58 protein-coding genes and 1 pseudogene are annotated in these 57,671 nt (G+C 35.4%); 23 read left to right on the plus strand and 36 right to left on the minus strand.

Going from position 1 to position 57,671, the window contains the following annotated elements; translation table 11 throughout:
• Positions 1-80, plus strand: a pseudogene (locus tag J3U63_RS06760) (elongation factor Tu); the annotation flags it as partial.
• 171 nt (positions 81-251) lie between these two features.
• Here the strand turns inward: J3U63_RS06760 and J3U63_RS06765 are convergent.
• The 3 genes from J3U63_RS06765 to J3U63_RS06775 form a co-directional block, all read right to left on the minus strand.
• Positions 252-1,013 (minus strand): ABC transporter ATP-binding protein, encoded by a 762-nt coding sequence (locus J3U63_RS06765; RefSeq protein WP_267344700.1) that lies wholly within the window; start codon positions 1,011-1,013, stop codon positions 252-254.
• Positions 1,013-1,840: an ABC transporter permease gene (locus J3U63_RS06770; RefSeq protein WP_267344702.1), complete on the minus strand. Its 828-nt coding sequence runs from the start codon at positions 1,838-1,840 to the stop codon at positions 1,013-1,015. The genes J3U63_RS06765 and J3U63_RS06770 overlap by 1 nt, the downstream gene beginning before the upstream one ends.
• 61 nt (positions 1,841-1,901) lie before the next feature.
• A complete protein-coding gene (locus J3U63_RS06775) occupies positions 1,902-2,903 on the minus strand; it encodes an ABC transporter substrate-binding protein (RefSeq protein ID WP_267371056.1) in 1,002 nt (333 codons plus the stop codon).
• A 403-nt stretch (positions 2,904-3,306) separates the two neighbouring features.
• Here J3U63_RS06775 and J3U63_RS06780 point away from each other — a divergent pair, with 403 nt between their 5' ends.
• Positions 3,307-3,642 carry a zinc ribbon domain-containing protein YjdM gene (locus J3U63_RS06780; RefSeq protein WP_267344705.1) on the plus strand — a complete coding sequence of 112 codons (336 nt, stop codon included), beginning with the start codon at positions 3,307-3,309 and terminating at the stop codon, positions 3,640-3,642.
• 504 nt (positions 3,643-4,146) lie between these two features.
• On the opposite strand, the gene J3U63_RS06785 is transcribed toward J3U63_RS06780, so the two are convergent.
• The 14 genes from J3U63_RS06785 to fliF form a co-directional block, all read right to left on the minus strand.
• The gene (locus tag J3U63_RS06785; RefSeq protein WP_267371058.1) at positions 4,147-5,700 is read right to left on the minus strand and encodes a hypothetical protein; all 1,554 of its coding nucleotides are present in this window, start codon (positions 5,698-5,700) and stop codon (positions 4,147-4,149) included.
• A gap of 404 nt (positions 5,701-6,104) precedes the next feature.
• A complete protein-coding gene (gene fliR / locus J3U63_RS06790) occupies positions 6,105-6,905 on the minus strand; it encodes a flagellar biosynthetic protein FliR (RefSeq protein ID WP_267371060.1) in 801 nt (266 codons plus the stop codon).
• 5 nt (positions 6,906-6,910) lie between these two features.
• Positions 6,911-7,180 (minus strand): flagellar biosynthesis protein FliQ, encoded by a 270-nt coding sequence (fliQ, locus tag J3U63_RS06795; protein WP_267334095.1) that lies wholly within the window; start codon positions 7,178-7,180, stop codon positions 6,911-6,913.
• 8 nt (positions 7,181-7,188) lie between these two features.
• Complete coding sequence (gene fliP / locus J3U63_RS06800) at positions 7,189-7,929, minus strand: flagellar type III secretion system pore protein FliP (RefSeq protein WP_323849471.1); 741 nt, start codon at positions 7,927-7,929, stop codon at positions 7,189-7,191.
• Positions 7,926-8,363 (minus strand): FliO/MopB family protein, encoded by a 438-nt coding sequence (locus J3U63_RS06805; RefSeq protein ID WP_267344708.1) that lies wholly within the window; start codon positions 8,361-8,363, stop codon positions 7,926-7,928. Before J3U63_RS06805 ends, fliP begins: the two co-directional genes overlap by 4 nt.
• The gene (fliN, locus tag J3U63_RS06810; RefSeq protein WP_416379605.1) at positions 8,363-8,695 is read right to left on the minus strand and encodes a flagellar motor switch protein FliN; all 333 of its coding nucleotides are present in this window, start codon (positions 8,693-8,695) and stop codon (positions 8,363-8,365) included. The genes J3U63_RS06805 and fliN overlap by 1 nt, the downstream gene beginning before the upstream one ends.
• A 37-nt stretch (positions 8,696-8,732) precedes the next feature.
• Entirely contained in the window at positions 8,733-9,770 is a 1,038-nt protein-coding gene (fliM, locus tag J3U63_RS06815; RefSeq protein WP_267334093.1) for a flagellar motor switch protein FliM, read from the minus strand.
• A 5-nt stretch (positions 9,771-9,775) separates the two neighbouring features.
• A complete protein-coding gene (locus tag J3U63_RS06820) occupies positions 9,776-10,243 on the minus strand; it encodes a flagellar basal body-associated FliL family protein (protein WP_065799326.1) in 468 nt (155 codons plus the stop codon).
• A 176-nt stretch (positions 10,244-10,419) separates the two neighbouring features.
• Positions 10,420-11,616 carry a flagellar hook-length control protein FliK gene (locus J3U63_RS06825; RefSeq protein WP_267371062.1) on the minus strand — a complete coding sequence of 399 codons (1,197 nt, stop codon included), beginning with the start codon at positions 11,614-11,616 and terminating at the stop codon, positions 10,420-10,422.
• A complete protein-coding gene (gene fliJ, locus J3U63_RS06830; RefSeq protein WP_267344711.1) occupies positions 11,606-12,067 on the minus strand; it encodes a flagellar export protein FliJ in 462 nt (153 codons plus the stop codon). Before fliJ ends, J3U63_RS06825 begins: the two co-directional genes overlap by 11 nt.
• A gap of 12 nt (positions 12,068-12,079) precedes the next feature.
• Positions 12,080-13,453, minus strand: a complete 1,374-nt coding sequence (fliI, locus tag J3U63_RS06835; RefSeq protein WP_267371063.1) for a flagellar protein export ATPase FliI — start codon at positions 13,451-13,453, stop codon at positions 12,080-12,082.
• A gap of 1 nt (position 13,454) precedes the next feature.
• Positions 13,455-14,207 (minus strand): flagellar assembly protein FliH, encoded by a 753-nt coding sequence (locus tag J3U63_RS06840; protein WP_267334089.1) that lies wholly within the window; start codon positions 14,205-14,207, stop codon positions 13,455-13,457.
• Positions 14,200-15,204 carry a flagellar motor switch protein FliG gene (fliG, locus tag J3U63_RS06845; protein ID WP_267334088.1) on the minus strand — a complete coding sequence of 335 codons (1,005 nt, stop codon included), beginning with the start codon at positions 15,202-15,204 and terminating at the stop codon, positions 14,200-14,202. Before fliG ends, J3U63_RS06840 begins: the two co-directional genes overlap by 8 nt.
• Positions 15,201-16,910, minus strand: coding sequence for a flagellar basal-body MS-ring/collar protein FliF (gene fliF, locus J3U63_RS06850; RefSeq protein WP_267371064.1), 1,710 nt, complete (start codon positions 16,908-16,910; stop codon positions 15,201-15,203). The genes fliG and fliF overlap by 4 nt, the downstream gene beginning before the upstream one ends.
• Positions 16,911-17,073: 163 nt before the next feature.
• On the opposite strand from fliF, the gene fliE reads away from it, so the two are divergent.
• Entirely contained in the window at positions 17,074-17,400 is a 327-nt protein-coding gene (gene fliE, locus J3U63_RS06855; protein WP_267334086.1) for a flagellar hook-basal body complex protein FliE, read from the plus strand.
• 230 nt (positions 17,401-17,630) lie between these two features.
• On the opposite strand, the gene J3U63_RS06860 is transcribed toward fliE, so the two are convergent.
• From J3U63_RS06860 to fliD, 3 genes are read right to left on the minus strand one after another with little or no spacing between them, the layout of a single operon-like run.
• Positions 17,631-17,975 carry a hypothetical protein gene (locus J3U63_RS06860; RefSeq protein ID WP_267334085.1) on the minus strand — a complete coding sequence of 115 codons (345 nt, stop codon included), beginning with the start codon at positions 17,973-17,975 and terminating at the stop codon, positions 17,631-17,633.
• 13 nt (positions 17,976-17,988) lie between these two features.
• Positions 17,989-18,369 carry a flagellar export chaperone FliS gene (gene fliS / locus J3U63_RS06865; protein WP_267334084.1) on the minus strand — a complete coding sequence of 127 codons (381 nt, stop codon included), beginning with the start codon at positions 18,367-18,369 and terminating at the stop codon, positions 17,989-17,991.
• A 9-nt stretch (positions 18,370-18,378) separates the two neighbouring features.
• Positions 18,379-19,812 (minus strand): flagellar filament capping protein FliD, encoded by a 1,434-nt coding sequence (gene fliD / locus J3U63_RS06870; RefSeq protein WP_267371066.1) that lies wholly within the window; start codon positions 19,810-19,812, stop codon positions 18,379-18,381.
• A gap of 315 nt (positions 19,813-20,127) precedes the next feature.
• Between fliD and J3U63_RS06875 the strand changes: the two genes are divergently transcribed.
• The 8 genes from J3U63_RS06875 (at position 20,128) to flgL (ending at position 27,541) form a co-directional block, all read left to right on the plus strand.
• The gene (locus J3U63_RS06875; protein WP_267334082.1) at positions 20,128-20,940 is read left to right on the plus strand and encodes a flagellin; all 813 of its coding nucleotides are present in this window, start codon (positions 20,128-20,130) and stop codon (positions 20,938-20,940) included.
• A gap of 172 nt (positions 20,941-21,112) precedes the next feature.
• On the plus strand, positions 21,113-21,829 hold the full coding sequence (locus J3U63_RS06880) for an RNA polymerase sigma factor FliA (protein WP_267334081.1): 717 nt from the start codon (positions 21,113-21,115) through the stop codon (positions 21,827-21,829).
• A 178-nt stretch (positions 21,830-22,007) separates the two neighbouring features.
• Positions 22,008-22,328 (plus strand): flagellar transcriptional regulator FlhD, encoded by a 321-nt coding sequence (flhD, locus tag J3U63_RS06885; protein WP_141671490.1) that lies wholly within the window; start codon positions 22,008-22,010, stop codon positions 22,326-22,328.
• Positions 22,329-22,340: 12 nt separating this feature from the next.
• Entirely contained in the window at positions 22,341-22,943 is a 603-nt protein-coding gene (flhC, locus tag J3U63_RS06890; RefSeq protein WP_267334080.1) for a flagellar transcriptional regulator FlhC, read from the plus strand.
• Between the two features lie 64 nt (positions 22,944-23,007).
• Entirely contained in the window at positions 23,008-23,898 is an 891-nt protein-coding gene (gene motA, locus J3U63_RS06895) for a flagellar motor stator protein MotA (protein WP_267334079.1), read from the plus strand.
• Positions 23,895-24,791, plus strand: coding sequence for a flagellar motor protein MotB (gene motB / locus J3U63_RS06900; RefSeq protein WP_267334078.1), 897 nt, complete (start codon positions 23,895-23,897; stop codon positions 24,789-24,791). The genes motA and motB overlap by 4 nt, the downstream gene beginning before the upstream one ends.
• A 143-nt stretch (positions 24,792-24,934) precedes the next feature.
• Positions 24,935-26,578 (plus strand): flagellar hook-associated protein FlgK, encoded by a 1,644-nt coding sequence (gene flgK, locus J3U63_RS06905; RefSeq protein WP_267334077.1) that lies wholly within the window; start codon positions 24,935-24,937, stop codon positions 26,576-26,578.
• A gap of 15 nt (positions 26,579-26,593) precedes the next feature.
• Entirely contained in the window at positions 26,594-27,541 is a 948-nt protein-coding gene (gene flgL, locus J3U63_RS06910) for a flagellar hook-associated protein FlgL (protein ID WP_267334076.1), read from the plus strand.
• A 122-nt stretch (positions 27,542-27,663) separates the two neighbouring features.
• Here the strand turns inward: flgL and flgJ are convergent, their stop codons facing one another.
• From flgJ to flgB, 9 genes are read right to left on the minus strand one after another with little or no spacing between them, the layout of a single operon-like run.
• A complete protein-coding gene (gene flgJ, locus J3U63_RS06915; RefSeq protein ID WP_267334075.1) occupies positions 27,664-28,689 on the minus strand; it encodes a flagellar assembly peptidoglycan hydrolase FlgJ in 1,026 nt (341 codons plus the stop codon).
• Positions 28,690-28,704: 15 nt separating this feature from the next.
• A complete protein-coding gene (locus J3U63_RS06920) occupies positions 28,705-29,814 on the minus strand; it encodes a flagellar basal body P-ring protein FlgI (RefSeq protein ID WP_323849470.1) in 1,110 nt (369 codons plus the stop codon).
• Between the two features lie 11 nt (positions 29,815-29,825).
• Entirely contained in the window at positions 29,826-30,512 is a 687-nt protein-coding gene (locus J3U63_RS06925) for a flagellar basal body L-ring protein FlgH (RefSeq protein WP_065799319.1), read from the minus strand.
• Positions 30,513-30,526: 14 nt separating this feature from the next.
• On the minus strand, positions 30,527-31,309 hold the full coding sequence (gene flgG / locus J3U63_RS06930) for a flagellar basal-body rod protein FlgG (protein ID WP_065633064.1): 783 nt from the start codon (positions 31,307-31,309) through the stop codon (positions 30,527-30,529).
• Between the two features lie 20 nt (positions 31,310-31,329).
• Positions 31,330-32,085 (minus strand): flagellar basal body rod protein FlgF, encoded by a 756-nt coding sequence (locus tag J3U63_RS06935; protein WP_267371068.1) that lies wholly within the window; start codon positions 32,083-32,085, stop codon positions 31,330-31,332.
• Positions 32,086-32,099: 14 nt separating this feature from the next.
• Positions 32,100-33,311, minus strand: coding sequence for a flagellar hook protein FlgE (flgE, locus tag J3U63_RS06940; RefSeq protein WP_267334073.1), 1,212 nt, complete (start codon positions 33,309-33,311; stop codon positions 32,100-32,102).
• A 15-nt stretch (positions 33,312-33,326) separates the two neighbouring features.
• Positions 33,327-34,046 (minus strand): flagellar hook assembly protein FlgD, encoded by a 720-nt coding sequence (gene flgD, locus J3U63_RS06945; RefSeq protein WP_081297424.1) that lies wholly within the window; start codon positions 34,044-34,046, stop codon positions 33,327-33,329.
• A gap of 13 nt (positions 34,047-34,059) precedes the next feature.
• Complete coding sequence (flgC, locus tag J3U63_RS06950) at positions 34,060-34,464, minus strand: flagellar basal body rod protein FlgC (protein ID WP_065633067.1); 405 nt, start codon at positions 34,462-34,464, stop codon at positions 34,060-34,062.
• Between the two features lie 8 nt (positions 34,465-34,472).
• A complete protein-coding gene (flgB, locus tag J3U63_RS06955; protein WP_065633081.1) occupies positions 34,473-34,883 on the minus strand; it encodes a flagellar basal body rod protein FlgB in 411 nt (136 codons plus the stop codon).
• Between the two features lie 155 nt (positions 34,884-35,038).
• On the opposite strand from flgB, the gene flgA reads away from it, so the two are divergent.
• The 5 genes from flgA to flhA all read left to right on the plus strand — a co-directional run bounded on the left by flgA (position 35,039) and on the right by flhA (position 39,906).
• Positions 35,039-35,698, plus strand: a complete 660-nt coding sequence (flgA, locus tag J3U63_RS06960) for a flagellar basal body P-ring formation chaperone FlgA (protein ID WP_267334072.1) — start codon at positions 35,039-35,041, stop codon at positions 35,696-35,698.
• 82 nt (positions 35,699-35,780) lie between these two features.
• A complete protein-coding gene (flgM, locus tag J3U63_RS06965) occupies positions 35,781-36,080 on the plus strand; it encodes a flagellar biosynthesis anti-sigma factor FlgM (protein WP_267334071.1) in 300 nt (99 codons plus the stop codon).
• 23 nt (positions 36,081-36,103) lie between these two features.
• On the plus strand, positions 36,104-36,538 hold the full coding sequence (locus tag J3U63_RS06970) for a flagella synthesis protein FlgN (RefSeq protein WP_267344723.1): 435 nt from the start codon (positions 36,104-36,106) through the stop codon (positions 36,536-36,538).
• Between the two features lie 132 nt (positions 36,539-36,670).
• Entirely contained in the window at positions 36,671-37,801 is a 1,131-nt protein-coding gene (gene flhB / locus J3U63_RS06975; RefSeq protein ID WP_267371070.1) for a flagellar biosynthesis protein FlhB, read from the plus strand.
• A gap of 17 nt (positions 37,802-37,818) precedes the next feature.
• Positions 37,819-39,906, plus strand: a complete 2,088-nt coding sequence (gene flhA, locus J3U63_RS06980; RefSeq protein WP_267371072.1) for a flagellar biosynthesis protein FlhA — start codon at positions 37,819-37,821, stop codon at positions 39,904-39,906.
• 107 nt (positions 39,907-40,013) lie between these two features.
• Here the strand turns inward: flhA and J3U63_RS06985 are convergent, their stop codons facing one another.
• From J3U63_RS06985 to J3U63_RS06995, 3 genes are all read right to left on the minus strand, one after another.
• Positions 40,014-41,402 carry an NCS1 family transporter gene (locus J3U63_RS06985; RefSeq protein WP_267334067.1) on the minus strand — a complete coding sequence of 463 codons (1,389 nt, stop codon included), beginning with the start codon at positions 41,400-41,402 and terminating at the stop codon, positions 40,014-40,016.
• Between the two features lie 46 nt (positions 41,403-41,448).
• The gene (gene allB, locus J3U63_RS06990) at positions 41,449-42,816 is read right to left on the minus strand and encodes an allantoinase AllB (RefSeq protein ID WP_267371074.1); all 1,368 of its coding nucleotides are present in this window, start codon (positions 42,814-42,816) and stop codon (positions 41,449-41,451) included.
• A gap of 462 nt (positions 42,817-43,278) precedes the next feature.
• A complete protein-coding gene (locus tag J3U63_RS06995) occupies positions 43,279-43,914 on the minus strand; it encodes an NAD(P)-dependent oxidoreductase (RefSeq protein ID WP_267344732.1) in 636 nt (211 codons plus the stop codon).
• A gap of 186 nt (positions 43,915-44,100) precedes the next feature.
• On the opposite strand from J3U63_RS06995, the gene J3U63_RS07000 reads away from it, so the two are divergent.
• On the plus strand, positions 44,101-44,433 hold the full coding sequence (locus J3U63_RS07000; protein WP_267334063.1) for a winged helix-turn-helix transcriptional regulator: 333 nt from the start codon (positions 44,101-44,103) through the stop codon (positions 44,431-44,433).
• 93 nt (positions 44,434-44,526) lie between these two features.
• Here J3U63_RS07000 and J3U63_RS07005 read toward each other — a convergent pair whose 3' ends face one another.
• Complete coding sequence (locus J3U63_RS07005) at positions 44,527-45,060, minus strand: hypothetical protein (protein ID WP_267371076.1); 534 nt, start codon at positions 45,058-45,060, stop codon at positions 44,527-44,529.
• Between the two features lie 169 nt (positions 45,061-45,229).
• Here J3U63_RS07005 and J3U63_RS07010 point away from each other — a divergent pair, with 169 nt between their 5' ends.
• The 5 genes from J3U63_RS07010 (at position 45,230) to treC (ending at position 53,207) form a co-directional block, all read left to right on the plus strand.
• A complete protein-coding gene (locus J3U63_RS07010) occupies positions 45,230-47,650 on the plus strand; it encodes an McrB family protein (protein WP_267371077.1) in 2,421 nt (806 codons plus the stop codon).
• On the plus strand, positions 47,643-48,734 hold the full coding sequence (locus tag J3U63_RS07015; protein ID WP_267371079.1) for a 5-methylcytosine restriction system specificity protein McrC: 1,092 nt from the start codon (positions 47,643-47,645) through the stop codon (positions 48,732-48,734). Before J3U63_RS07010 ends, J3U63_RS07015 begins: the two co-directional genes overlap by 8 nt.
• Positions 48,735-48,897: 163 nt before the next feature.
• Entirely contained in the window at positions 48,898-49,863 is a 966-nt protein-coding gene (gene treR, locus J3U63_RS07020) for a trehalose operon repressor TreR (protein ID WP_267371080.1), read from the plus strand.
• A gap of 166 nt (positions 49,864-50,029) precedes the next feature.
• Entirely contained in the window at positions 50,030-51,457 is a 1,428-nt protein-coding gene (gene treB, locus J3U63_RS07025) for a PTS trehalose transporter subunit IIBC (protein WP_267371082.1), read from the plus strand.
• 76 nt (positions 51,458-51,533) lie between these two features.
• Positions 51,534-53,207, plus strand: coding sequence for an alpha,alpha-phosphotrehalase (treC, locus tag J3U63_RS07030; protein ID WP_267371084.1), 1,674 nt, complete (start codon positions 51,534-51,536; stop codon positions 53,205-53,207).
• 58 nt (positions 53,208-53,265) lie between these two features.
• On the opposite strand, the gene J3U63_RS07035 is transcribed toward treC, so the two are convergent.
• The 3 genes from J3U63_RS07035 to J3U63_RS07045 all read right to left on the minus strand — a co-directional run bounded on the left by J3U63_RS07035 (position 53,266) and on the right by J3U63_RS07045 (position 56,875).
• Entirely contained in the window at positions 53,266-54,075 is an 810-nt protein-coding gene (locus J3U63_RS07035; RefSeq protein WP_267371087.1) for an AraC family transcriptional regulator, read from the minus strand.
• A 101-nt stretch (positions 54,076-54,176) separates the two neighbouring features.
• Positions 54,177-55,703, minus strand: coding sequence for a DHA2 family efflux MFS transporter permease subunit (locus J3U63_RS07040; protein ID WP_267371177.1), 1,527 nt, complete (start codon positions 55,701-55,703; stop codon positions 54,177-54,179).
• Positions 55,703-56,875, minus strand: coding sequence for an HlyD family efflux transporter periplasmic adaptor subunit (locus J3U63_RS07045; protein WP_267371089.1), 1,173 nt, complete (start codon positions 56,873-56,875; stop codon positions 55,703-55,705). Before J3U63_RS07045 ends, J3U63_RS07040 begins: the two co-directional genes overlap by 1 nt.
• Before the next feature lie 148 nt (positions 56,876-57,023).
• On the opposite strand from J3U63_RS07045, the gene J3U63_RS07050 reads away from it, so the two are divergent.
• The gene (locus J3U63_RS07050; protein WP_267371091.1) at positions 57,024-57,449 is read left to right on the plus strand and encodes a hypothetical protein; all 426 of its coding nucleotides are present in this window, start codon (positions 57,024-57,026) and stop codon (positions 57,447-57,449) included.
• The last annotated feature ends 222 nt before the right edge of the window (positions 57,450-57,671 follow it).

Here is a 57,671-nt window from a genome sequence, read left to right on the forward strand (position 1 = left end):
TGGCAGAAGGTTTACGTTTTGCGATTCGTGAAGGTGGTCGTACTGTTGGTGCGGGTGTTGTTGCTAAAGTTATTAAATAATTTTAGATAATAACAAGAGCACGATGAGTGCTCTTAATTAGCTCAGAAGCAGGTGCACAATGTGCACCTGTTTTTTTATCCAATGAAAAAGAAAGCAAATTGACATCTACAATACAATATCGGTTAACAATCCTTTTTTGATTGTCTTATTGTGACTGTAATAATGATGTTTTATTCAATATCTTGATTGATGGCATCAAGGATTTGTTGATTCAGATTTAAAAAATCGTCCGTATTTAAGGTAGATTTATTTCTTGGCCGCATTTGATTAACAGGAAAAATTGCTTTAATCCCTTTTTGTTTCACTGACAATAATACAATTCTATCAGAAAGATAAATTGCCTCTTCAACATCATGAGTAATAAAGATTACAGTGAGTCGATGTTGTTCCCATATTTTAGTCAATAATGTTTGCATTTGATGACGAGTAATTGCATCTAGTGCACCAAATGGTTCATCCATTAATAAAATCTTAGGACGATATGAAATCGCTCTCGCCAACGCAACACGTTGTTTCATACCACCTGATAATTGATTAGGATAAACCTTAGCAAACTTAGATAAATTGACTAACTCAAGGTGTTCTTTGGCAATATCACGGCTTTCGTGGCCAGAGTAACCGGCAGCTGAAAGCGCAAATTCAACATTCTGTTGGACAGTAAGCCAAGGTAATAAAGTGTAAGATTGAAAAACCACACCACGATCAAGCCCAGGGGTATAAATGGGTTTATCATCCACAAAAACTTCACCACTATCATAAGATTCTAAACCTGCGATAATCGATAATAGCGTGCTTTTACCACAACCTGAAGCGCCAACAATTGAAACAAATTCATTATCATTAACCGATAAATTTATATCACTTAACACATTGCGCTGATGCTTACCTAAACAAAAACTTTTATTCAGATGTTTGATAGTTAAGCTCGCCATTATTTTGACCTCACATTATAGCGGAATAGTATTTTTTCAAATAGGCGCATTAACTGATCTGTTATTAATCCCAATAAACCTAAAATTAAAATATAACCAATGATAGTATCCGTTTGAAAATAACGCTGTGAAAGTAGAATTCGATAGCCCAAACCCGATGTTGCCGCCACTAATTCAGCAACAACTAACCAAGTCCATGCCCATCCAAGACTAATACGTAAGGTATCCCAAATAGCTGGCAAAGCCGATGGAATAACAATCTTGAAAAGAATTTTACTTTCACTCATACCTAACGTTCGCCCTAAACCAATAAAATCGGCAGGCACACGTTTAGTCGCATCAATCACCATTAAAACTTGTTGAAAAAAAGTACCAATCCAAATAATGATAAATTTTTGCTGATCGCCAGTACCGAACCATAAAATGGTTAATGGTACAAACGCTACAACAGGCATATATCGAATAAAATCAACTAATGGCTCAATAATGGCTTTACCAACAGCAAAACAGCCAGCTAACACACCAATGATAATTGACATAATTGACGAAATAATAAAAGCGGTAAGAATTCGATAAACACTGACTTGAATATCAGAAATTAATGTACCATTATCCCATAAAACAACCAGCCGCTGCCAAACCGATGGTGGGGAAGGAATAAATATAGGTTGGACTAAACCGTAAGTTGTCACCCCCCACCATAACACCAAAAGTAAGCCAAATGTCACTATTGAAATTGTTAACATACTACGGCGCGAGAGCTGCCTACCTATTGTAAATATACGCTGTGACGTGTGTTTGCCTTGTAAGGACTTTTTAGATACCATTATTGCAACTCAACTACTCATACTTAATAAATACTAACAATTTAAATACTCACTTTGATACCTAGTGAGATAAATTATCAACAAATCGACTATCAATAACATTTTCATAGCTTATTGGTTGCATAATCATACCTGCTGAGGTAGCCGCTTTTAATATTTGTGCAAATGTATTTTGTTTAAATGCACCATTGAATTGCTGATTATTATCAGCAATAGATAGATATTCGACGCCATCAAAAGCAGTGGTGATTTCTTCCGGTGACTCACCAATACCTTTTGCAATAATTGCTCGTCCATCTTGTGTATGTTGATGATAATAACGTACAGCATCATTCCAACTCTTAACGAGTGCATAAACTTTGCCTGGATTTTTTTCAATTACTTCGTTACGAACAACAAAGGCATCACTAATCAAACCCGGAACTTGCGCGCCATCATATAATACTTGAATAGAAGCATCATTTGCTTTACTTACAGTAATATATGGCTCATAAGTTACAGCGACATTGACGCGTTTAGTGATTAATGCAGAGCCTGCTGAAGCTGCTGGCATGGGTACGGGGCTAATTTGATCCCATGCTATGTTGGCTTTGTCTAACGCATTACGTAATAAGATATCGCTGGTGGTACCTTCTTCATAAGCTATAGACTTACCTTTTAAATCTGCTAATGTTTTGATGCTTGGCTCAACTAAAATAGCATCTGAAGTTTTACTGGTATCAAGTAATAAAATAATTTTAACTGGAATGCCTGCAGCTACCATACTCATAGCGGTATGGGTTGCCACATTCGCACCATCAATTTGTCCGCTGGCTAAAGCCGCATTAATATCTTTATCTTCAATAAAATTGATCATCGATACATTGGTTAAACCATTTTCGTTAAAAAAACCTTTTTCTTTAGCAATATACCATTGTCCATAACCAAGCCAAGGTTGAATACCAATAGTGACATTTGGTGATTCTGGTTGTGGGATTTGATCGGCAGTTGCTAAAGGATGAAAGAATATAGCGATGAACGTTAAGATTAAGGACGATAATTTTATTACGATTTTTTTAAGCATAACTATAACCAATTAAAAAATATTCAATATGGTTTTAATATAACCGATTTTTTAGCATAACAGCAAGATAGATCTAAGATATTGCCATATAACAAATTACAAAAGCTGATTTAAGTGATAATGCACTTAGAAGTTTAATGATACAAATAAGACCCTTTACCGAAGAATCGTTGAGTCACTATTTGCAAGTAATGATATTAAATATCACAAAGCATAAACTTATCACTATTTTGGATTGAATAATAAATAATCTCTACCCTTATCGTTGAATTGACGACAATCATGAATTTTTGCATGAATTGACCTCATATTAGATGACGTTCAAAACATCATTATCATGACTTAATAACGTTTTTTTGCTATAGTAGACCCTATTTTATTCAATTTGGATTAATCATATATTATGGAATCTATACCTAACTGCCCTAAATGCCATTCAGAACATACCTATCATGATGGTACTTTTTATGTTTGTCCTGAATGTGCTTATGAGTGGGACCCAAACCAAGCGACTGAAGCATCTGACGCCCTTCAGGTAAAAGATAGTAATGGAAATTTACTGGCTGATGGCGATGATATTATTTTAATTAAAGATCTTAAATTAAAAGGATCATCAACTGTGCTGAAAAAAGGGGCTAAAGCAAAAGGCATTCGTTTAGTTGAAGGCGATCATGAAATCGATTGTAAAATTGATGGTATGAAAATTATGCTAAAAGCCTGCTTTGTCAAAAAAGCTTAGTCAATAAATGTTTGTAATACTGATCTTATCAGTATTACAAACACTTCAATAGGTAAAATACTTACCCCTATTTTGTTATTAAAACTTTTTATAAAATTAAAATACCTTTCGCATGTTCGCGTTAACAACAATCACCTTTGCGATCATCTATATGCTTATCATGCTGAAAAATTACCATTATTAACTATTAGGTTAATACCCCAGCTTGTAAATTGATGATAAATTTAATTGATTGCAACACATTAACGAAAATAAAGACGCTGAAAAAAGTGATAATAGCATTGTTGTTAAGCTTTACATCAGCCCCATAGAAAAAACCATTAATGAATATCATGCTTGATTATCTAGGTTGGCATGAAAATTAATAGTCTAGCTAAACAAAATTTAAATTAAAAATAAATATTATATTAAGGGACGATAATCACTTCATCCCTTAATTATTTATCCTTGATAACTCTTTTTATCTAAAAAATTATAGCTGGAGTGATTTATATGTAAATATAGCTATTGCTTACAAGCAATATAATTAATTTTCCCTATTTTGTTTTCATAGCCATCATAACCGACTCCACCATTAACACTATGTACAACAAAGTGCCTGTCTGGTGAATAGTAATCTCTGGTCCAATAATGCTCATTGCGCCAATTAGAATCTGGATAACTTGTTTGATTCATTTGTCCCCACTCAGCACTAAGTCCACCGCCTATCTTACGAGTATAGTTATTATCGAAATAAGTCCAAAATTGAGGAGCTTGATTTTGTGGTGAATTAGTCAGTTCTTGCCGACTTAATACATTTGATTCACTACCACACTTATCTTGAACAGCAACGGCCCAAATAGCAGAATAATCCCCTGTAGGCACCGCCCAAACCGATGTTGGATTAAAAGTATAATCAAACGTGATCGCTGGCTCTCTTTTCAGCGTGGCACGTATAGTTACATTACCCACAGGTTTCTTGTTTAAAGTAACAAACCCATCTGCACTAACCGTAACCACATCGCTTGTTGGTGTTATTAAAGAAAAACGATAATCATATTGCGAACCCGCCATTACTAACTGAAATTTAGCCCCAGGAAAACCTGTGGTTGGAAATTTTTTTCCATTTGATTGTGTCGGTGATGCTTTAAAACCAAAATTCAGGACATAATCAGTGGTGCGCCCACCACCATATATCGAACTAATTTGCGCATTATTGAGATTCCAAGGTTGTGAATTACCATTGTCATCAAAACTATGCCACTGGGCATTTTCAACAGTAATGGTTGCGTTAGGTTTTGCAAAACATATGGCAGGTTTAGTGGCAATTTTATACTCTTTTTTTAATGTTATATATTCGCTCTCATCGGGTATCCCATATTGTGATTTAACCTTAACTTGTGTAGCAATAACCAGTTTTAGAGGCATATAATAACCACTACCACAGCCAATACTATGCTGATATTCACTTGAATCTATTTGCTTACCGCTATTATCAAACCACTTATATTCAGTTTCAGTAATAATAAAAGGGGTATTTAAATGGGCACCATCACCATCACTATCTTTATAATTGTTTAACACTACCAGATTGCTAGTGTCATAATTTTGAACTTGAAAATTATCAAAGGTAAATTCTCCATCAAACACTTTTATTTCTGTTGATTTGATATTATTGTCAAATTCACGATACAAGATATCATTCACTTTGAACCCAAGCTTATTGGTAGCATTTTGAACATCAACAAATCTAGGTGCATTACCAATAATTTTTTGAGATGTTACCGCAGATAGCGCATTAGCAGAATTAATTGGCAATAAAAAAGTAGCGAGCAAAATTAAAATAACAAGGATATCGATTACTTTTATACGACATACAGTTCGATAATTTTTAGTGGCAATTGCATAAAGTAGAAAATAGTTGAAATAAGAAGAGATATAAAAAAGAAAACCGTTATAGAACAGAAAATGATCAATTAGTGTGATGCTTGATGCTTGATGCTTGATGCTTGATGCTTGATGCTTGATGCTTGATGCTTGATGCTTGATGCTTGATGCTTGATGCTTGATTAAGACCATATTTTAACATACTTTACCTCTTTTGACAATTATTCCTTATTTTTCATAAATATAAATATAAATTTTTCTAAAATTGGAAGAATAAATCTGTTTAATAACTATGCAATACAACGTAATTTGCATTAAATATACTTGTATGCTAAATGAAAACGATCTTGTTGTATACCCTTATTATTATAAAAAAATGTCAAATTTATGACGGAATTATTAACACTTATTTAATCAGTTAGACCATTAATCGTTTACACATTTGTACTATAACTTGGCTTTTTGATTACTTTTCTTTTCATCAAAATAGTCATAAATTTGCAATTAAAAAGAGTTCAAAATTGAGTTATAAACATGACCTTGGCTTATCACTGTACTATTTATTAAGTTAGCATATAACCCTATCAATTTTAGATTTAATTACTATCACTTAAACCCAAAAGCATGGTTGAAATATGTTCAAACATTTGTTCAAAAATAGATTCGGCAAAAACAGGCAATGTTGAAATCAGGTAAGTTAACATGGTCAGTCCCAATAATAAGGTCACCGGATAGCCGACCACAAAAATGGATAATTGTGGTGTCATTCTGTTTAATAAACCAAGCGCGACGTTAATTATCAACAACAATGTCATTAACGGAAGGGCTAACATAAGACCATTAACAAATAATGATGCGCTAACTTCAATTAAAACTAAATAGCCATTTTGTTTTAAAGGGGTAAAGCTAATTGGAATGATATCAAAGCTATTAGCCAAGCCATATAACAACCACAAATGACCATTTAAACTTAGAAACATTAACAGTGCAATTATATTAATTAAGCGCGATAATACCGAGGTTGCAGGGCCACCAATTGGATCAAAAAAAGTCGCCATACCAAGTCCCATTTGCATACCAATTAATTCACCCGAAAACCTGACTGCCATAAATGCTAACTGCATAGTAAAACCTATCATGGCACCGATGACAATTTGTTGCAAAATAATAGCAACCCCGATAAAAGAGTAGATCCCTAAAGTATTATCAGCCTCAGGCAAGGGTAAAAGTATAGTAATAAATAAAGCTAAACCAATCTTGAGTCGCTTAGGGACCTCTTTTTCACCGGTAATGGGCGCAACCATAATCAATGCTAAAATGCGTACAAATGGAAAAAAACACTGTTTTATCCAAGTAAACAAATCAATATTAAGTAATTGCTGAATATTAAAATCCATTAAGCCTAACGCGTTAAGTTTGGAATATCGGTAATAACGATTCGAATATAATCAATCATTGTTGATAACATTGATGGACCTAAAATAATGAGTACTAAAACTACTGCCAAAATCTTTGGGATAAAAGACAATGTCATTTCATTAATTTGAGTTGCCGCTTGTAACAAACTAATAATCAACCCAGTAATGAGTGCAGCAAGGAGTAAAGGACCAGCAAGCAAGCCTGCCACTTTTATCGCTTGCATCGCTAATGTACTGATATATTCAGATGACATAACACTCCTCAACTAAAAAAACTTTGCGCCAACGATCCTAATAATAAGTGCCACCCATCGGCTAACACAAACAGCATGATTTTAAAGGGTAAAGATACCGTTGCTGGTGGAACCATCATCATACCGAGCGCCATGAGTGTGCTTGCTACCACTAAATCAATCACTAAAAAGGGAATAAAAAGCGTAAAACCGATTTGAAAAGCAGTTTTAAGTTCACTCACCACAAACGCGGGCACCAATATTTTTAAAGGAATTTCATCACGCGTTGCAATATCACCTGAATGAGACATGTTTACAAATAACGCTAAATCATCTTCACGGGTTTGAGTTAACATAAACTCTCGTAATGGTTGACTGGCTGTAGATAAGCCCTGATGCAGGGTAATTTGGTTTTGAGAGTAAGGTAAATAAGCATCTTGATAAATTTTATCAAATACCGGTGACATAATAAAAAATGTCATAAACAAGGCAATACCTAATATAACTTGATTAGGTGGCGCTGACTGGGTGCCAAGTGCATTACGTAACAAACCTAATACAATAATAATCCGCGTAAAACTGGTCATTAACAGCAAAATAGCGGGAATGAAGGTCAATAGTGTAATAAATACTAGTGTTTCAACCGGCAATGACCAACTTTGCCCACCTTGCGCTGTGGGTTCGGCAATTAAAGAAAACGGCGAAACGTCAGCCTGACATAATTGACTGAATAATAATAAGCTAAGTAAAAAAACGATTTTTAACTTCACTCGTTATTACTCCTTTTCGAACTTAATGTAGACAGTAATAGTTGATGAAATAAATTATTTTTACTTGATTCTTTGCTTGCGGTAGATTGGGATAATAACATTTCAGTACGTTGTTCATCTATCGTATGTAATAACGTCATTTGTTGTGCGCTCACCCCGACAACCAATAATTGGTGATCAACATGTACTAAAATAATGCGTTCTTTTGGACTTAAGTTATAGGTAGATTTAACCTCAATTAACTGCTTTGTCTTTTTTTTCCAACTCAGCCGCTTGACCATCCAACCTAATAACAAAATAACGCTAATAACTAAAACAAAGGATAGACCCATCGATGTTGCAATTTGTGTATACAGGTTCATTTCTGATGAAGAAGGCACGATATGCTCACTTGTGGATATTGCTTGAGATGTATGTTGATTGTTGCTAGACATTAACGACTCAATCTACGTACACGTTCAGAAGGTGTAATAATATCAGTAATTCGCACACCATAATTATCACCCACCACCACAATTTCACCTTGTGCAATTAAATAACCATTAATTAATATATCTAAAGGTTCACCGGCTAAACCATCTAATGCAATAACTGAGCCTTGCGTTAAATTTAAAAGATCTTTAATCGCCATTTTGGTTCGGCCCAATTCAACACTTAAATTCACAGGAATATCTAAAATCAAATTGATATCTTGCTTTTTGATTTCGGTTTGTTGTGGTGAAAGTGTTTCAAAAATAGTTTGTTTACTCACTGATTCATCAGCCATAGCGGACGTTTGATCCTCATCATGAGTTGATTTGCTATCAGTCATTAAGTGCTCCTTCATTCAGTTGTTCTAAAACAGGATTAATTACCTGTTCGACTTGAATTGCATATTGTTTATTCACTTTACCATAGTGACCTTTTAGCACTGGCACCCCGCCAACAGTGACATCAAGATGTGTAGGCTTTTCAATTACTAAAATATCATTCACTTTTAAGGCTAAAAGTTTATTGACTGTGGTATGGATATGAGTAAAGTTAGCCACTAATTCAACGGTTGATTGTTTAATCCCACTGGTTAACGAACTCATCCAAACATTATCATCCTGATACGTTTGTTGTTCCACTGGCGGTTTTATTAGTAATTCTTTGATGGGTTCAACCATTGCATAAGGAATACAGATACAAAATGTAGCTTTACAATTACCGATTTCGACTTTGAATGTGGTTGTTAATACAACATCATCCGGCGAGCTGGTAATATTGGTAAATTTACTTTGGATTTCAGAACGAATATATTCAGTTTCGATTGAATATATATCTGCCCAAGCATTTTGATAGATAGTTAAAGCGAGCTCTAATACTCGTTTTATAATTTGTTGTTCAGTATGAGTAAATTCTCGCCCTTCTGTTTCAACTTTAGAGAGGTGACCATCACCGCCAAATAAAGTATCGACAACAATAAACACCAGTTCTGGGGAAAATGAAAATAAACTCGTCCCCCTTAGTGGATTAAGATGGACTAAATTTAGATGATTTGTTGCTGAAATTGCCGAAAACTCTTTAAATGTTTTGGGCTCAATCGGGCAAGCAATAACATCGGTGTTACGGCGAAGTAAATTAAATAAGCCAATGCGAAACTGGCGCGAAAAACGTTCATTAATAATTTCTAAAGCGGTTAATCGCTCAGGAATAAAACTATGTTTTACCGATAAATCATAGGGTTTGACTTCAACCTTTTTACCAACAGATTGCTGAGAATCAATCAAAATATCGGATTGAGCCTCTGCTGGGTTATGAGTAAACTCAGCATCTGGAGTTAGATTAATGTCAACTGTTGATTCTTGCTTATCAGACATAATACTTACCGAAGTATAAAATCAGTAAATAGCACTTCATCAATTTTTACAGAATGTTTTGCGTCATATTGACGAGTTAACGTCGACTTAATCTTTTCTTGTAAATCAGTTTTACCGTTCTCTTTTTTAAGATTATTAACATACTGCTTTGATGCCAAAAGTAAAACATCACTTCTCACTTCTGGTAAATATTCTAACAAAACTGTTTTTTGTTGCTCATCAGCAACGCGTAACACCATACCAACATACAAAATTTTAGTCGCATCACTATTATCTTCGGCAACCGGTAACGAAAGGGTAAAAGGTTTTAAAGTTAAAAATACCGGAGATACAATTGGCGTTTCTTGCTCAACTTGAGGCTTGTTACTTGAATGATTTTGTAACCATAAATAAACTGCAGTGCCTGATGCTAATAACGTAATGATAATAAGTATTATGTTTAAAATACTTACTTTTTTCTTGGTAGTTTGCATATTAATTATTATCTCAGTAAAAATTTAAAATTATTTTTTGACCAACTAAATGGTAAAAATTACAAAAATAATAAATCATACGCCAAAAATTGATTTGAAGAATAGACAATAAAAATATCACCTATTCGACGTTTTTAACATTGAAACAACGGCTAAACCGAAGCTAACGCCTTCACTTAAGCAAATATACTTAATCCTAAGTGTGATAATGGCTTGTCAGCCTCCACTTGCTCAACAGATTCATCAATGGTATCTGAATTAGCAGCAGTGAATTGATGATTTTTACTTGATTTATATCCAGAGGATTGCTCTGAATGATGCATCGTTGAAAAATCACTAATATTGGTTTGTGCTAAACTCATGCCTTGCTCTTCAAGGGAAGCTCTAAGATAAGGCAATGTAGATTCCAAAACACCTTTAACTGCCGAATGGGCAACTATCATATGCATATTGATTTTATCATCGAGCAGATCAAGCTTAATGTGTAACGATCCTAATTGTTCCGGGTGTAACTTGATTTCCGCACTTTGAAGACCTTGACGTGTTATTAAGCTAATTTGCTCAGTCAACGCTGCCTGCCACTGTGTTACATCAACCGGCATAGGCAAATTCATCACAAACGTCGAGGTTGAAACAGGCGCAGCTTGTTGTGAAAAAGGTTGAGTGAACGTATTAATACTGGTCACAAAATGATTATCGGCTTGGGCATGAATAACAGTATCATTATCTACAGAATTAGTTGCAAACTGATCAAATAAAGCAATGGGTTTATTTATACTACCAGAATCGAGCATCTGACTTGATGTATCTGTTTGCAAATAATGGGCGGTAATTGTTTTATCCGCCAAATCTTCTGCCATTAAACGGTTACTAGCGCCATTACGTTGATTAAAGAACTCATCTGGCTGACAGATGTTGTTGATCAATTGTTCACTATCATTGATCGATATCAACAACTCGGTAACTTGATTATTGGCAATTGTCTGAAAATCAGCATCTTGCAGCGTATTCAACGGCAAGCTATCAACCTTAGCCGATTGATTAGCATTTAAGACCCAATCTGATTTCTCAATTAAATGATGGGCAATCATATCATTTAATGTTACATCTGATCGGGAATTAACGATTTCTAGCGGAGATGGCGTTATCCATACCATAGCTAAACTATTATCATCTTGTTGAAGATCCGCGTCACTATCATCACTTATTTTTGGCATTAAGTTAAGGCTGTGTTGCAAACCTAACCCATGATTTTGATTAGCGTGTAATAATTGCTGAAATAACTCGCTATTTGCCAACGATAAATCTTCATCCGTTGAGGGTAACTGCTTTGAAGATGCTAATGCTACATCAGTGATTAGGTTAATATTCATTTAACGCTCTCCTGGCTAATTGTTGCTGAGCAAATTCATCTGTGAGTTTTTGTTGTAACCGGTTTTGTTGCTCTACATATTTTTGCTGCTGCTTATCTAACAATGTTTTATAAGTATTAAGCTTTTTTTGAGATTGATTAAGTTCATGCGTTATCTGTTTTTTTTTGATATCTAACGTCAATAATAACTTTCTTTGTTTCGCAATACCTTGCTCAAGTGTTGCAATAAAAGCCTGAAAATTTGATAATTCATGTCCTTTAATGCCATTAAATAAGGCTTTATTCAATCGTCCCTGATACTCAAGATAATACTCATTTAATAAATTGAGCTGAGACTGAGCATGACGCTGATTATCATCAGCTTTTTTTAACTTAATTAACGTATCATCTAGCGATTTTTTCGCTAACTTTTTTAATGTTAAAAACGCCAAATACCCTGAACTTTTATTCATCATTCCCCCCTTTTAATTAGTTAAAATGGGTTGCAACATATTGGCTAATTGTTGATAAGCATCTTGATAACTACAATGTTCATCAATGCCTTGTTGTAAAAAATCTTTCATTGCTGGGTACAATGTTATAGCGCTGTCTAATAAAGGATCGGTGCCCGAAACATAAGCCCCGACATTAATCAAATCACGATTTCGTTGAAAACTCGAAAATAGCTGTTTAAATAACCGAGATTTTTTTTCATCGGCAACAGGCGTTAAATCAGTCATGACACGGCTGATTGACGCTTCAATATCAATCGCCGGGTAATGCCCAGATTCTGCAAGTGAACGCGATAATACAATATGCCCATCTAAAATAGCACGTGCTGAGTCTGCAATCGGATCTTGCTGATCATCGCCTTCAGTTAATACGGTGTAAAATGCAGTAATCGATCCTTGACCTTTATCATCATTACCTGCCCTTTCAACTAATGCCGGTAATTTAGCAAATACCGAAGGTGGATAACCTTTGGTAGCGGGCGGTTCGCCAATCGCTAAAGCGATTTCTCGTTGCGCCATGGCATAACGGGTCAACGAGTCCATAATGAGTAGCACGTTAAATCCTTGATCGCGAAAGTTTTCTGCAATTTTTGTTGCATATGCCGCGCCTTGTAAACGCAGTAGCGGTGAAACATCAGCAGGTGCAGCCACCACAACCGATCGCGCTAATCCTTCTTTTCCTAAAATATTTTCGATAAAATCTTTCACTTCCCGACCACGTTCACCAATTAAGCCAACGACGATAATATCGGCTTTGGTATAACGCGCCATCATCCCTAATAAAACACTTTTACCAACACCTGAACCGGCAAATAACCCCATTCTTTGCCCTCGACCAACGGTTAACAGCGCATTAATAGCTCGAATACCTACATCTAAGATCTCATCAATAGGTGTACGTTGTAGTGGATTGAGCGATGGATTAGCTAATCCTTGATATTCAATATTTTCAGGTAATGGCATACCATCTAATGGTCTTCCAGCTGCATCAACAACCCGACCCAACAATGCCATACCAATAGGCAACACTTTATGATTAAAGTGGGCTAAATCATATTGTGCGGTATAAACTCTAGCACCTAACAAAATACCTTCAGTGGTATCAAAAGGCATTAAATATAGAGTTTTATCGTTAAAGCCAATGACTTCACACTCCACCGCATCAATTTTTCCATGTGATTGCCGCTCAACAAAACAATTTGATCCTAACGGTAATTTTAATCCGATAGCTTCAAGTACCAAGCCCGAAGCTTTAACTAATCGTCCATAATGACGAATTAACGATAACGATTGCAGCTGCTGCGTCGCATACTCAATTTTAGCAGCCCATTGCTTTGCCAAGCTCACGCTACAGATTCTCTCCTTGTATACAATCGGCCATCATTTGCCAATGACAAGCATTGCTAGCATCGACTTGATTAGTATCGGTCCATATTTTACAGTCACCTAATTCAACATTCGTATCTGCAACTAATTGCCAATGATATTGTTTAATTTCATCTTGTAATAATGGTTCAATCCATAACAGATCATCGGGATGCAGATGCAAAGAAGCTGACTTAATTATCATCGAACCTTCGTCAATTAAGGTCTTAATGGTATGCATTAACTGTTTTTGTTTAACTTTAGATATTGTCCCGACCGTTTTTTGTGCCGCAACTAAGGCTAGATCCAACAATTGAGGAACAATTAAATCATCTATTTGATTGATAGCGGCGTGAAAATGGCTAACTAAATTAGTTATTGTCTCTACTGCTTTTAATTTTTCTGCATTAAGCTGCTGTTCAATTGCCGCTTTGCCTTCTTGCTGACCAATGGCATACCCCTGCTCATAACCTGCTTGTTGACCTATATTAAACCCTTCTTCTTTACCTAAATTAAATCCCTCTTGATAAGCTTGCTCTTTTGCTTGTTGCTTGATAATGGCTAATTGTTGTTCAATAACACTGTTGTCGACTTCAATAACTTTAGGCTCTGGCTTGGGCTCAACCTTATCAGCATGTTTAGTTATTTTCTTTTTGGTTAACTTTTGCGACTTAACTAACGTTAAATCCTGAAAACTTAATGGTTCCCAACTCAGGGTATTGGTTCGATTATACATATTCGTCATCACCGCTACTTAAAATCATTTCACCACTTTCAGCCAATTTGCGCGCAATAACCAAAATTTTCTTCTGTTCTGTTTCGACTTGAGATAAGCGCACTGGTGGTCTATTTTCTAAATCCTCACGCAAAATCGAAGCTGCACGCTGTGACATATTACTTAATAGCTTGTCACGTAATGCCACTGATGCGCCTTTTAAGGCAATAATCAATGTTTCATTATCCACCTCTTTAAGTAGGCGTTGGATACTTCTATCATCGACTTCAACCAGATTTTCGAACAAGAACATTTCATCAATAATTTTCTGTGCAAGTTCACTGTCATAATCACGTAAGGAATTGATCACCAATTCTTCTTGTTGTGATTTCATCAAGTTAATAATCTCAGCCGCAGTACGAATACCACCCAGGTTATTAAGTTTAATATTTTGACCATGTAGTAACGTCGATAATGAGGCAGATAAAACCTGAAGTGCCGACGGCTCAACTCCGCCAAATGTTGCGATTCGAAGCATGACATCATTACGTAATTCATCATCAAATAAATTTAAAATTTCGGCAGCTAAGTCTCGATTTAAATGAACTAAAATTGTAGCAATAATTTGTGGATGTTCTTTTTTAACTAAATCAACCGCTCTGGCCGCATCGACAAAATTAAGCATCTCAAGTCCGTCTTTCGCCTCTTCTAAATCGACCTCTAACAACTCATCAAGTAACCGATCGGCTTTTTCAGTACCAATTGATTTTTCGAGAATTGAACGTAAATAACCATTGGTATCAGTATTAAGTACAGCACACTCTTCAAGTGTTTTTTGACATTCATTTAAGATGTCTTTCAACTGTTCTTGAGAAAGTTGTGGTAACGACATCATGGCACTACTAATTTGCTGTACCTCTTTAGGATTAAGGTATTGCATAACATTAGCGGCAAGCTCTTCACCTAACACCATTAACACAGTTGCTGCTTTTTGAGATTCACTTAAACTTAAATTCATGGATTTGTGTCCGCCTTACTTATCCAACCACGTATAATTAACGCCATGACCCGAGGATCTTTCTCGACAATTTTGCGAATATATTGTTGCTGCTGCATATTATCTTCAAATATCTTCTGCTGCTGTTTACTATGCGCCTTATAATCTAACTTATCCTCACCCGATAATTTAGTATCAGTTGAAGCATGATTCACATTAAAGAGCTGGCGTTGTAATTTAATCCATAAAGCACGTAACATTTTGCGCCAAACAAACCATAACACTAAAACATAAACAAGATATTTAATTACTGTTTTTAGCACATCATAAAACTCATGTGTTCGCCAAAATGGCAAGCTATCATCCGTTTCGAACGCTTGATCGGTAAATTTTAAATTTGCAACCGTCAACGTATCACCGCGTGAATCAGAAAATCCCATTGCTTGACGCGCTAATGCTTCAATATTATCCAGTTCATCTTTATCTAATTTCACCCACTGTGGTGCTGGTTCCTTGGCATTGTCTGATTGCGCTTGTAATTGAGATTGATCCAATTGTTGAGCCATAAACTTATAATTAACCAGCACAGCGACTGACAATCGTTTAATACGCCCTTCTGGGATTTTACTGTGCACGATTTGTCTATTTACTTCAAAATTTAACGTATTATTTGATTGTAAATTATAAATTTTTTTCTTATCGTCTTTTGATTTTGAGTCTGGATTCTCATCTATGGGCGCACTCGGTGTTGGCATAGGTTGGTTTGACAAAGCGCCCGGCACACCACCGGTGTTATCGTTTGCTGCTAACTGACGATTCTCCACTTGATGCTTACTACGTAGGGTTTGCTGAGCAGCATCACTATTGGGATCGAAGGTTTCAGATGTTGCTTCTTGCCGGCTATAATCAATATCAGCATTAACTTGCACCATAATATTTTGTTTACCTAACACCGGTGTAATGATTTTTTCGACCCGCTCTCGAATGGTATCTTCTACTTTTTGACTGTATTCTAACTGCGCGACATTGACGTTACCGTCGCGAAATTTTTCACCCGTTAATAAATGACCTTGCTGGTCAATAATTGTGACTTTTTCTGCTTGTAATTCCGGTACACTGCTTGAAATTAAATGAACAATAGCATCAATTTGCCCTTGTGATAATGAGCGTCCAGGTAATAATGTTAATGCTACAGACGCGGAAGGAAATTTTCTTTCACGTACAAATAAAGAGGGCTTAGGCATCGCTAAATGCACTCTTGCATCATCCACACTACTAATAATTGAAATGGTTCTTGACAGTTCACCTTCTAATGCGCGTTGATAATTAATCTGTTCATTAAATTGACTCATACCAAAGCTGTCTTTGTCGAGCAATTCAAAACCAACAGCACCACCTTTAGGTAAGCCTTGCTGGGCAATACGTAAGCGCGTGTCATAAACTTTATCAGCAGGAATTAAGATAGTCGATCCTGAAGATGAAAACTGATAAGGAATATTCATCTTATCGAGTTGGCTAATAATTTCGCCGCCATCTTTATCGCTCAACTGGCTAAACAAAACCCCATAATTATCGTCTTTTAGCCATAAATAGGCGATACTACTAATAGCAAGCACAACCACGCCAGCAACAAGCAGCAGCATTTTACGATTTTGTTTAAATTGATTGATAAATGGTAACTTGCTCAATATTGATTCGCCTTTGTTACCGACAGTTTGGCTATCCATAAAAACCCTAATGCTAAACTAATTAGATTTGTTCTAGAGTTTATTATCAATCCATTTAAAAAAATCAATAGCTAAAAAAGCAAATGCTTTACCCCTTACTTGTGGCATTTAGATTTAAGGTTGTATGTTAAATTCAATCACATATTGAGCAAGTTAAGAAGAGATGACTTTTAACGCCATGAACACGCTAAATACAATTAATAACACCTTTCTAGTTGATTTTAATCAAACCAACGCCACAATAAACAACCAAGCAAAGAGCGCACAATCTGATTTTACTGCGGCATTAAAAATGGCACTCGATCACATTAGCCAAACACAAATTCAGGCCCATAATCAAGCACAAGCTTTTGAACAAGGAAAGCCCAACATCACGTTAAATGAAGTGATGGTTAATATGCAAAAATCTTCGGTTTCACTTCAATTTGGTATTCAAGTACGTAATAAACTCGTTGCTGCCTATCAAGAAATCATGAACATGAATGTTTAAATACTGTTATTGTCTATGCTATCTTCAATTTGCAGGTTTAGCATTACTCACAGCTTGTCATATTGCTATAAACGGTTGTAAGCAGTGCTAAACAAGATTCAAACATCTGATAAGTGATTGCGATACCACTTATCATAACCAAAAATCACTAGCCAACAATATAACTATTTTGCTCAACATAGTTATATTTAACCGTATTTTATTAATAAAACTAAAGCTAATAAGACAAATTAGATTAAACTTGCAATTTTTTGATAGCTATCAAGCTTTGTTTGATAATCGACTTGTTCGCCAATTAACTCTTTTAATTGAGCATGACGATAAATAATTAATTGGCTAATTTGCTGTTGATAGCTATGAATATTTTTAATATACATACTAAATATATCTTGCTGTTTTAAAGGTATTTTATCAACAGCAGTGAGATCATCGACTTGCATAATCGCTTTCGTTAATTGGTGATATTTAGCTTGCCAAGTTAACAATAAATCCCAATTTTCATCACGCGCATTGATAAGCATTTGTTCAGTGACATAATTAAGTTGTTCATATTGTTCTAATAAAGATGTTTTCACATTCCATTCCTTTTTATCTCGCAATTTCGCGCCAAGATTCAGCAATATTATTAAGCAAATCAAAGCAAGTTTGTAATTTTTGCCTATCATTATGTAAATTTGCTAGCACCAATTGTTGAGTCATATAGTGATATAAACGATCTAAATTTTCAGCAATTTCGCCACCTTGTTCTAGGTCTAAACAACTTTTCAACCCATTATCAATTATATTAATGGCTTTTGAAATTGCTGCGCCTTTACCCGCAATATTGCCTCGTTCAATGTGTAAACTGGCCAAGCGAATAGCATTAAGTGCACCATCAAACAGTAATACAATCAATTGATGTGGGGACGCCTGGCTAACTTTTGTTTCTAAACTAACTTGCTGATAAGCATCAGAACCAACTTTATACATCGGGTATTCCTATTTTTTCAAATTGGCCATCATGTCAAATTGAGTAGATAAATAGTTACTCATGCTATCTAACGAGCTGATTAAAACATCCAACTTAGTAAATTGCACTCGATAGCGTTCAACAGTTTGTTCAATTGAGTTATTCACTTGTTCATAACGCTTATCTAATGATTTTAATGTCGAATTTAAACCATTCGTTGCTGAATCAATCATACCGTCATTATCAATAAATCCACTAATCTTAGCGAAAACCTCATTAGCGATACCGCTATTTTGACCATCACCAATAAACAACTCAGCAACAGCTTCACTATTCTCACTCAGCACTTTTTGTAATTGATTTTGGTTAATCGTTAATGAACCATTATTATCCATATTCACACCAATTTGTGCTAAAACCGAAAACTCCCCAGCCTGCCCTTTTGCAAAAATTGAACGAATACTTTGATCGATATTACGTAAAGTAGAATCACCAATAAGCGGTCCATTATTACTATCTAACTCTTCGGAATTGGCCTCTTTTGCGGTAAATTTAGTCAAGCTCGATATGGTTGATTGTAATTGGTTAAATGCTTCAACCCACTGTTTAATAGCTTCTTCAGCTTTTTCGTTATCAGCCGTTATGGTTAAATTTTCGCTAGTTGTAGTCGTTGCCTTTAACGTAATATCAATACCCGCAACCACATCTTTAACGGTATTTGAAGCACTGGTAATGGCAATACCATTAAAAGTAAACTTAGCATCTTGCGCTTGGCAAACTTCAGTCATATTAGCATTATCTTTTTGATCATAGTCAAAGCCAATTATGTTATTTAACTGCTCATCATCTGACGAAATGGACGTAATAGTCTGTTGTTCACCGGTCTCTTTAGCGGTGATAACTAACTGATAACTTCCTGTACCTGAACGAACAACGGCTGCATTCATCGTCGATTCACTCGTACTACCATCAGCATTCGTTACTTTGGCGTGATTAATTGCATTAGCAATTGACTCAAGCGAGGTTTCATCTTTAGATAACACAATATTGAGTTCACTACCATTAGCTTGCTTAATGGTCATTGTGCGGCTTTCACTATCACTTCCTAGACTCATATTTTTATCATTAATTGACGTTGTTGCAACGCTATGCGAAGTCGCTAATTGCTCAACGCTCACAGCATAATTACCTGATTGTGCCTGACTATTTACTTTAGCTGTAAAATAACTATCATTGCCAGTTGCGAGTTTGCTTTGAAATAAATCTTTTTTCTGCAATTTTTCGGTGGCTGAATTAAATGCCGTTAACGCACTTTTTAACTTACCAAATCCACTAATTTTGGCATTAACCGCTTTTTGTTGTGATTTAATTGGAGTTAAACGTGTTTTTTCAACAGACTCTAATTGATTTAAAACTTCATTAAGATCGATTCCTGAACCGATACCTAACACACTCATTGCCATTATCTGATCAACCTATAACAATTATTCGATAAGTTTTATATCGGCTAACTTACTAAAAAGTTTAATCAGGTTTGAAATTTTATCGCGACATAATAAAAACGGTGCGTTTTTATAAAACATAAAAAATAATTTAATTAAATGATTTATATCAATTTACCTAACAAAAATCGCCATTAAAACTGAGTAAAATCAACCATAATGTAGAAAAAAATTAAAGTTTCTTTTTTTACTACCGATACATTATCTGTCAGCAAGAATATTGAATTAATAATCAGTATCACGTTGATTTTACTAATAATATTAAAGGAGATAAAAATGGCACAAGTAATTAATACTAATACGATGTCTTTAATGGCAAAAAATAACCTTAACAATTCACAAAGTGTGCTTGGCACAGCTATTGAACGTCTTTCATCTGGTATGCGTATTAACAGCGCTAAAGATGACGCAGCAGGTCAAGCTATCGCTAACCGTTTTTCTTCAAACATTAAAGGTTTAACTCAAGCAGCACGTAATGCAAATGATGGTATCTCACTTGCGCAAACAACTGAAGGTGCATTAAACGAAATTAATAACAACGTACAACGTATTCGTGAATTAACCGTTCAAGCAGCAAACGGCACTAACTCTCAAAGCGATTTAGAGTCAATCCAAAACGAAATCGATCAACGTTTAGAAGAGATCGACCGTGTATCTAAACAAACTGATTTCAATGGTTCTAAAGTATTGTCAGCAGATAAATCACTAAAAATCCAAGTTGGCGCAAATGACGGCGAAACCATTGAAATCAATTTGAAAAAAATTGATAGTACAGAATTAGGTCTAGCCGCTTTCAATGTATCAAACACACCAACAGCAGATCCATTAAAAACACTTGATGCAGCATTATCAAAAATTGATGCATTACGTGGTGAGCTTGGTGCGGTACAAAACCGTTTTGAATCAACTGTGAATAACATCAATAACACAGTAAATAACTTAAGTTCTGCACGTAGCCGAATTGAAGATGCTGATTATGCAACCGAAGTATCTAATATGACGCGCGGTCAAATTTTACAACAAGCAGGTACATCTGTATTAGCACAAGCTAACCAAGTACCACAATCAGTACTATCTTTATTACAATAAGTTTTTAGTCTAAATTTTTCTGGTTACTCTAATTTTGAACTTAGCAATAACGGTTTAATTTCCGTTATTGCTAATAATGCCAAATACCTATTATTTATTACGCTATTCTCGCCATTAAATTAACCGATTATCACCATAATACCATCAGGCATTTTTTACATTGGTTCATAAAATGAATGATAAGCTTTATAACTCACAAGGTGTAATGAATGAAGCTGATTGGCAAAAATATACTCATTTGGTTCGTAATGAAGCACTAAAATTAGCAGTACGTTTACCTACAACAGTAGAGCTTGATGATTTATTACAAGTTGGTTATATCGGTTTATTAGACACAATAAAACGTTATGATGCATCACAAGGTAATACGTTTACAACCTTCGCCATCCCGCGAATCAAAGGCGCCATGTTAGATGAGTTACGTAGTCGAGATTGGCTACCTAGACAAACACGCAAAAAAATTAAAGATGTCACTCAGGCAATTCATCAACTTGAACAGCAGTTAGGTGTTGCACCAACTGATCAACAAATTGCCAATTACTTACAATTATCTCTAAGCGAATATCGAAAAATATTATTAGATTCCAATTATAGCCAACTATATTCTTACGACGAAATACAAAAAAAACTTGGTGACAGTTTGGATGCGATGATTGATTATCAAGATGATAACACGCCTTTTTCCAACATCATTAACGATGAAATGCGTAATATCATTATTGAACAAATAGAAAAACTGCCAGAAAAAGAAAAAATGGTGTTGGCGCTTTACTATCAGGAAGAGCTCAATTTAAAAGAGATTGGTAAAATTATGGATATTAGTGAGTCACGAGTCAGCCAATTACACAGCCAAGCAATAAAAAGAATACAAAGTAAAATTAGCTTATAAAAAAAAGCTAAATAAAATTTAATTAATCGAAAATAAATTGAAATTATTTTTTTATTGATTTTTTTCGTTTAAAAATGTAATTTTAAGCATAAAAAAATATTTCTAATAAAAATTTATTTATTTCGCACTTTTTAATGCGAATTTTACTGAATAGGGATTGGTGATTAAATTGGGTAATATATTAGATGACGATATTCTTAAATGCATACATCATTTGAATCTTTCAACATTACTACTAAGTCAACGCATGCTTGAAAAAGATAAAGTAATGGCGATGTATCGACTAGGTATTGATGAAGAAACAGCAGACATGCTTAGTAATCTCAGTGCTTCTCAAATGTTAGTGTTGTCTGAAACCAACCAATTAACATTTAAATTACGTTTTGAAAATTCAGAAATGATGAAAAAACTAACCGAAGAATCTCGTGTGAGTGACATTAAGCAGATGCATACGGGAATTCTTTTATCTAGTTTACTATTAGATTCAATCAATAAGTAATAGGAAATTAGGATGAGATGCACAAGTATTATTCAAAAATATAAGGAAGTTCAACTGGCCATTCGACTAATTTCGTTAGGTGCTAGAATTCAAATGCTGGAAAGCGAAACCAACTTAAGTCGTGGTAAATTAATCAAATTATATAAAGAGATCCAAGGTTGTCCACCTCCTAAAGGATTATTACCCTTTTCGACCACCTGGTTTATGACATGGGAACCCAATATTCACTCTAGTATTTTTTATAATGCTTATCACTTTTTGGTGAAACATGGTACCAAACCCGGCATTCAATCAATTCTAAAAGCCTACCAACTGTATTTAGAGCAATGTCCGTCTTATAATGAAGAGCCAGTTTTAGGACTTACCAGAGCGTGGATCTTAGTCAAATTTGTTGAAAGCAATGTAATGCAACAATCATGCTGCAAAGCATGTAAAGGGCGATTTATTACCCATGCTTATCAACCGCATAATAGTTTTATTTGTAGTTTATGCCAACCACCGTCAAGGGCAGAAAAAAATAACAAAACACAGAAAGAAAACCATGCAAAATGCTTACAAGTATTATCAATACCCAATGGTTTTAATTCGATTATTGCAAAACAAATGACAGCTTAAATCAACATTATAAAAAAATAAGCATAGTTAATCACGATCAGTTTATGGAGAAAAAGGAAAGCCAATGCTCATCATTGTAGGATATATCGTTGTTATCGCTTCTGCCCTAGTTGGGTATGTACTTAGTGGAGGGTATTTAGCCGTACTTTTTCAACCGTTAGAATTTCTAATTATCGGCGGAACCGCTATCGGTGCATTTATTGTCAGTAACGAAAAAAAAATCATTATCGCTACACTTAAATCGTTAGGTCAATTATTTAAGACATCAAAATATAATAAAACATTGTACTTAACTCTGATTAATTTAATGTACACCATTTTAACTAAAGTTCGCCAAAATGGCGGATTATCTATTGAGGCTGATATTGATAACCCGAAAGAAAGTGAACTATTTAAAGCTTATCCACTTATTTTAGCAAATCCTCAAATCTGTGATTTTATAACAGATTATTTGCGATTAATGATTAGTGGCAACATGGAAGTATACGAAATTGAAGCATTAATGAATGAAGAAATTGAAACCAAGTTACATGAATTAGAAAAACCAGTCGATGCCATTTCAAGTGTAGGCGATGGCTTACCCGCATTTGGTATCGTTGCAGCCGTTATGGGGGTTATTAATACGTTAGCACAAGCTGACAGACCGGCAAGCGAATTAGGAGAATTAATTGCTCACGCGATGGTAGGAACGTTTTTAGGTATATTACTCGCCTACGGTTTTGTTTCACCTTTAGCTGCACTTTTAAGACAAAAAAACGCCGACAGTGTAAAAATCTTGGAATGTGTCAAAGTGATATTAATTGCAAGTATGCATGACTATGCCCCTCAAATTTGTATTGAATTTGGACGTAAAACCATATTTTCTCATGAAAGACCTTCTTTCTTTGAATTAGAAAAATACCTACAAGAAATCAAAGAAAAAAATACTCAGCAAACAGAAAACAGTGAACAATGAAAAACAACTCAGTAAAAATAATTATCTCTAAAAAAAAATCTGGGCATAGTGGTGGGCATCATGGTGGTTCTTGGAAAATCGCCTATGCCGACTTTATGACCGCTATGATGGCACTATTTTTAGTCATGTGGTTAATTGCTAAAGCTAGCCCTCAAGAATTACAAGGCATTGCTGAATATTTTAGAACCCCTTTAATACTGGGGCAAAATGGCGGAAAAAACCTCAGTGATAGTGAAAGTCCAATACCTGGCGGTGGCGATGATTTTCACAAAAAAATAGGGGAAGAAAACAATACCACCTTGCATCAAGACCTGACTGATTCTGAGAAAAAACAGGTTGAAAAATTACAGTTAATCGAAACCGCACGCAAAATTAATGAAGTATTTGAACTCGATCCACGACTTAAAAAATTAGCGGCAAATTTAATTATAGAATTGACTGAAATGGGGTTACGAATCCAAATTTTGGCTAGCGATGATAAGCCCATGTTTGATGTCGGCAGTGCTGTGATTCACCCTAATATGCAAGAAATTTTAAATGCATTAGCACCAATCATTAATTCACTACCTAACAAAATTACGCTATCGGGTCATACCGATGAACGCCAGTATATCACAGGTGATCGGGGTTATAGTAATTGGGAGTTATCAGCTGACAGAGCAAACTCATCAAGAAGAGAACTGATTGCTGGTGGCTTAGATTCAAACAAAATTATTCGTATTATTGGATTGGCTGATACCGTAAGCTTAAATAAACCCAATTACAGTAATGATGCCAATCGTCGTATCAGTATTTTAATCCTAAATAAATCAGCACAACAATATATTGAAGATGAAAATAATATGACTGGCATTGATTTTTTAAAACAATCACAAAAAATTCAATCCGAGTAATGCAGCATAAAAAGTTTTACCAAAAATCAGCGTTGTTTAATTTTGCAAAAAATAATTAAAGTTTTTAGCAATTAATCCGATATAGACAATATTCGTTTAGTTAATTATTGCGTGACTAACTAACACTATATTTGGGAGTTTTTATGTCAAATTCATTGATGAATACTGGTATTAGTGGATTAAATGCAGCACAAAATATGCTTAATGTTATAAGCAATAATATCAGTAATGCACATACTACGGGTTATAATCGACAACAACAAATTTTAAGCCAAGCAAATAGTACTAAATATGGTTTTGGTTTTGTTGGTAATGGTGTGTGCGTCAGTGCTGTTAATCGAGCCTTTAATGGATTTGTTGTTGGACAATTACGCCAAGCACAGTCACAAAATGGTTCAATAAAAGCGTATTACAATGAATTATCTAAAGTGGATAATTTATTAGCTGAAAATGAAAATAGTATTGCATCACAACTCAATAATTTATTTTCTAGCTTAAATAAACTTTCATCAAATGCCGCTGACGCTGCAACTAAGCAAACGGTGATTAGCGATCTCACTTCACTAGTAAATCAATTTAATAAAACCGAATTAAATTTAAAAAATCAAATTGCCAATATTAATACTGAACTAAGCAATAACGTTAATCAAATCAACGCTTATACCAAACAAATTGCAGAACTAAATCAAAAAATTTCAAAACTACAGGCTGTGGGTGAAGCAAACCAACCTAATGCGCTGCTTGATGAACGCGATCAGCTAGTCAATGAATTAAGTGAAATTATCGGCATCACTGTCACCGAACAAAATGGTCAATATAATATTTCGCTTAGTAATGGCTTAAATTTAGTACAAGGTGCATCAGTTAATCAACTATCAGTACAACCTTCAACAGATGACCCTTCTTTAAATACAATTATTTACACTCATCCTTCTGGTGCGACTCAAGAACTCACAAGTCAACATATCACATCAGGCCGATTAAATGGATTATTAACTTCTCGTGATGGACCACTCCTAGAAGCACGTAATCAATTAGGTTTAATTGCATTAAATTTAGCTGAAAGATTTAATCAAGTCCATATGTCAGGTGTTGATATCAATGGTAATGCTGGCGAAAAATTATTTGATTACAATGCGCCTAGCAGTATCGCCAATATTAAAAATCAGGGAAATGCCACGGTAACCATTGATTATCAATCAGTTAAGGATGTTAAAGCGTCTGATTATAAAATCGAATTTAATGGTAGTGATTGGATAGTAACGCGATTATCGGACAATCAGCAAATCACGCCTCAAGTTGAGAATGGTGCATTAAACTTTGATGGTTTATCAATAAAAATCACAGGTACACCAGTTAATGGCGATTCGTTTATGCTTAAACCGGTTGCTAATATTGCTTCGTCATTACAATTGTTGGTAAAAGATGTTAATCAACTTGCTACTGGGCTTGCCGATGACGAAAACGGGACTGGTGACAATCGTAATGTGGCAAAATTTTTAGAGATACAAAATGAAAAATTAATTAATGGCACCAAAACATTAAACAGCGCTTACAACACCTTAGTAAGTTATATTGGCAGTGAAACGCATACCGCCAAAATTTCTCTGCAATCCAACCAAAATATTACAGATCAGATTTATGAGCAAAATCAATCTATATCAGGGGTTAATATTGAAGAAGAGTATATTTCGATGCAGGTTTATATGCAGTATTATCAAGCTAATGCAAAAGTAATTGATGCTGCAACAACACTATTCGATACCATCTTAGGTTTGGCTAATTGATAAAAGGGTTTAATAATGCGAATTAGTACTAATTCAATGTATCAAAAAAATTTAAATAGTATCTTAAATACTAACAATAAATGGCAAAAATCTGGATTACATTTAGCAACAGGTAAGAAAATTTTAACACCTTCAGATGATCCGATGGGGGCATCACAAGCACTGATCCTTAAACAAGCACAGTCGAAGAACGATCAATTCCAAGCAGCACGCGAAAGTGTTGATAAATCATTAAGCCGACAAGATACGATTTTAAAAGAAGTTAATACCGTCATTCAAACTATTCAAGAAACGTTAGTTTATGCCGGAAACGAAACATTAAATGACGAAAACCGCCAAGATCTTGCCAACAAATTACAAGGTTTAAAAGATCAACTTATTTCATTAGCCAATGCTAAAGATACCAATGGTAATTATTTATTTGCCGGTAACAAAAACGACACACCACCATTTGTTGTTGATGAAGCAGGTAAAGTCAATTATGTGGGTGGAACATCACAAATTAACGTTTTGATTGATGACACGCGCGAAGTTTCACTTAGTTTTACCGGTGCACAAACCTTTATGAGTGGCGCCAATCCAAACCAACCTGATGCACCAAGCGACATCTTTGCCAGCCTAGATTATGCGCTTGATGCGTTAAATATGAAATTAGACAATAACGATGAAGATGCCATTAAGCAATTTCGAGCAGGATTAACTCAAGCAAGTTTAGGGATTGATAATGCTTTTGATAACATATCAACTTTAAGAGCGGCTGGCGGAACAGTATTAGCAGAAGTAGAAAGATTATCGGCTTTAGGTGACAGCTTAGATATTGAATTTGAAACCCAAATCAGTCAAATTGAAGATGTCGACTGGTATGAAGCAATTTCAGATTATGTAATGTTACAGGCAAATTTACAAGCTGCGCAATATACTTTTATGAATATGCAAAGTATGTCTTTATTTCAAATGAAGTAATTAACTATTTTTAATAGTTGTACTTTTGTTGCAATCATCATCAGTAAGACATCTCTAAAAATTAAAGGCGGGTTTACCCGCCTTTTTGATTATAGCAACTCGCGCCAACAACCAAAGTGCGCTTAGTTAAAAGCAATTTGTTTAAAACCACGGGTGGATATCGATGGTATTGTTGCTGCAATTTGCTCAATACGACCAATAATTTGAATTAGTTTATCACTATAGTTTGGATCGGTAGCATAATTTGCCGCTTGTAATGCTTTGGCAGCTGAGCGAGCATCAGGCGCATTAACCACAGCACGATAACGAGGACTTTTGGTTAATAAATTGAGATAATCAGTCAATGCATGTTGTTTACTGTTATAAACTTTAAATTCATCCTGAATTTTTATCATCCGATTATTCACAAATTCTTGAGTGGTTAAGCGCGTTGAACTACCTTTCCAGGCAGGCGTCGCTTTAATCCCAAAGTAATTGTGACTGGTGAGATTATCTGCTGTTTTAATTTCCTTTTGCCCCCAGCCCGTTTCTAATGCTGCTTGTGCAATTATAACTTCATAAGGAATACCAGAAATCCCCGATGCTTGCTTAGCGGGTTTAAGCCACTGTTGCACGAAGGTTGTAACATGATCAGCATCAAGATCTTGGCGTGTAGTGTCAAAAGCTAACTCATTTGACTTAAGTTGTGATGCATTGTCTGCCTTATGTTGATGATACAGCATTTGCCCTAATGCTTGAGGTGAAAGATGCGAAGTATTTTCAGAAAATAAAGATTGAGCCAATTTTAAATTAGGATGTTTATTATTGCTATTAGACTGCATGTTAATCTTGGCTGCATCAGGTGAAGACTTGGTTAATTGTTGAGTGAGCATATTGGCTAATCCCAATCCTTTACCTGCAGATTGTTGTGCTATTTGCTGATCAAACATCGAGGTAAACAGCTGAGTGGCTGCACTAGTAAATAATCCCCCTTCTGGTACAGCCTTACGCATTGATTGCATCATCATATTAATAAAAAGTGTTTCAAATTGTTCGGCAACTTGTTTGATACTATCATTTGCACCGGTTGTCACATTTCGTTTTAAATGATGCAAACTCGATAAATCATAAGCAAAACGGTTAAAACTCTGGCCAATTTTATTATTCATCTTCAATTTTCAAATTTAAATTGTTTCTAATGCTGCATGCAAACAGCCTGCGGTTTTTAATGCTTCAAGTATTGACATCAATTCGGTTGGGGTGGCGCCTAATACATTTAGCGAATTAATCACATGTTTCAAATCTGTACCTGAAGCGAGATTATGTAGTGCCCCACCATCTTGCGTTATACTGACTTGATCATCAGGGATAATAGCAGTTGCACCGCCTGCTAATGGCGTGTTGGGTTGACTGACTTTTAGTTTATTATTGACCACAACAGATAAGTTACCATGTGCGACTGCACAATTATCTAATTTTACTTTTTGATTCATCACCACAACACCGGTTCGCGTATTTATCACCACTTTAGCTGAAATTGGCGTCACACCAATTTCTAAATTTTGAATTTGTGATAAAAATTTCACCCTTGCTTGGCTGTCTTTGGGCATAGATAGGCTAACAGTAGTCCCATCTAAAGCGACCGCTGTATTTTTTTGTAACTTATTAATCGCATCAGCAATTTTCAACGCTTGGGTAAAATCAAAATGGTTTAGATGCAAATACATTGTATTTTGTTCATCTAATCGCGTTGCCAATTCGCGTTCAATTGTCGCACCATTTGGAATGGTTGCGCCTGACATTTGATTAATACTCACACTGCTATTTTTACTGTTTGCGCCCATGCCGCCAACAAAAAGATTGCCCTGAGCAATGGCATAAACTTGATTATCTGCCCCTTTTAACGGCGTCATAATCAATGTTCCGCCTCGCAAGCTTTTAGCATTACCCAGTGAGGACACCACCACATCAATTTGCTGTCCCACTCGGGCGTAAGAAGGCAATTTTGCTGTTACCATCACCGCAGCCACATTTTTAAGCTGCATGTTGCTGCCCGATGGCACCGTAATACCGAGTTGAGAAAGCATGTTAGTGATACTTTGAATAGTAAATGGAGTTTGCGATGTTTGGTCGCCAGTACCATCAAGCCCCACAACCAAACCATAACCCACTAAAGCATTTTCTCTGACACCTTGAATAGAGACTAAATCACGTATACGCTCAGCATGACTCAGTGGCATACCTGCGATCATTGTCAAACTAAAACAGAGAATAAAACGCAAATTTTTCAGCATAACACTACTCATTAAAATGGAGAAAAATTAAAAAATAGACGCTGCAACCAACCCATGGTTTGTGCCTCGTCAATGTAACCATTACCGACATACTCAATACGCGCATCAGCAACTTGTGTTGAAATAACCGTATTGTTGCCACTAATAGTTCTTGGATTAACCACACCTGAAAATCGAATAAACTCGGTGCCTTGATTTATAGCTATTTGTTTTTCACCAATGACTTTTAAATTACCATTGACCATGACATCTTGAACCGTCACTGTAATCGTGCCGCTAAAGGTGTTTTTTGCATTCGCCCCGCCAGACCCTTTAAAATCATTTGCACCAGAAATATCAGTATCAACTTTGCCTCGTCCAATTAGGCCATCAAGAAATTGCGGCACGGCTTTGACACTTAAATCGGTTGAACCGTTTCGCCCCGCATTGATTGATGAACTTTTACTGGCGCTTACATTTTCTTGTAACACAATAGTTAACACATCACCAATGTTACGAGGACGACGATCTTCAAACATCGGTTGATAACCAAAACTAGTGGGTTGTGAAGACTGATAAATCGAACCGGTTGAATTACCTATTACAGGCAGCATTGGTTCAATGCTTGTTTCGCCCTCAACTAAAGGTTTTTTAGGTAATTGGGCACAACCCAACAAAAGAAATACGGTTAAAATACCAAGATATCGCATTATGTTCATCGCATGATTACTGTTTAGAGTTGATTTAATCGTTGTAGCATTTGGTCTGAGGCCGAAATAGCTTTACTATTAATTTCATAAGCACGTTGCACTTGAATCATGTTAACTAATTCTTCAGCAACGTTGACATTCGATGTTTCTATATAACCTTGATATAACAAACCTGCGCCATTTAACCCTGGTGTGTTTTCAGTTGGTGCACCAGAACTTTCGGTTTCGAGGTAAAGGTTTTCACCAACACTTTCAAGCCCGGTATCATTAATAAAAGTGTGTAATGTTAACTGCCCGACTTGCACTTGTGTTGATTGATTAGCTAACGTGACATTGACAACGCCATCACGGCCTACGGTCATTTTAATTGCGTTTGATGGAATATTGATTGTTGGCTGAATTTCATAACCGGCCGCGGTCACTAGCTGTCCATTTTGATTGACTTGAAAAGCACCACTGCGCGTATAAGCTTGCGTGCCATCGGGCATTAAAACTTGAAAGAAACCTTGCCCATTAATAGCAATATCACTGCTATTGTCAGTTAATTCTAAATTACCTTGACTATGAATACGTTCAGTTGCAACCGGTCTTACTCCTGTACCAATTTGTAATCCAGAAGGTAAGGTGGTTTGCTCTGAAGATTGTGCACCTGGCTGGCGGATAGTTTGATAAAGCAAATCTTCAAAAACAGCCCGTTGCCGTTTGAATCCACCGGTACTAACGTTAGCCAAATTATTAGAAATAATATCCATATTCATTTGCTGGGCAGTTAAGCCTGTTTTGGCTATCCATAATGATTTAATCATGGTTGTTTTTCCTATTCCATTTAAGTTAATGATAAAATTTGATTGGCTTTTTGTGCATTTTCGTCAGCCGTCATAATCTCTTTCATCTGCATTTCAAACTGACGCGAGTGGCTAATTAAATTAACCATAGCAGCAACCGGATTAACATTACTGCCCTCTAAAACCCCTGACATCAATTTAGTATTAGGGTTATCTTGCATAACCGCGCCTCGGGTATCGCGTGTTGCTTGTGTTAATTGGAACAAGCCATTATCACCCCGTACAATTTCATTACGTTCAAGCTGTACTTTTTTTATTTTACCCACTTGCGCAATTGTCGTTGGCTGGTCACCCGCCCCCAAAGCCGATAAGGTTCCATCAGAACTAATAGTAACTTGTGAACCTTGGGGCACAGTTAATACATCATTATCACCGAGTAATGGATAACCTTGTACTTTAAGCGTGCCATTTTCATCAATCTCGATAGCGCCATTGCGCGTGTATGCTTCGCTACCATCAGGTAGTTGCACGGCCAACCAATGATCTTTTGCCAATGCAACATCTAAATCACGTCCGGTATAATTAAATGTCCCCATTTGCGAATCAAAGGTTGGTGTTGTCGCGGTAACCATAGTCCTTGTTGGTCTATCATTGCCAATGATAGGAACAGCTTTCATCGCTGTTAGCTGTGCTCGAAATCCTACTGTCGATACATTAGCAAGATTATTGGCAGTAATAGACTGCTGATGAAGTGTCTGACTCGCTGCTGACATAGCAGTATAAATAACGCGATCCATAAATAACCTTTATATCAACGAAGATTCACTAGTGTATTTAAGATCTGATCTTGAGTCTTAATTGTTTGTGAATTAGATTGGTAGTTACGTTGAGCAACAATCATATTGACCAATTCTTGACTCATATCGACATTTGATGACTCAACTGCGCCACTGGTTAATGCACCTAAAGTCCCCGAATTTGCAATACCGAGCACTTCAGCACCAGAATTAATGGTTGAGCGCCAGTTATTGTTGCCGGCTGATTCCAATCCATTGACATTGGCAAAATCAGCCATCGCAATTTGACCCAGTAACATCGTTTGTTGATTAGAATAGATACCATAAATCGAACCATCATCACTAATACTGTAACCGACTAAATCCCCCGGTGCATAACCATCGACCACAGGTGTTTTGATGCTGCCAACTTCCTTACCCATATTTTGTTGCGAGCTATTGGCTAATGATAAAGTAAAGGTATTATCAGCCGATCCGTTAAGTCCTTTAATATTAATCGTCATTTCAGGATTGCTAATGAGTTTTCCCGAGGAATCAAACTCCATCTGCCCAATTTTTTGTAAATTACTGCTCGGATCACTACCATCGATATAATGCACATCCCATTGATTGTCGGCAGTTTTGACATAAAAAAGCTGAACATTACGTTGATTACCCAATGAATCATAAGTAGTAACAGTTGTGGAATAATTGAACGTATCAGCATCAAGCGCATTGACAGGTTGTTTTTCAGGTATTTTGCTGTTTGAATTTAAATTGGTTTGTAACGATGCCTTGGTTGTCGCTGATGCATTTAACATTTCTTGCGAAATTTTAAGAGGTCCAGGCGCACTACCTTGTTGTACTTTGGGCGGTGTACCTGATGCCAGATAACCCGTTAATTGCAAACCATCAGCAGAAATAATATTGCGCTCAGCATCTAATTGAAATTGCCCATTACGGGTATAGTAAACTTGACCACTACTATCCACTAAACGAAAAAAACCATTCCCCGAGATAGCAACATCTAAACTATTATTGGTTGAAGTTGCGGTGCCATCATTAAAATTTTGCATAACAGCCGCCACTTTCACGCCCATACCGACTTTTGAGCCAGCATAAATATCGGCAAATGAAATACTCGCACTTTTAAAGCCTACTGTTGCAGAGTTAGCAATATTATTACCAATAACATCTAACTGTTTTGATGCGGCATTCATACCGCTAATTGCTTGAGAAAATCCCATATAAACTTTATCTCCCTAAAGAATTTGACGAACTTCGTCAATACTAATTGAACCAAGTATGCCTAAATCAAGTAAGACTTTATTATTCACTTGACTATTTATAACGCCATAAACGACAGAATAAGATAGTGACGTTGACGATACACTTTGCCCATCGCTTGTCGCCTTAACGGTAAAGGTATAACTGCCATCCGGGGCTGTTGTTCCATCATTAAGTTCACCATCCCAAGTAAAAGAGCTCACCCCAGCGGAAATCGAACCTAAATCAACTTCACGTACCACATTTCCATTTTCATCTTTAATGGTAATAACAACAGAATCCGCATCACGGGCTAATTCAAAACCAAATGGGGTAGTAATGGTTTCGCGCTCACCACCGCTCTCATCTTGTTCTGAGGTAGCAACCAAAATTTTATTACCTGGTACCATCACACCTTTACCAATCAGGTTACTGGCATTAACAGAAAGACTATCGTCAATTTGACCAGATACTACCCCTAATGTTGTGTTTAACCTTTCAATGCCAGCTAAGGTATTAATTTGAGCCAGCTGCGAAGTTAATTGGCTGTTATCCATTGGATTAGTTGGATCTTGATTCTTCATTTGAGCAATAAGCAGCGTTAAAAAGTTATCTTGCAACTCTTTACTTGAATTTGCTTCCGCTGCACTTTTTTGCATGGATTGTGGGCTTTTTATCGTTGATGATTCCGAAACCGGTACGTTAGACACTCCCATAAATGACTCCTTACTACTGTCCTAAGGTCAGTGTTTTTAACATTAAACTTTTTACCGTATTAATGACTTCTACATTTGCCTGATAACTGCGCGAAGCCGAAATCGTGTTAACCATTTCACCGACAATATCGACATTAGGTTTTTGAATATAACCTTGCTCATCAGCCAGTGGATGATGGGGTTCGTAAACTAAATTCATCGGAGTTGGATCATCAATAACTTGGGTAACTTTTACACCAGCAATGTGATTTTGATAGCCCTGATGATCAACACTAAACACCACCTGTTTAGCGCGATAAGCTTGACCTGAAGTACTGGTCACACTGTCAGCATTAGCAAGGTTACTGGCACTGACATTCATCCGCTGCGTTTGCGCCATTAAGGCTGAAGCTGAAATTGAAAAAATAGAGAAACTCATATCTATTGTTATCCTTGCTGTAATACTGACATTACATTCTTAAATTGTTCACCTAAAAAGGTTAAATTGCTTTGATAATGAATCGTGTTGTCGATAAATTCCGTGCGCTCTTGATCCATTTCGACAGTATTCCCATCAGCCGAAGCTTGATAAGCAATACGATAAAGAAGATTGGTATTGGTTGTTATAGGTGATTGAATTGCAATATGATTTTTGTTAGTCACTTGCAGTTTTACGCCATTAATATTATTTTGATTATTCAGTGCTTTGTTTAATTCAGCATTAAAATCAATATCTCTAGCCTGATAATGCGGCGTATCACTGTTAGCAATATTTGCAGCTAAAATCTGTTGACGTGTTTCACGTATATTTAATGCTTGTTGATGAAAATTCACAAATGTATCTAATTTATTCAGCATAAAAATCATCTCACCTTTATTGATGTTTTGAATTTTAAGTGAATCAAAAAAAAATCATCGTACAAATAACACCAAAAATTGTCCTTATTTCAACATTCAAACCATTTACGCATACAGTAAAATTCGACCATAAATAATTTTAAAAACAAGTAACTATGACATTTTTTATTAGATTGATATTTTGCATTTTTATACTATTAGGCTGGAAAACATCGTTTGCTGATGTACTTGATAATCAGATCCATCATTTTATTTTGGAACAATTGCAAGATAAAAAAATCGATCATATTGCGATTCGTTATCTAGCCGCTCAACCTGATTTAAACTGCCGTAAACCAACATTAAAATTACTAAGTAAAAATAAACTATGGGGCAACCTTACCCTGAGTGCAAAATGTAAAAATCAAACCAAATATATCCAACTCTATGTCGATGTGGTTGGCAGTTATATTGTTGCCAATCAAGCAATAAATGCCGACACCAAAATTACAGAACAACACATAACAGAGCAATCAGGTCAATTAGACAAACTCCCGGCCACAATCATTTTAGATAAAAGCCAAATTATTAACCATATTGCAATACGGCATATCGATCCACAAGAACCCATAAAAACTTCAATGATTAAGAGACACTGGCAGGTTAAAGCCGGACAACAGGTTAAAGTGATCATCAATGGAGATGGTTATTTAGTGGCAACTAAAGGTAAAACGTTGGCTAATGGTGCCTCGGGTGATTATATTCACGTTAAACTCAATACAGGCACGATTGTTGAAGGTATTGTCAGTGAGCAAGGTATAATAATTAATCAATAAATAAAATTAATGATTTTCAAATTTTTGCCGATAATAACATTAAACAAATCATTTAAATTTGAACTTCAATTAAAGGTATTTTATGAGTATAGATGCAACTAAATTGGTGACAACAATATCGGGACTACTCAGCCGTGAGGTAATCAATGAACAACAAAAAAATCCAAAGGCATCTGTACCAGAAAAAAATGATTCAACCACTTGCACTGACTTAAGGTTAAGTCAACATGTTATGGCACAATTGCAGTGCAGTGAGAACGATATTGATATCGAAAAAATAAAGACAATAAAGCAGGCAATTAGCAACGGTAGTTTAGTGATTAATCCAAGTAAAATTGCAGATGCGTTAATTCAACAAACTATTGAAGATATTAAAAGCTAATTCAAAACTGAAGGGAAATAAAAATGTTAGAATTAGACAACATTTTAGATAACGTCATCATTATGTTGCAAACATTATCCGACGTTCTTAACAATGAACAGCAAATATTGATTGAAAATAGTGCTATCAATCAACTCAATGCAGTTATTAACCAAAAAAACCAACTACTCATTGAGTTAAAATTACTCGACGAAAAGCGCATAAATTTTAGCAAACAGCATAATATCCAATCACCTTATAGTGAAAAAGCAAAGCTTGCTGATAAATGGCAATTTATTGTCAATACCACACAACAATTAGCGCTAATTAATCGTGAAAATGGCATGATTATTCAAAAACGTATGAACTTAACACAACAATCAATTGATTATTTAAAAAGCATTAATAATCCGGTTGTTTATACTAATCACGGTTATCAACAGACCGAAATTATTTCATCAAAACGCGCCAAAGTTTAGTGATAAAAGATATTATATGTTAGTAAACGCGATAAATACCCCGTAATTTAGGGTCTTTTCTAGCCAATAACTTTTTCGAGTTGAGTTCATACTGTCACTATTCTTATCCCCTAAATTTTATTTAAGCTCAATATGGCTGACGACAGTGATTTAGATAAAAGCGAACAACCCACAGATAGTAAAATCAAAAAAGCTAAAGAAAAGGGGCAGATTCCACGATCGCGTGAACTAACTTCGTTAATCATATTACTGGTAGGTATTACACTATTTTCGATGATCGGTGCCAATTTAGTTGGCAATTTGATCGTTATTATCAAAACAGCAATGAAAGTGTCTAATCATGTTTTGGATGATAAGCTAGTCATTTTTAATTTGGTTAATTTATTCACAGCTGGTTTTTGGTCTATTTTGCCAATTTTTTTAGGTTTAGTGATTGTAGCTATCCTAGCGCCGATTTGTGTTGGCGGCTTACTATTTAGTTTGCAATCAATTAAACCTAATTTTAAAAAACTCAATCCAATTGCCGGATTCGGTCGATTATTTAGTACGAAAATTTTTTCTGAACTACTCAAATCTATCCTTAAAGTCGTGTTAATTTCTGCTGCATGCGCACTTTTTTTATTACACCAATTTTCTACCATACTCTCATTGCCCAACATGTATTTAAGCAATGCGTTAGCAAAAGCCGCACAATTAATTATGATTTGTGGGTTATTTGCCGTCATATCTTTAATTCCAATGGTGGGGTTTGATATTTTTTATCAAATATGGAGCAATTTAAAAAAATTGCGCATGTCGAAACAAGAGATTAAAGATGAGTTTAAAGAGCAAGAGGGCAATCCGCAAATCAAAGGGCGCATTCGTCAAGTGCAACAAGCGATGGCAAGGCGCCGAATGATGAACGATGTAAGTAAGGCAAATGTGATTATCACCAATCCAACCCATTATGCGGTGGCTTTACACTATGATGAAAAAACTATGGCGGCCCCTAAATTACTTGCCAAAGGCACCGATAACACGGCTTTACGGATTAAAGAAATCGCCAGTGAACATGATATTCCACAATTAGAAGCACCACCACTTGCTCGCGCGTTATATCGTCACGGTGAAATTGGTCAAACCATTCCGACTGAACTTTATACCGCTGTCGCGCAAATTTTAGCTTGGGTGTATCAATTAAAACATTGGCGTAAACATGGTGGCAACAAACCAGCAAAACCCAATAACTTACCCATACCCGATTTTTTATCTGAAAATAAATAAAGGCAACCACTATTTTTATGATTAAATCTAAATTACTCAATATATTATCAATAAACGCATTAAAAACTGGTCATTATCAAATATTAGCCGGTCCATTACTGATTTTATTAATACTATCGATGATGATATTGCCCTTACCGGCATTTGTATTAGATCTGTTTTTTACCTTTAACATTGCTTTGTCGATTATTATTTTAATTGTTGCATTATTTACTAAGCGAGTACTTGATTTTGCTGCCTTTCCAACTGTTTTACTTTTTGCCACCTTATTGCGATTATCGTTGAATGTTGCGTCAACGCGCGTCGTGTTATTAAAAGGTCATACAGGTAGTGCTGCCGCAGGGCGAGTTATTGAAGCTTTTGGCCATTTCTTGGTTGGTGGTAATTTTGCAATAGGCATTGTGGTGTTTATTATTTTGGTGATTATTAACTTTATGGTTATCACCAAAGGGGCTGGGCGTATAGCCGAAGTGGGTGCGCGCTTTGCGCTTGATGGTATGCCAGGTAAACAAATGGCGATTGATGCTGATCTTAATGCTGGATTAATTGGTGAAGACGAAGCCAAAGCGCGCCGAGCCGAAGTCACGCAAGAAGCTGATTTTTATGGTTCGATGGATGGTGCCAGTAAATTTGTCCGTGGCGATGCCATTGCCGGCTTATTAATCATGGCCATTACCATTATTGGTGGTTTAATGGTTGGTATTATGCAACATGATATGACACTTGCTGATGCCAGTAAAACTTATGTCTTACTAACCATTGGTGATGGTTTAGTCGCTCAAATTCCCTCACTGATTATTTCAACCGCCGCAGGCGTGATTGTAACTAGAGTCAGCTCGCAAGAAAATATTAGTGAGCAGATGCTCAACCAGTTATTTAAAAATCCACAAGTATTAATTTTAACAGCGGCTGTGATAGGGCTACTTGGTTTAATTCCTGGTATGCCAAATTTAGTGTTTTTATTGTTTACCGGTCTATTATTGGCTATTGCTTGGTGGTTAGCTAAATATAAAAAAAATGAGGTTAAACAACAAACCAAACAAGTCAATGTCGATGCCACTACACCAAGTAATATTGAAGCATCTTGGTCGGATGTCAATATTGAAGATACTTTAGCGATGGAAGTCGGATATGGGTTAATTCCAATGGTTGATCAATCACAAAATGGCGAATTACTTGGTCGAATACGCAGTTTACGTAAAAAATTTGCACAAACTTTTGGATTTTTACCACCACAAGTACATATTCGTGACAATTTGTCCTTAGCCCCTTACCAATACAAATTATTTATAAAAGGTGGTGAAATTGGGCAAGGTGAAATTATGAATAATAAATGGTTGGCAATCAATCCAGGTAAAGTGGTAGAAACCATTGAGGGTATTGCAACAACCGAGCCGGCTTTTGGATTACCGGCAATCTGGATAGATGAAAGCAATAAAGAAAATGCACAAATATTAGGTTATACCGTTGTCGATACCAGCACCATGATTGCCACACATTTTAACCACTTACTACAACAATTTGCCAGCGAATTATTAGGCAGATTAGAAACCCAAGAACTGCTTGACCGCCTGAAACAAGAGGTACCTAAGTTAGTTGAAGATTTTATTCCAGAGGTTGTAACGTTAACAACCTTTCATAAAATACTACAAAATTTAATAGCGGAAAAAGTGTCTATTCGTGATATGCGCACTATTATTGAAACCATTTGTGAAAACGCACCAAATCAAAATGATGTTTATCAATTATTGAGTATAGTCAGGATTGCTTTAGGTAGAGTCATCACTCAACAATGGTTTGCAGGTAACAATCCAATCGAGGTGATTGGCTTAGATATCAATTTAGAACGTTTATTACTGCAAGCCATGCAAAATACCAGTCATGTTGAACCGGGGCTTGCCGAGCAAATCATTGAACAACTTAAACAAGCACTTCATCAACAAGAAGCAATCGGCGCGCCACCAGTATTATTAGTTAACCACTCACTAAGGCTGATGCTATCACAGTTTTTGCGACCTAATTTTCCACAATTGGCAGTATTATCTAATCTTGAAATTACTGATAATCGTGAAATTAAGGTGACATGCCAAATTGGCAATACCTAATAGAACATAACATAAATAAGCATTAAAATTGGTTGACTAGCGAAAGTCGCTAAAGCATAACTGAGTTAACAAAGATGATCATTATCAGTAATGATCATCATTCAATATCACTTATTACTTTTTTCAAAAATAGTACCTTTTCTAAATGGGGATTGTTTAAAGGCATATTTTGTTAATAGAATATAACTCAATCCACCAACAAAAAAGCCAATTAGCCACGATAAACTCACTTCACAAAACGCGGCAGCCGAGCCAATAAACATTGCTAAAATAGCAGCTTTATTAAAGCCTGCAAATTGACCATTTTTATTATAGAGTTCATTAATATCGACTTGTTGGCGCCTTAATAGATAATACTCTACAAGTAAAATTGCCACAATTGGCCCTAAGAACGCAGAATAGATCAAAATAAATAGGCCTAAGCCCTTGGCTGATGAGTCTTGCACTAAGATCCAAGGAAAAGAAGCAATGGCGAGTAACCCCGTGATCGTTACCGCTGATTTATATTTGACTTTAGTTAATAAACTAATCACATATGCCGGTGGAATAATATTTGCCACCATGTTAACTGCAATCGCCCCAAGTACAATAAATGACGATACCGCAACAGTAATATAAGAATTATCAACAACAATTGCAAAAGCTTTAACTGGGTTACTGTTGCCTGTCACCGATGCTAACATAGCACCAATTGTGATAACAAATCCATAGGCAATGGTGATAGGTACAAAATATAACAATCCGCGTTTACCGTTACTAATACCTGATTTGAGTTCGCGTGAATAATCCGCCGCACTCAAAAATATTGCAGCATAATTACCTAAAAACATCATAATAAAACCAAAAAATGGTAATCCCCAAGTTCCTTGAGTATTAATCCATTTTTCAATAATGACAGTTTGATGATTGCGAAGTAATAAAATAAAAGCATAGACAAGTGCGGATAGAATAACTAATGATATTAATATCTCAACCCATTTAATCGCATGAAAGCCATACAGTGATAACCCAATTTGTATAAATTGTAAAACCACAAAACAGATAAAGACATTATCAAAACTCTCATTGGATAGAATTTTGATAATTTCATTAAGTGCCGTGCCACCTATCCAACTTTGAAAGCCATACCAGACAATACCTGGAATACCACGAAGCAGTGAAGAGATTATCGAACCTTTTATACCAAATGACATTCTAAGTTGGACAACATAAGGAATGCCAGTACGGTAACCTAAGCGATCATTAAGTACAAAAATACTGGTAATAATTAAAATAGCAATCAAAGCCGCCATAAAAGTTTGCACAATATTCATAGTGGCAAAACCGGCAACCACTAAACTGGCACCTAAGGTCATATTGCCAAGATTCACACCATCACCAATCCACATAAAAGCATATGCCAAAGGATTAACCGTACGCTGTTGTGGTGTTTTGGGTAATAGTGATTTATCAATATTTAATTGGTTATTAGATAATTGAGGGCGATTATTATTCATTACCTATTCCTTTCGTACTTAACTTTTTAACGCCGCTATATTCAAACTAACGACGAATAAATGATCCTTTTGGTGTCGATTCAATACCCGTAGTGAAATTGTAAACTGTTTCGCCACGTAATAACGTACGTACCACTTGTGCGTTAATTTGTCGTCCAACATAAGGACTAAATTTATTACGATATTCAAAATCTTCTGCCCTTACCACATAACTTGATTGCGGTTTGATAAAGATAATATCCGCATCTTTACCAATCTGAATTGAACCTTTAGTTGGTAAGTTATAACGCTCAGCAGGATTTTTAGCGATGATATCGGCAAACTGTTTTAATGACATACCGCGTTTTTGCACCGCTTCATCAAAGAAAATATCGACATTATTTTGTACACCCGAAATTCCACCCCATGCATCAAATGCATTAGTTTTATTTTTCATTTCATAAGTACAAGGAGAATGGTCAGATACGGCGGTAATAATGTGACCAGAAAATAGATATTTCCATAATCCATCTTGGGCTTGTTTATCACGAATAGGGGGTGAACATTTTGCTAAAGGTCCGATAGCATCAAGTTCATCGGTGGTAAAATAGAGATAATGAATACAGGTTTCGCAAGTGACATCAACCCCTTCTTGACGCGCTTTTATCACCTCTTCAACGCCTTCTGGGCACGCCACATGACAAATATGAATACGGCACCCCGTTTGTTTAGCAAAAAAGATTGCCCGGCGAATTGCTTCTACTTCTGTAAAAATAGGACGGGTTGCCACATACTGTGAAACGCGCGTTTCACCTCGATCTTTGGCTTGTTTACCTAACATGTCGGTAATGGCGGCATTCTCAGCATGAATAGCCAGTAACTTACCGGTTTTAGCAATTTGACGCATGCCCTCCCAAAGCGCATAGTCATTAACGTTTGCAAAATCGCCCTCTAAAGTAGGAGAGCCACACGTTGCCATAAAACATTTAAATGCGGTAACACCTTCTTTAACTTGTGCTTCAATGCCACCATTAGTGAGGTTATAAGGAACTAAACCGCCAAATGAAGCAACATCAACATAGAGTTTGCCCTCACCGGCAGCGTATTTTTGTCGAAGTGTATCACCACAAGTGGTTGCTGGCAGTTGATTAAGTGGCATTTCAACAAAGGTTGTCACGCCACCTTTAGCGCAAGCTTTGGTACCAGTGACATAACCTTCCCACTCACAACGAATACCGCCAGGTTCGCTTATATGTACATGTACATCAACCATACCTGGGCTAACAATTAAACCTTGAGCATCAATAACTTCATGTGCACCATTTAGATCTGGAGCAATGGCTGCAATTTTGCCATTTTTAATGGCAACATCAGTACGGACTTCACCTGATTCTAAAATGACAATACCATTTTTTATAATTCGATCATACTGCATAATAATTTTCCAAAAATGATTAGTAAAAAATATACTTGTAATAACGCTTATTGTTCATCTTATTCATTATTACTGTTCATTACTACATTTTTGTGCAAAAAACATACCAAGGCAAAAACCACGTATCATTGCTACTTATTTGATCTTTACGCACCAAAATGATCCACTTTATAATTATTGCAGACTGTTTTTAAACATTATGGTGCATTAGGTTAAGCAACACCAAAACGTATGACATAACATTTATCAAATAAACCATATAAGCACTAAACGAATTTGCGTACTGACGTATCCTATTTTCCTAAATTTATCTGTAAATGATTAATAAACAGCTACTCAACCAAATACGATAAAAATGGTTATTAATAGTTGATAAATAGAGTGGTTTATTGGGGGAAAGGTGATCGGTTTTAACTACCTTACATTAATCACAACGACTTAATGTAAGGTAATGTCTAAAGATTACTCAGTAACAATAGTAAAACGTTGTTTAATATGTTTAGCATGTTCAGCTTCGTCGATCATAGCAATTGCATAATCGGCATAGCTAACGTGGCTTTTACCGTTACTATTGAATAAAACTTGCTCACCGCCAGAAGTGTAATGACCGGTTCTTGGTCCATCAGCGATAAACTCAATAGCTGGACTTAAATAGGTCCATTGTACGTCATCGCATTTTTTCAATTGATCAAGGCCTTTAGCCATATTATTGGCTAGCGGTTTAAACTCGTCAGGGAATTGCGGTGTATCAACTAAACGAACTGTTTGTTCTGGGTTAACGTACAAGCTTCCCGCTCCACCAACAACTAACAAGCGATTAGGTTTACCACTTAAAATATCAGTTAAATGTTTTAAGCTAGTTTGATGTTGTGGAAGGGTGTCGGGCGTCCACGCCGCGAACGCATCAATAATGACATCAAAAGGTTTCAAATCGTCGTATGTAAGTTGAAAAAGATCTTTAACTAGCACGTTTGCTTTAGGATCAACTTTCGCATCAGCTTTACGTACAATGGCGGTAACATCATGCCCACGCGATAGCGCTTCTTTAACAATCAAACTACCTGATTTACCATTAGCACCAATAACTGCAATTTTCATTATCCACTCCTTTTGTCTTATCTAAATAAAATATTTTAAATTTTGGTTAATGCCTAATTTACTGAGCATCTACGACCCAAACACGATATTTAGATTAATATTCAAAGTTTCTATTGTAAAGTAGGTACTAAGTAGTAATATAGTATCCAATTTGGAACCATTGTTGAATTTAAAGGAATTATTGATATGTTAACCATTGACAACTTACCACCTTGCCCTGTTGAAACTACATTAATGCTAATGGGTGATAAATGGAAAGTACTCATTATCCGTGACTTACTGACCGGCACTAAACGTTTTGGCGAATTAAAAAAATCACTAAATGGCATATCACAAAAAGTGTTAACTCAACATTTAAGAGCAATGGAAAAAAGTGGTCTTATTCATCGTAAAGTCTATGCTGAGGTTCCCCCTAAAGTTGAATATACTCTTACCGAAGTCGGGCAAAGTTTAAAACAAGTACATGATGCGATGTTAGATTGGGGACAAGCGTATAAATCAAGAAAGAATCAGCAATAATAATTACAAATTAATCATGTAGATATAACTAAAAACGCATAATTAAAACCCAAAAGAGTGGTAAACAACTTACCATTCTTCAATCAAATACAGTTAGTTATCTACTTCCAGACAACCAAAATAAAATTCACCGGTTTTAGCGTCTTGATCGCGACCAATAAGCACTGTCTTTGGATAAGGATTATCAGTAGTCACAGGGGCAGTATATTTATAATATTGATTGATATTCCCCCAAGAAAGCGTTTGTTTTAGCTCATTAGGAATTGGTTTTGCGCCAATCGATTGAGCAAAATTATTCATATCCCCTTTAGCGATAGCAAAAAAATAAGACCCACTATCACCAAGATAACGCACAACAGATACTGTAACATTATCAACGTTAAACGGTGTGGCAAAATGAAATTCCTGATTAATCAGTCCATCTTCTTCCAAATTTTTAACTTTAATATTGTGTTCACGTAGTCGCGCTACTGTTTTGGCATCGCGTGCATCAAAAGCCTCGGTTTGGCAGAATAAAGCAGCTTTAAATTCATCTTCAACGGTGGCTGCTTTTGGGTTAGCCAATGCCAACGCTTGTAAGCCCAACATAAGTACTATACCACCGAAAATCTTATAGCGTGTTTTCATATGTTCCTTATAAAATAACGATTAAAATTCTTTAATATCCAATTAATTAAATTAAAAAATACTTTTAAATTTGGACAAACATCACTTTTTTTAATAAATAACTCTATTTAGTATAATTTAAGTTAGAATAGTTATCATTAATATAAAAACAAAAATATAAGGAATGAAATTGGAATCCATAAGAACATATTGGTTTTTAGGTGCTAAATTTAATGGTAGTGAAGACCAAACGGAACGTTTTATCAACTCAGGTATTTGGGAAAATGGCTATGACCATAAATATTTAAGTACAGTCCGTAGCATTTCTGTTGGTGATCGGGTTGCAATCAAATCTACTTATAACTTAAAAAATAATTTACCCTTTGATAATAAAGGTCAAGCTGTTTCGGTAATGGAAATAAAAGCTATCGGCACTGTAACTCATAATCATAATGATGGGAAGTTATTAGAAATTGATTGGCAAAAAACTAACTTATCTAAAAAATGGTATTTCTTCACAAATATAGCAACTGTTTGGGGAGTAAAGGATGACCACTGGCTTTCAGAGCAATTAATTAACTTCACATTTTATGATAAGCCACAAAATATTGATTATTTTCGTAATGCGCCGTATTGGAAATCACGCTACGGCGATGAGAATGCACGCAATACACATCCCCAATTATTTAAATGGATCCCTTTTTATGAAGCCGTAGCCAATAATCTATTAATTTATCAAGACAAAAGTAAACGTTCATCACTAATGAAGTTTATTAATCAGCTAGCAACAGAGTTTAATCTCTCCTATTTACTCGATAAAGGTTTACAGGATATTTGTCCTTTTACCGCATTAGGAACATTTAATCGACATATCAAAGAAGTGACAAGGAAAGAAATCGCTAAGAAGTGGGCTGAATTTCTTAAAATTGAAGAATCTATTCCTAACTCTTTTGAGGGTATTCCATTACTTAATAATCAAATTTCTTGGTTTTTCACTAACTCCGAAAATCAACAACAAGAAATTGATAATTTATGGGATTTTTATGCCGTTGCATTGAATTTTTCTAATTCTGATGAAAACTCTCAAGATGAGTTTAAACAAAAATTTGACTTGGTTATGTCACAACCTTATTGCTCATGGCAATTGACCAATGGTTTATTTTGGATGCGTCCAAATGCTTATGTGGTATTAGATAAATTTTCCAAAAGTTATATTACCGATGACTTAGGTTTAATGAAAGATAAGCAGTTCTCTAAAGATCATTTTAATGGTAATGATTATCTTAAGTTACTTGATGATTTGGCGGTGAGATTTACCGAAGATTACTTCCCTATTCATTCTTTGCCTGAACTCTATTTAACGGCATTACGCAAATATAAAAATCGAAAATCGAATAATGAAGGTTCAATATCAAATAATCAATGGCAAATTAAATTATTACAATTAATTAGAGAACTTTGTCAAAAAAATGGAACTGATGTTTTTCAACGTAAAGAGTTTCTTAATAAATATCGAGAACAACTTGAAGAAGAATTTCCGAATAATAGTGTAATAGGAGAATCGGTCAGCAATACACTACAAAGATTAAGAGATAAAGATTTTTTACAATTTTTGGGAAATGGAAAATATCGATTACGCAGTGATAATATTGATGAACAAAATGAAGAAATTACTGAAAGTGATGATGATATCGTTGAGCAATTATTAGTTAAGCAACCTTATACCTTAAATGATTTAATTCAAGAAGGTTGTTTTGTTGACGAACAACAATTACAACAAATGTTAACAAGCTTAAAAATGAGAAAAAATATTATTTTACAAGGTCCTCCTGGTACAGGTAAAACTTGGCTTGCGAAAAGATTAGCTAATATTGTGATTGGATATAAAGATTCAAATAATATTCGAGCAATACAATTTCATCCGAATATGTCTTATGAAGATTTTATTCGTGGTTTTCGACCTGCCAGTGATGGCAAGCTAGCACTGATAGATGGTCCATTTTTGGAAATTATTAATCAAGCACGCAATGATACACAATCTAAATACGTCATGGTGATTGAGGAAATTAATCGAGGAAATCCGGCACAAATTTTTGGTGAAATGCTAACACTACTTGAAGCGGATAAACGAACGCCAAGTGAAGCATTAGAATTAACCTATCGTCGTGAACATGAAAATGGAATATTTATTCCTGATAATTTATATGTCATTGGTACGATGAATATAGCTGATAGATCATTAGCTATAGTCGATTTTGCACTACGTCGACGCTTTGCATTTTTCACATTAGCACCTAATTTTGGTGAAAAATGGTTAAATTATATGCATGAAAAAACGAAACTTCCGCTAGAAATACTAGAAAGAATAAAAAATTGTATTAATGCTTTAAATAACTTTATTAGTGAAGAAAGAATGTTGGGCAGTGCTTTTGCTATTGGTCATAGTTATTTAACTCATCACCAAGTAATATCGGATGCATCAATGTGGTATAGAGATATTATTGATTCTGAAATTAAACCGTTATTAGAAGAGTATTGGTTTGATGAAAAAAATAAACTTAACGATGCGATAAAATTAATCACAATTAAAGATAATAATTTAAATGAATAATAAATCAAGACTATCAGGGAATACTACGGTAGGAAAAATACCTATTAAGAATATATGGTTACTTTTACTCTATGCCTCTGATTATTATAAAGAGCTTGATACACAACAAAAAATTGAATTTGAAGATAATCCTGAAAAAATTGTTGAATTAGCAGCCGAACTTTATTGTAAGGCAGTTGATAAACGATTACGTTATTCATTATCCAACGACTACCAACCTAAAAAGGAAATTTTAACCAGAGTTAGAGGAAAAATTGATTATTTAAATACTTCGCGCAAATTATTATTAGAAAAGGGTAGAGTTCAATGTTCTTATGATAATTTAACGATTAATACGCCCAAAAACCAATACATTCATAGTGCAGCCTATGTTTTATTAAATCAACTAACAAATAACCATTTAATTGAAAAATGTAAAAAAATAACGAATCGTTTTAAAGAGTTGAAAATAGGGCAATCCAAAAATTACAATCCAATAATTGATCATTTCAATAGAGCGAATCTACAAGATAATCTTTTAGTTTCTGTCTCACATTTAATTCATAACTTGTCAATTCCTACAGAATTACTAGGGATAGAAACTGTCAATAAATTAGAAAAAACTGATGCTTGGTTGAGATCATTGTTTGAAAGAGCAATAATCGGTTTTTGTCGTGTCAATCTTAATCCAAATGATTGGCAAATAACATCTGGTAAAAAATTTACATGGCAATGTCAACAATCAACAGGCAATATTGATAAGTTTATGCCCATAATGATAACTGATCTAATACTAGAAAATAGTAAAGCTAATTATCGCTTAATTATTGATACTAAATGTACATCTATTTTTAAACAATCAAGCTGTTCGTTTAAAACAGAACATTTATATCAGCTCTACGCTTATGTAAGAAGCCAAGAAAAAATTGACGACCCTTTATCGTTTTCAGCATCAGGTATGTTACTTTATCCAACAGTGGATAAATCAATAAATGAACGAGCCCTAATTCAAGGACATAAATTAAATTTTTGTACTATTGATTTAAGACAAGATAACAAAACAATTAAAAAAAATTTAATGTCTTTATTTTCTGTATTTAATTAAGCTCAATATTTATTTTATATTTGGTTGATTAGATAAGTGGTTAACTTATATCTAGTTATATTGATAACTTTTTTGTACATAACTTGATAATTAACCTGAATATCGCAATTTCCCTTAAACTATATTACTATGATTTAACTGATTTTCATTCACTGAACTAACTATGCGCGAGTCTTCCAATAACTTAACCATTAAAGATATTGCCAAACTTTGTGGGGTAAGTAAGTCTACTGTTTCAAGGGTAATAAATCACGATCCTATGGTGAAGGAAGTGACGCGTAATAAAGTCATGGCGATAATTGAGCAGTATCAATTTACCCCATCAAAATCAGCCAGGGCAATGCGTGGTTATGGTAATAAAGTGATTGGTATTATTGTAACTCGCCTTGATTCGATGTCTGAAAATCAAGCAGTGCGCTCAATGTTACCTATTTTTTACCAGCGTGGTTACGATCCTATCATTATGGAAAGCCAATTTAACATTGATAAGGTGCAAGAACACCTAGCAATGCTAAAAGAGAAACAAGCAGATGCGGTAGTAATATTTGCGTTTACCGGGCTTGATAAATCTTTATTATCTGACTGGAAAAATAGGTGTGTGATATTGGCAAGATCGTTTTCCGAATATACTTGCGTTTGTTATGATGATGTTGGAGCGGTAACAAATTTATTTAACTATCTACACCAAAATAAAAAACATCAAAATATTGCTTATATTGGTGTAGATAAGCAAGATCAAACAACTGGCGCACTGCGATATCAAGCCTATCAAGATTGTTGCTTAGCACATCACACCATACCTAATGCTTACTTAGGCAAATTAAGTTACCGTTCTGGCTATAACCTTGCTCAATCAGTTTTAAAGCATTCACCTTCGGCTATCATTTGTGCTACCGATGCTATCGCATTAGGACTAAATAAATATTTAAGTGAAAAAAAATGCAATCATATCGTTGTGGCTAGCGTTGGTCATAGTGAACTGCTTACTTTTTTGTTTCCACAAACTGTCGTTATAGAACTAGGTTTTGATAGAGCCGGCATTTATGCTGCTCAAGAGTTACTTAATATGTTACAAGGTAAAATTAACGGTAAAACTATCACGGTTCCTTGCCAATTAACGAATCAATAATCAATCTGATTCGAATTATACGCTAAAAAATTGTGAATTGAATCACAATTTGGGAACGTTCCCATTTATTATTTATTGAATTCAATTTATGATAACTATTGATATAAAATAGCCAAATTATTGATGTAATAAAACAGCGAAAGTACTAATTGAAAGGAGACTTGCGATGGCTAAAGATTCGAAAATATCAACAGAATCGATCATGCAATTAATTGAATTTGTTGGCGGCAAACAAAACATTGCGAGTGTAAGCCACTGTTTGACTCGATTAAGGTTTGCTTTGGTTGATCCTAAAACCGCCAATATCCAAGCTATCGAAGCATTACCTTTTGTCAAAGGATGCTTTAACAATGCTGGGCAATTTCAAGTGATTATTGGCACGAATGTGGATGATTATTACAAAGTACTAATCCAGCAGTTAAATTTAACTGAAGCAACCAAAGAACAAACAAAAGCTGCATCTAAACAAAATATGTCTGTTTTTGAAAGATTAATTTCGAACTTAGCTGAAATTTTTGTACCCTTGCTGCCTGCTTTAATTGCAGGTGGTTTGTTATTGGGATTACGCAACATTATTGGTGATATGCCCACCATAGATGATAAGCCATTAATTGAAACTTATCATTGGTTAGCACCTATTTACAATATACTTTGGCTACCTTGTGAAGCAATTTTCCATTTTCTACCGGTGGCAATTTGCTGGTCTACAGTCAAAAAAATGGGCGGGTCGCCTGTGTTAGGTATCGTTTTAGGCATAACATTGGTTTCACCACAATTGATGAATGCTTACGATCTTGGCAGTAAAATACCTGAAGTGTGGGATTTTGGCTGGTTCACTATCCAAAAAGTCGGCTATCAAGCACAAGTGATTCCATCGATTTTTGCCGGTTTAGCACTAGGATGGATCGAAACGCGATTACGTAAAATTATCCCTGATTATCTTACTTTAGTGATTGTTCCGATTGTATCACTACTACTTGCTGTTTTTTTAGCGCATTTTTTATTAGGTCCTTTAGGGCGTATGTTAGGTAATGGTATTGCCTATGGGGTTAGATATTTGATGACGGGTGATTATGCCTTTATTGGTTCAGCCATTTTTGGTTTTTTATACTCACCGTTGGTGATCACCGGTATTCACCATACAACGTTGGCCATTGATATGCAGATGACCCAAAATATGGGGGGCACACCGATTTGGCCAATTATTGCCCTATCCAATATTGCTCAAGCCTCGGCGGTTGTTGGCATTATTTTAGTTAGTAAAAAACATAACGAACGTGAAGTGTCGGTTCCGGCTGCCATATCAGCTTATCTGGGCGTGACTGAACCAGCTATGTACGGAATCAATTTACGTTATAAATTCCCGATGCTATGTGCCATGATCGGTGCTGCGTTTGCTGGCTTAGTTTGTGGTCTATTTGGTGTGTTATCTAATGGTATTGGAGTCGGCGGATTACCAGGCATCTTATCGATTCAACCCGTTTATTGGGGAATTTATGCCTTAGCTATGTTGGTGACAATAGTTGTGCCAATTGTTTTAACAGCAGCTGTTTATAAATTAAAATTGAAAAAAGGCACATTAGATATTCGCTAAACACGAATTAATATCCGTTAACCATTCGATTACTGAATGGTTAATTCATGTCAGATTAAAAAATAAAGAGTAAGCAATGAATAAAATAGATATCCCGTGGTGGCAAAATGGTACTATCTATCAAATCTATCCCAAAAGCTTTCAAGCCAGTGGCGCGGGTTCAACGGGGGATTTATTAGGCATTATTAGTCGATTAGATTATCTGAAAAATTTGGGCATTAGTGCGATTTGGTTAACGCCAATTTATCCCTCTCCGCAAGTTGATAATGGTTATGATGTATCGGATTATTATGATATTGATCCGGCTTATGGCACGATGGACGACTTTGAATTATTGGTTAAGCAGGCGCATGAACGTGATATCCGGATTATGATGGATATGGTATTTAACCATACTTCAACACAGCATCCATGGTTTAAATCCGCCTTAGATAAAACCAGCCCATTTCGATCGTTTTATATTTGGAAAGATGCCAAAGCTGACGGATCAGAACCCAACAATTGGCGATCTAAATTTGGCGGCAAAGCCTGGCAGTGGCATGAGCAATCAGGACAATACTATTTACACCTGTTTGCAAAGCAGCAAGCCGATCTCAATTGGGAAAATCCAACTGTCCGCCAAGAGATTAAAAACGTCTGTCAATTTTGGGCGGATAAAGGGGTTGATGCATTAAGGCTTGATGTGATTAATTTGGTCTCTAAACAGCAAGACTTTCCGGATGACGTACAAGGTGACGGACGAAAATATTATACGGATGGCCCGAAAATACACGAATTTTTACAAGAGTTAAGTCAAGATGCTTTTCAACCTAATGGTTTAAAAACCGTGGGTGAAATGTCGTCCACTACGCTTGAAAACTGTCAAAAATATGCCGCATTGGATGGCAAAGAGTTGACCATGACGTTTAATTTTCATCATTTAAAAATTGATTATCCAAATGGGGAAAAATGGACGCTGGCTAAGCCTGATTTACTTGAACTCAAAAAGATACTCGGCTATTGGCAAATGGGTATGCACGGTAAGGCATGGAATGCGATTTTCTGGTGTAATCACGATCAACCTCGCATTGTGTCACGTTTAGGTAATGAAGACCAATACCACAGCGAATCGGCCAAAATGCTGGCAATGATTCTTTATGGACTACAAGGCACGCCATATCTTTATCAAGGTGAAGAGATCGGGATGACCAATCCCCATTTTACTCATATTTCGCAATATAAAGATGTGGAAAGTCTTAACATCTACCAAGAAAAAATTGCCGAAGGTGTGTCAGAGTCTGATATGTTAGCGATTCTTGCCAGTAAATCACGGGACAATAGCCGAACGCCAATGCAATGGGACAACACCGTCAACGCCGGATTTAGTCAAGGTAAACCTTGGATTGAGGTGGCAAACAATTACCCAAAAATCAATGTGAAGGCAGCACTTGACGATCCTAATTCCATTTTTTATTGCTATCAAACCTTAATCAAATTACGCAAAACATATCCGATCTTTATTTTCGGCGACTATCAAGATCTAACGCCTGATGTTGCTAATTGCTGGTGCTATGTCAGACATTGGAATAATCAAACATTACTTGTGATAGCCAATCTGACCGAAAATACGGTTAAATGGCAATTGCCTAAAGCATTGGAAAATAGTTCTTGGCAAAACTTGTTAAGTAATTACTCAAATCAAACAGAGTTTGAAGGTGAAATGGTATTACAACCTTATGAGGCTATGTATTTGTTGCACGAAAATAATTAGCAATTTTTAACATACTAAAATTAACGCAGAATTGAATGGTTCAGCTGGGTATAGTGAGTTACTTTTCTGCTGGCTTATGCAAACAATAAATATGTTTACCATGTTTATTGTTTGGCATTTTTTGATTATAAATTAACGCTCGTTTCAGCTCTGAGGGCCTTAATCCGAAACTTGCAACACAAGTTCGGCTAAAGTGAGCTGAATCGGCAAAGCCCATATTATTAGCTAACGTTGTTAATGTTGCCGATGCGTCAAGCGTGTTAATAACATCACGCAATCTTTTCCATAACAGATAGCCTCGGAAATTAATACCTAGATTTTCTCGAAATAGATGTAAAAAACGACTTTCGGATAAATAAATTTTATCAGCAATTTCTTTTGAGGATATCTGTTTAACCGGCAATAATGAAATTATTGAGGTCGCTTTAACTATTCGACTATCTTGCCGACAAAGACAACTTGTATTAGGGCGATATAATAGATTAACAATATGCCGTATGTCGAATACCTGTTTATTTTCAATAGTATGTATAAAATATTGTGCCAGTATTGAGGCTTCTTCACGCGATAAACGATAAATAGGATCGTTTTCGGTAAAATGTGACAATAAATGAAAATAAGGCGCGTCGGGTTCGAGTAAAAAATTGATAGCGCAAGCTGTATTTAATTTATGTGACAGATTTGAACGAATAATAAAACCAAATTCACGATACTTTTTATCTTCTGTTTCTAAACTTAAAAAAATATCGTTTAGTGATATCGTTAATTGTAAACAAGGATGGCGATGAAAATCGGTATTAACGTTATGGAGAAAGTACAAAGTTGCTGAGTCTTGTTCATCTAATTGAATCACTGAATCAATATGCAAAATGCGCTCTCCTGCTTATTTTATATCTGAATACTATACCAATGATTGATACTTAACTCCTGCCACAAAATAAAAATCACATTGACTTGATTAGCCAAGTATCAATTAACCTTCACTGAAGATTTTGCTAACCATACTATACCAATTAAACCTAAAAATATCATACCATATAGCCAAAATATTTCATTAATGCCAATTAATAAACCTTGATTGGTAATCTGTTGTGCCAGCATAGCTGATACTTGCATGTTAGATAAATCTAGTTGATTGAACTGTTGATAAGTGTAATTTAATGCTTGGGAATTTTGATAAATTATATCAGTCAATTGACTATGATGAATCACTTCACGACGCTCCCATAAAGTAGCGGTTAACGAGGTACCAACTGATGTCGACAACGTTCTAAAAAAGTTAAAGATACTGCCGGCAATTGCTAATTTATGAATAGGAATATCAGATAAAATAATAATATTTAATGGCATAATAAAACACGCTATCGCAAAACCTTGATAAAACTGCGGCCATGCTGCATCAGCAAAAGTCATGTTTGATTCAAATGTATATGCTCGCCAAAAAAAACAGAGTGCAAACACAATAAAGCTAAACGTCACCACTTTTCGCATATCAACATTTGAAGCAAATCGGCCAATTATTGGCGCAAGAAAAATAGGAACCAAACCAATTGGCGCCAACACTAAACCGGCGTAAGTTGCAGTATAACCAAACACACGTTGTAATAATTGTGGTTGAATAACCAGCGTGCCAATATGGAGTAAAAATGCCAAACTGATACAAATTGTGCCAATGGTAAAATTTCGGGATTTAAAAACGGATAAATCAATAATTGGATAATCTGTTGTTTGTTCCCAAATAATAAAATAACTAATAAAAACAACAGCTAATACAGAAAGAATAATAATCTGATTAGAATTAAACCAATCAAGCTCTTTTCCTCTATCTAATACCAGTTGTAAACATCCCACGCCAGCTATAAATAAAACTAATCCAATCCTATCAATGGGTAATTTGCTGGTAGCCGTTTCACGATCTTTTAATAAAAGGTGAACACCAAACCAAATGATGATCCCGAAAGGAATATTGATTAAAAAGATCCATCCCCAAAAATAATTATCACTAATCCAACCACCTAGAATTGGACCACAGATTGGCGCAATAATAATTGTCATTGACCATATGGCTAATGACATATTTTTTTTGGCCGGTGGGCAATACGCTAATAGCAAGCTTTGCGATAGAGGGATGATTGGTCCAGAAACCATACCTTGCAATAATCTTGAAAAAATCAGCATGGCTAAACTATTTGAAATGCCACAAAGCCAAGAAGTGACTACGAAAAATAAGATAGAATAAGTAAATAATTTCACTTCACCAAAACGCTGAGCTAACCATCCCGTTAAGGGGATCGAAATAGCATTAGCAACGGCAAAAGAGGTGATAACCCACGTTCCTTGCGAATTTGAAGCACCAAGATTACCCGTAATGGTTGATAATGCCACATTAGTAATTGTTAAATCCAAAATCTGTAAAAACGCGATTACCGCTAATAAAATAATTAGTAGAATAAATCTGATGCCGGTTAAAGGTGATAAAGACGGTATGCTCTGCATCATTGAACAACCTGTGTAGCGTAAAAATTGTTTTTTACAATATTCTTAACGAGCTGCTCAAATTCAGTTTCATCAAAAGAAAGTGAATCCGTTTGATATTTTATCGTCTTCGCTGGAATATCGGTTAAAAGCTTACCTGTCGTATCATGCGTATCCACATTCACATTCATTGATAAGCCTATACGTAATGGAAATTGTTTAAGTTGCACTTTGTCTAATTCAATCCGTACCGGTAAACGTTGAATCACTTTGATCCAATTTCCTGTCGCATTTTGTGCAGGTAGCAAAGAAAAAGCACCGCCAGTACCCATCGCAATACCACTTATCTTTCCTTTATACTCAACTTTTTCACCATAGTAATCACTTTCTAAGGTAACTGGCTGACCGATACGAATATCGTTTAACTGTACCTCTTTAAAATTTGCTTCTACCCATACTTGATCTAACGGAACAATAACCATTAAACGCTCACCTTTAGTCACTTGTGTACCAACTTGGACACTTCGCCTCGCGACATACCCAGTTACAGGTGCGGTGATTTTGGTTCGCTTTAAGTTAAGCCAAGCTTGTTTTAATTTAAAAATTGCTTGCTGAATACTTGGTTGTTCTAATAATGGCGTTTTCATTAGTAGCGCATTATTAATGGCTAATTCATGCTGAGATATCTTTAAATCATTAATAGCAAAATCGACATCTTGCCTTGCATGAATAATCTCTTCTTTTGAAATGACCTTTCGTGACCAAAGATTCTCCCGGCGTACAAGATCTTGCTTAAGTTTGTCTAACGTGACTTGTTTTAACTGAATGCTGGCTGAAAGTTTTTCATTTGTGATCTGAATTTGATGCAACTCTCTAATCGCTTTGATTAACACATTTTTGGCATAACCAAATTCATTTTCTGCATCAACTGCATCAATCGTTGCTATCACATCATTTTGTTGAATAAAATCGTTATTATCGACATTAATCTCTACTATTCCACCATTTACTTGCGCATCAACCGGGACCTGATTACCCATAACATAGGCATTATCAGTTGATTGATTAAATCGACTAAACATAAACCAATAAACGCCATAAGCCAAAGCAAAAAAAAGAAATAATAGCGTTAATATAATCAGCTTCTTTTTACGTTTAATTGGCTGCGGTGGCGAATCTATCTCTTTATCCATACTTTTGTCCGTAGAACTACCTTGAGATTGATTAAAAAAAAATTTATAAGTAGTATTCAAAAGAAAAATGATTTTGTCTTGAATAAAGTAGCTAACTTGCTTTTAATTGAAGTGATGAAAAGATTGAAAACAACAAAAGGACGGCCTAATGAAATTAATTAATTTATTAATTATCATCTTATTTAATTTTATCGGCGCCTATCTAAGTTACCAATGGTGTTATCGAATAATTATCGCAAAACATCGCACACCAGAATTATATTATTTGATATGTTATGGTTTGTGTTATTTCTGTTTTATTCTGATTTCAATCTTTCTTTTAAATAAAATAAAACGACCACTTGGATTAGTCATTTTAGGCGTGCCAATTGGTATTATAATTCCCGCAATGCCGCCTATTGTCCCAATGTTAGTAATAGAAGATACTGATAAATTGGCTTTTAATCTAGATTTTATTATGGGGATGTTAGGTATCACATCAATGATAACCCTTAATTTTATAATCTATCCGGCAATTTTATTATGCTGTCATTATTCGATTATTGGGTTGCAAAAAGTAAGAAGTAAGAAGTAAGAAGTAAGCTTGCATTGAAGCAATAATCAATTGCAAGAACTAGCCAAAAAATCGCCCACCTATTTTATACTGTTAAACTTATTAAATTGGATGATTGATATTGAATTATCTGCTGTTATTTTAGGCGTTTTATAATAAAAATTAGGAGAATTATAATCCAATCTAAATACTAAATGAATGTTATTGCAGTTTACGATGAACCTATCAGGTAAACATAAAATA

The sequence above is a fragment of the Gilliamella sp. B2838 genome (assembly GCF_026536185.1).
GTDB lineage: Bacteria > Pseudomonadota > Gammaproteobacteria > Enterobacterales > Orbaceae > Gilliamella.

Coding starts and splice junctions, on each gene's coding strand:
- J3U63_RS06765 (WP_267344700.1), bottom strand. CDS start 1,013: ATGGCGAGCTTAACTATCAAACATCTGAATAAAAGTTTTTGTTTAGGT.
- J3U63_RS06770 (WP_267344702.1), bottom strand. CDS start 1,840: ATGGTATCTAAAAAGTCCTTACAAGGCAAACACACGTCACAGCGTATA.
- J3U63_RS06775 (WP_267371056.1), bottom strand. CDS start 2,903: ATGCTTAAAAAAATCGTAATAAAATTATCGTCCTTAATCTTAACGTTC.
- J3U63_RS06780 (WP_267344705.1), top strand. CDS start 3,307: ATGGAATCTATACCTAACTGCCCTAAATGCCATTCAGAACATACCTAT.
- J3U63_RS06785 (WP_267371058.1), bottom strand. CDS start 5,700: ATGGTCTTAATCAAGCATCAAGCATCAAGCATCAAGCATCAAGCATCA.
- fliR (WP_267371060.1), bottom strand. CDS start 6,905: ATGGATTTTAATATTCAGCAATTACTTAATATTGATTTGTTTACTTGG.
- fliQ (WP_267334095.1), bottom strand. CDS start 7,180: ATGTCATCTGAATATATCAGTACATTAGCGATGCAAGCGATAAAAGTG.
- J3U63_RS06805 (WP_267344708.1), bottom strand. CDS start 8,363: ATGTCTAGCAACAATCAACATACATCTCAAGCAATATCCACAAGTGAG.
- fliN (WP_416379605.1), bottom strand. CDS start 8,695: ATGGCTGATGAATCAGTGAGTAAACAAACTATTTTTGAAACACTTTCA.
- fliM (WP_267334093.1), bottom strand. CDS start 9,770: ATGTCTGATAAGCAAGAATCAACAGTTGACATTAATCTAACTCCAGAT.
- J3U63_RS06820 (WP_065799326.1), bottom strand. CDS start 10,243: ATGCAAACTACCAAGAAAAAAGTAAGTATTTTAAACATAATACTTATT.
- J3U63_RS06825 (WP_267371062.1), bottom strand. CDS start 11,616: ATGAATATTAACCTAATCACTGATGTAGCATTAGCATCTTCAAAGCAG.
- fliJ (WP_267344711.1), bottom strand. CDS start 12,067: ATGAATAAAAGTTCAGGGTATTTGGCGTTTTTAACATTAAAAAAGTTA.
- J3U63_RS06840 (WP_267334089.1), bottom strand. CDS start 14,207: ATGTATAATCGAACCAATACCCTGAGTTGGGAACCATTAAGTTTTCAG.
- fliG (WP_267334088.1), bottom strand. CDS start 15,204: ATGAATTTAAGTTTAAGTGAATCTCAAAAAGCAGCAACTGTGTTAATG.
- fliF (WP_267371064.1), bottom strand. CDS start 16,910: ATGGATAGCCAAACTGTCGGTAACAAAGGCGAATCAATATTGAGCAAG.
- fliE (WP_267334086.1), top strand. CDS start 17,074: ATGACTTTTAACGCCATGAACACGCTAAATACAATTAATAACACCTTT.
- fliS (WP_267334084.1), bottom strand. CDS start 18,369: ATGTATAAAGTTGGTTCTGATGCTTATCAGCAAGTTAGTTTAGAAACA.
- fliD (WP_267371066.1), bottom strand. CDS start 19,812: ATGGCAATGAGTGTGTTAGGTATCGGTTCAGGAATCGATCTTAATGAA.
- J3U63_RS06875 (WP_267334082.1), top strand. CDS start 20,128: ATGGCACAAGTAATTAATACTAATACGATGTCTTTAATGGCAAAAAAT.
- J3U63_RS06880 (WP_267334081.1), top strand. CDS start 21,113: ATGAATGATAAGCTTTATAACTCACAAGGTGTAATGAATGAAGCTGAT.
- flhC (WP_267334080.1), top strand. CDS start 22,341: ATGAGATGCACAAGTATTATTCAAAAATATAAGGAAGTTCAACTGGCC.
- motA (WP_267334079.1), top strand. CDS start 23,008: ATGCTCATCATTGTAGGATATATCGTTGTTATCGCTTCTGCCCTAGTT.
- motB (WP_267334078.1), top strand. CDS start 23,895: ATGAAAAACAACTCAGTAAAAATAATTATCTCTAAAAAAAAATCTGGG.
- flgK (WP_267334077.1), top strand. CDS start 24,935: ATGTCAAATTCATTGATGAATACTGGTATTAGTGGATTAAATGCAGCA.
- flgL (WP_267334076.1), top strand. CDS start 26,594: ATGCGAATTAGTACTAATTCAATGTATCAAAAAAATTTAAATAGTATC.
- flgJ (WP_267334075.1), bottom strand. CDS start 28,689: ATGAATAATAAAATTGGCCAGAGTTTTAACCGTTTTGCTTATGATTTA.
- J3U63_RS06920 (WP_323849470.1), bottom strand. CDS start 29,814: ATGCTGAAAAATTTGCGTTTTATTCTCTGTTTTAGTTTGACAATGATC.
- J3U63_RS06925 (WP_065799319.1), bottom strand. CDS start 30,512: ATGAACATAATGCGATATCTTGGTATTTTAACCGTATTTCTTTTGTTG.
- flgG (WP_065633064.1), bottom strand. CDS start 31,309: ATGATTAAATCATTATGGATAGCCAAAACAGGCTTAACTGCCCAGCAA.
- J3U63_RS06935 (WP_267371068.1), bottom strand. CDS start 32,085: ATGGATCGCGTTATTTATACTGCTATGTCAGCAGCGAGTCAGACACTT.
- flgE (WP_267334073.1), bottom strand. CDS start 33,311: ATGGGATTTTCTCAAGCAATTAGCGGTATGAATGCCGCATCAAAACAG.
- flgD (WP_081297424.1), bottom strand. CDS start 34,046: ATGGGAGTGTCTAACGTACCGGTTTCGGAATCATCAACGATAAAAAGC.
- flgC (WP_065633067.1), bottom strand. CDS start 34,464: ATGAGTTTCTCTATTTTTTCAATTTCAGCTTCAGCCTTAATGGCGCAA.
- flgB (WP_065633081.1), bottom strand. CDS start 34,883: ATGCTGAATAAATTAGATACATTTGTGAATTTTCATCAACAAGCATTA.
- flgA (WP_267334072.1), top strand. CDS start 35,039: ATGACATTTTTTATTAGATTGATATTTTGCATTTTTATACTATTAGGC.
- flgM (WP_267334071.1), top strand. CDS start 35,781: ATGAGTATAGATGCAACTAAATTGGTGACAACAATATCGGGACTACTC.
- J3U63_RS06970 (WP_267344723.1), top strand. CDS start 36,104: ATGTTAGAATTAGACAACATTTTAGATAACGTCATCATTATGTTGCAA.
- flhB (WP_267371070.1), top strand. CDS start 36,671: ATGGCTGACGACAGTGATTTAGATAAAAGCGAACAACCCACAGATAGT.
- flhA (WP_267371072.1), top strand. CDS start 37,819: ATGATTAAATCTAAATTACTCAATATATTATCAATAAACGCATTAAAA.
- J3U63_RS06985 (WP_267334067.1), bottom strand. CDS start 41,402: ATGAATAATAATCGCCCTCAATTATCTAATAACCAATTAAATATTGAT.
- allB (WP_267371074.1), bottom strand. CDS start 42,816: ATGCAGTATGATCGAATTATAAAAAATGGTATTGTCATTTTAGAATCA.
- J3U63_RS06995 (WP_267344732.1), bottom strand. CDS start 43,914: ATGAAAATTGCAGTTATTGGTGCTAATGGTAAATCAGGTAGTTTGATT.
- J3U63_RS07000 (WP_267334063.1), top strand. CDS start 44,101: ATGTTAACCATTGACAACTTACCACCTTGCCCTGTTGAAACTACATTA.
- J3U63_RS07005 (WP_267371076.1), bottom strand. CDS start 45,060: ATGAAAACACGCTATAAGATTTTCGGTGGTATAGTACTTATGTTGGGC.
- J3U63_RS07015 (WP_267371079.1), top strand. CDS start 47,643: ATGAATAATAAATCAAGACTATCAGGGAATACTACGGTAGGAAAAATA.
- treR (WP_267371080.1), top strand. CDS start 48,898: ATGCGCGAGTCTTCCAATAACTTAACCATTAAAGATATTGCCAAACTT.
- treB (WP_267371082.1), top strand. CDS start 50,030: ATGGCTAAAGATTCGAAAATATCAACAGAATCGATCATGCAATTAATT.
- treC (WP_267371084.1), top strand. CDS start 51,534: ATGAATAAAATAGATATCCCGTGGTGGCAAAATGGTACTATCTATCAA.
- J3U63_RS07040 (WP_267371177.1), bottom strand. CDS start 55,703: ATGCAGAGCATACCGTCTTTATCACCTTTAACCGGCATCAGATTTATT.
- J3U63_RS07045 (WP_267371089.1), bottom strand. CDS start 56,875: ATGGATAAAGAGATAGATTCGCCACCGCAGCCAATTAAACGTAAAAAG.
- J3U63_RS07050 (WP_267371091.1), top strand. CDS start 57,024: ATGAAATTAATTAATTTATTAATTATCATCTTATTTAATTTTATCGGC.